The organism is Micromonospora sp. NPDC051300, from assembly GCF_044455315.1.
GTDB lineage: Bacteria > Actinomycetota > Actinomycetes > Mycobacteriales > Micromonosporaceae > Micromonospora > Micromonospora robiginosa.
In genome coordinates this window covers 55,339-98,640 of the sequence record NZ_JBITEP010000002.1, presented here as the reverse complement: position 1 = coordinate 98,640, position 43,302 = coordinate 55,339, and the positions used below count along the sequence as shown (strand labels likewise).

The 43,302-nt window shown below is 73.6% G+C and carries 41 protein-coding genes and 1 other RNA gene (1 of these 42 only partly in view); 10 read left to right on the top strand and 32 right to left on the bottom strand.

The annotated features are described in order from the left end of the window. Positions 1–109: 109 nt before the first annotated feature. The 5 genes from ACIA5A_RS03575 to glnA all read right to left on the bottom strand — a co-directional run bounded on the left by ACIA5A_RS03575 (position 110) and on the right by glnA (position 6,387). Positions 110–3,133 carry a carbohydrate binding domain-containing protein gene (locus ACIA5A_RS03575; protein ID WP_396756024.1) on the bottom strand — a complete coding sequence of 1,008 codons (3,024 nt, stop codon included), beginning with the start codon at positions 3,131–3,133 and terminating at the stop codon, positions 110–112. Between the two features lie 203 nt (positions 3,134–3,336). Then, on the bottom strand, positions 3,337–3,708 hold the full coding sequence (locus ACIA5A_RS03570) for a VOC family protein (RefSeq protein WP_396756022.1): 372 nt from the start codon (positions 3,706–3,708) through the stop codon (positions 3,337–3,339). A 95-nt stretch (positions 3,709–3,803) separates the two neighbouring features. Then, on the bottom strand, positions 3,804–4,496 hold the full coding sequence (locus tag ACIA5A_RS03565) for a helix-turn-helix transcriptional regulator (RefSeq protein ID WP_396756020.1): 693 nt from the start codon (positions 4,494–4,496) through the stop codon (positions 3,804–3,806). 31 nt (positions 4,497–4,527) lie between these two features. After that, positions 4,528–4,953: a DUF350 domain-containing protein gene (locus ACIA5A_RS03560; protein ID WP_396756018.1), complete on the bottom strand. Its 426-nt coding sequence runs from the start codon at positions 4,951–4,953 to the stop codon at positions 4,528–4,530. A gap of 84 nt (positions 4,954–5,037) precedes the next feature. Beyond that, positions 5,038–6,387 (bottom strand): type I glutamate--ammonia ligase, encoded by a 1,350-nt coding sequence (gene glnA / locus ACIA5A_RS03555; RefSeq protein WP_396756016.1) that lies wholly within the window; start codon positions 6,385–6,387, stop codon positions 5,038–5,040. 207 nt (positions 6,388–6,594) lie between these two features. On the opposite strand from glnA, the gene ACIA5A_RS03550 reads away from it, so the two are divergent. Both ACIA5A_RS03550 and panB read left to right on the top strand, forming a co-directional pair. Continuing rightward, positions 6,595–8,355 carry an NAD+ synthase gene (locus tag ACIA5A_RS03550; RefSeq protein ID WP_396756014.1) on the top strand — a complete coding sequence of 587 codons (1,761 nt, stop codon included), beginning with the start codon at positions 6,595–6,597 and terminating at the stop codon, positions 8,353–8,355. A 117-nt stretch (positions 8,356–8,472) separates the two neighbouring features. Further along, positions 8,473–9,318 (top strand): 3-methyl-2-oxobutanoate hydroxymethyltransferase, encoded by an 846-nt coding sequence (gene panB / locus ACIA5A_RS03545; RefSeq protein ID WP_396756012.1) that lies wholly within the window; start codon positions 8,473–8,475, stop codon positions 9,316–9,318. A gap of 65 nt (positions 9,319–9,383) precedes the next feature. Here panB and npdG read toward each other — a convergent pair whose 3' ends face one another. The 4 genes from npdG to ACIA5A_RS03525 all read right to left on the bottom strand — a co-directional run bounded on the left by npdG (position 9,384) and on the right by ACIA5A_RS03525 (position 12,722). Then, positions 9,384–10,082, bottom strand: coding sequence for an NADPH-dependent F420 reductase (gene npdG / locus ACIA5A_RS03540; protein WP_396756010.1), 699 nt, complete (start codon positions 10,080–10,082; stop codon positions 9,384–9,386). 67 nt (positions 10,083–10,149) lie between these two features. Beyond that, the gene (locus tag ACIA5A_RS03535; protein WP_396756008.1) at positions 10,150–11,586 is read right to left on the bottom strand and encodes an RNB domain-containing ribonuclease; all 1,437 of its coding nucleotides are present in this window, start codon (positions 11,584–11,586) and stop codon (positions 10,150–10,152) included. A gap of 115 nt (positions 11,587–11,701) precedes the next feature. Further along, positions 11,702–12,442 (bottom strand): histone, encoded by a 741-nt coding sequence (locus tag ACIA5A_RS03530; RefSeq protein ID WP_396756006.1) that lies wholly within the window; start codon positions 12,440–12,442, stop codon positions 11,702–11,704. Between the two features lie 76 nt (positions 12,443–12,518). Further along, positions 12,519–12,722, bottom strand: a complete 204-nt coding sequence (locus ACIA5A_RS03525) for a hypothetical protein (RefSeq protein ID WP_091060091.1) — start codon at positions 12,720–12,722, stop codon at positions 12,519–12,521. Between the two features lie 172 nt (positions 12,723–12,894). Here ACIA5A_RS03525 and ACIA5A_RS03520 point away from each other — a divergent pair, with 172 nt between their 5' ends. Further along, positions 12,895–14,169 carry a M48 family metalloprotease gene (locus ACIA5A_RS03520; RefSeq protein WP_396756003.1) on the top strand — a complete coding sequence of 425 codons (1,275 nt, stop codon included), beginning with the start codon at positions 12,895–12,897 and terminating at the stop codon, positions 14,167–14,169. A 7-nt stretch (positions 14,170–14,176) separates the two neighbouring features. On the opposite strand, the gene ACIA5A_RS03515 is transcribed toward ACIA5A_RS03520, so the two are convergent. Next, a complete protein-coding gene (locus ACIA5A_RS03515; protein WP_396756001.1) occupies positions 14,177–15,139 on the bottom strand; it encodes a hypothetical protein in 963 nt (320 codons plus the stop codon). Then, entirely contained in the window at positions 15,133–15,465 is a 333-nt protein-coding gene (locus ACIA5A_RS03510) for a PadR family transcriptional regulator (RefSeq protein WP_396755999.1), read from the bottom strand. The genes ACIA5A_RS03515 and ACIA5A_RS03510 overlap by 7 nt, the downstream gene beginning before the upstream one ends. Before the next feature lie 264 nt (positions 15,466–15,729). On the opposite strand from ACIA5A_RS03510, the gene ACIA5A_RS03505 reads away from it, so the two are divergent. Together ACIA5A_RS03505 and ACIA5A_RS03500 are read left to right on the top strand one after the other, a co-directional pair. Beyond that, positions 15,730–16,101, top strand: coding sequence for a hypothetical protein (locus ACIA5A_RS03505; RefSeq protein WP_091059111.1), 372 nt, complete (start codon positions 15,730–15,732; stop codon positions 16,099–16,101). Next, positions 16,098–16,583: a roadblock/LC7 domain-containing protein gene (locus ACIA5A_RS03500; RefSeq protein ID WP_396755997.1), complete on the top strand. Its 486-nt coding sequence runs from the start codon at positions 16,098–16,100 to the stop codon at positions 16,581–16,583. The genes ACIA5A_RS03505 and ACIA5A_RS03500 overlap by 4 nt, the downstream gene beginning before the upstream one ends. A gap of 48 nt (positions 16,584–16,631) precedes the next feature. On the opposite strand, the gene ACIA5A_RS03495 is transcribed toward ACIA5A_RS03500, so the two are convergent. The 5 genes from ACIA5A_RS03495 to ACIA5A_RS03475 all read right to left on the bottom strand — a co-directional run bounded on the left by ACIA5A_RS03495 (position 16,632) and on the right by ACIA5A_RS03475 (position 19,972). Beyond that, positions 16,632–17,258 (bottom strand): hypothetical protein, encoded by a 627-nt coding sequence (locus ACIA5A_RS03495; protein ID WP_396755995.1) that lies wholly within the window; start codon positions 17,256–17,258, stop codon positions 16,632–16,634. A gap of 44 nt (positions 17,259–17,302) precedes the next feature. Further along, positions 17,303–17,866, bottom strand: a complete 564-nt coding sequence (locus ACIA5A_RS03490) for a GNAT family N-acetyltransferase (RefSeq protein WP_396755993.1) — start codon at positions 17,864–17,866, stop codon at positions 17,303–17,305. A 216-nt stretch (positions 17,867–18,082) separates the two neighbouring features. Continuing rightward, positions 18,083–18,439 (bottom strand): nuclear transport factor 2 family protein, encoded by a 357-nt coding sequence (locus ACIA5A_RS03485; RefSeq protein WP_396755991.1) that lies wholly within the window; start codon positions 18,437–18,439, stop codon positions 18,083–18,085. A 92-nt stretch (positions 18,440–18,531) separates the two neighbouring features. Then, positions 18,532–18,940, bottom strand: an RNA gene (gene rnpB, locus ACIA5A_RS03480) — RNase P RNA component class A. A gap of 57 nt (positions 18,941–18,997) precedes the next feature. Further along, the gene (locus tag ACIA5A_RS03475) at positions 18,998–19,972 is read right to left on the bottom strand and encodes a serine hydrolase domain-containing protein (protein WP_396755989.1); all 975 of its coding nucleotides are present in this window, start codon (positions 19,970–19,972) and stop codon (positions 18,998–19,000) included. A 106-nt stretch (positions 19,973–20,078) separates the two neighbouring features. Here ACIA5A_RS03475 and ACIA5A_RS03470 point away from each other — a divergent pair, with 106 nt between their 5' ends. Continuing rightward, entirely contained in the window at positions 20,079–20,840 is a 762-nt protein-coding gene (locus tag ACIA5A_RS03470) for a sulfite exporter TauE/SafE family protein (RefSeq protein ID WP_396755987.1), read from the top strand. A gap of 4 nt (positions 20,841–20,844) precedes the next feature. On the opposite strand, the gene ACIA5A_RS03465 is transcribed toward ACIA5A_RS03470, so the two are convergent. Beyond that, positions 20,845–22,068: an MFS transporter gene (locus ACIA5A_RS03465; RefSeq protein WP_396755986.1), complete on the bottom strand. Its 1,224-nt coding sequence runs from the start codon at positions 22,066–22,068 to the stop codon at positions 20,845–20,847. Positions 22,069–22,124: 56 nt separating this feature from the next. On the opposite strand from ACIA5A_RS03465, the gene ACIA5A_RS03460 reads away from it, so the two are divergent. Next, the gene (locus tag ACIA5A_RS03460) at positions 22,125–22,592 is read left to right on the top strand and encodes a MarR family winged helix-turn-helix transcriptional regulator (RefSeq protein ID WP_396755984.1); all 468 of its coding nucleotides are present in this window, start codon (positions 22,125–22,127) and stop codon (positions 22,590–22,592) included. A 60-nt stretch (positions 22,593–22,652) separates the two neighbouring features. On the opposite strand, the gene mctP is transcribed toward ACIA5A_RS03460, so the two are convergent. The 7 genes from mctP to ACIA5A_RS03425 all read right to left on the bottom strand — a co-directional run bounded on the left by mctP (position 22,653) and on the right by ACIA5A_RS03425 (position 29,419). Next, positions 22,653–24,299 (bottom strand): monocarboxylate uptake permease MctP, encoded by a 1,647-nt coding sequence (mctP, locus tag ACIA5A_RS03455; RefSeq protein WP_396755982.1) that lies wholly within the window; start codon positions 24,297–24,299, stop codon positions 22,653–22,655. Continuing rightward, on the bottom strand, positions 24,299–24,544 hold the full coding sequence (locus ACIA5A_RS03450; protein ID WP_396755980.1) for a DUF3311 domain-containing protein: 246 nt from the start codon (positions 24,542–24,544) through the stop codon (positions 24,299–24,301). Before ACIA5A_RS03450 ends, mctP begins: the two co-directional genes overlap by 1 nt. Positions 24,545–24,685: 141 nt before the next feature. Beyond that, entirely contained in the window at positions 24,686–25,891 is a 1,206-nt protein-coding gene (locus ACIA5A_RS03445; protein WP_396755978.1) for a bifunctional RNase H/acid phosphatase, read from the bottom strand. A 5-nt stretch (positions 25,892–25,896) separates the two neighbouring features. After that, a complete protein-coding gene (locus ACIA5A_RS03440; RefSeq protein WP_396755976.1) occupies positions 25,897–26,634 on the bottom strand; it encodes a zinc ribbon domain-containing protein in 738 nt (245 codons plus the stop codon). Then, entirely contained in the window at positions 26,631–27,497 is an 867-nt protein-coding gene (locus ACIA5A_RS03435; protein ID WP_396755974.1) for a Nif3-like dinuclear metal center hexameric protein, read from the bottom strand. Before ACIA5A_RS03435 ends, ACIA5A_RS03440 begins: the two co-directional genes overlap by 4 nt. 85 nt (positions 27,498–27,582) lie before the next feature. Beyond that, positions 27,583–28,173, bottom strand: coding sequence for a flavoprotein (locus ACIA5A_RS03430; protein ID WP_396755972.1), 591 nt, complete (start codon positions 28,171–28,173; stop codon positions 27,583–27,585). Between the two features lie 16 nt (positions 28,174–28,189). Next, on the bottom strand, positions 28,190–29,419 hold the full coding sequence (locus tag ACIA5A_RS03425; protein WP_396755970.1) for a helix-turn-helix domain-containing protein: 1,230 nt from the start codon (positions 29,417–29,419) through the stop codon (positions 28,190–28,192). Positions 29,420–29,636: 217 nt separating this feature from the next. On the opposite strand from ACIA5A_RS03425, the gene ACIA5A_RS03420 reads away from it, so the two are divergent. After that, a complete protein-coding gene (locus ACIA5A_RS03420) occupies positions 29,637–30,308 on the top strand; it encodes a bifunctional DNA primase/polymerase (RefSeq protein WP_396755968.1) in 672 nt (223 codons plus the stop codon). A 356-nt stretch (positions 30,309–30,664) separates the two neighbouring features. Here the strand turns inward: ACIA5A_RS03420 and ACIA5A_RS03415 are convergent, their stop codons facing one another. Genes ACIA5A_RS03415 through ACIA5A_RS03395 form a run of 5 tightly spaced genes read right to left on the bottom strand, consistent with a single transcriptional unit; the run spans position 30,665 to position 36,990 of the window. Beyond that, positions 30,665–31,390, bottom strand: coding sequence for an FAD:protein FMN transferase (locus ACIA5A_RS03415; RefSeq protein WP_396756487.1), 726 nt, complete (start codon positions 31,388–31,390; stop codon positions 30,665–30,667). A gap of 44 nt (positions 31,391–31,434) precedes the next feature. Further along, positions 31,435–32,037: an FMN-binding protein gene (locus tag ACIA5A_RS03410; RefSeq protein WP_396755966.1), complete on the bottom strand. Its 603-nt coding sequence runs from the start codon at positions 32,035–32,037 to the stop codon at positions 31,435–31,437. Between the two features lie 14 nt (positions 32,038–32,051). Beyond that, a complete protein-coding gene (locus ACIA5A_RS03405) occupies positions 32,052–33,467 on the bottom strand; it encodes a ferric reductase-like transmembrane domain-containing protein (RefSeq protein ID WP_396755964.1) in 1,416 nt (471 codons plus the stop codon). Next, a complete protein-coding gene (locus tag ACIA5A_RS03400) occupies positions 33,464–34,837 on the bottom strand; it encodes a DUF1501 domain-containing protein (protein WP_396756485.1) in 1,374 nt (457 codons plus the stop codon). Before ACIA5A_RS03400 ends, ACIA5A_RS03405 begins: the two co-directional genes overlap by 4 nt. A 14-nt stretch (positions 34,838–34,851) precedes the next feature. Then, the gene (locus ACIA5A_RS03395; protein WP_396755962.1) at positions 34,852–36,990 is read right to left on the bottom strand and encodes a DUF1800 domain-containing protein; all 2,139 of its coding nucleotides are present in this window, start codon (positions 36,988–36,990) and stop codon (positions 34,852–34,854) included. 453 nt (positions 36,991–37,443) lie between these two features. On the opposite strand from ACIA5A_RS03395, the gene ACIA5A_RS03390 reads away from it, so the two are divergent. Continuing rightward, positions 37,444–37,701 (top strand): DUF3040 domain-containing protein, encoded by a 258-nt coding sequence (locus ACIA5A_RS03390; RefSeq protein WP_396755960.1) that lies wholly within the window; start codon positions 37,444–37,446, stop codon positions 37,699–37,701. Between the two features lie 51 nt (positions 37,702–37,752). Here the strand turns inward: ACIA5A_RS03390 and ACIA5A_RS03385 are convergent, their stop codons facing one another. After that, positions 37,753–38,736 (bottom strand): SWIM zinc finger family protein, encoded by a 984-nt coding sequence (locus ACIA5A_RS03385; protein WP_396755958.1) that lies wholly within the window; start codon positions 38,734–38,736, stop codon positions 37,753–37,755. Then, entirely contained in the window at positions 38,733–42,059 is a 3,327-nt protein-coding gene (locus ACIA5A_RS03380; protein ID WP_396755956.1) for an SNF2-related protein, read from the bottom strand. Before ACIA5A_RS03380 ends, ACIA5A_RS03385 begins: the two co-directional genes overlap by 4 nt. 64 nt (positions 42,060–42,123) lie before the next feature. On the opposite strand from ACIA5A_RS03380, the gene ACIA5A_RS03375 reads away from it, so the two are divergent. Beyond that, the gene (locus ACIA5A_RS03375; RefSeq protein ID WP_396755954.1) at positions 42,124–42,984 is read left to right on the top strand and encodes a carbohydrate kinase family protein; all 861 of its coding nucleotides are present in this window, start codon (positions 42,124–42,126) and stop codon (positions 42,982–42,984) included. A gap of 3 nt (positions 42,985–42,987) precedes the next feature. Here the strand turns inward: ACIA5A_RS03375 and ACIA5A_RS03370 are convergent, their stop codons facing one another. After that, positions 42,988–43,302, bottom strand: partial view of a DinB family protein gene (locus ACIA5A_RS03370; protein WP_396755952.1) — the 3' portion only. Its footprint extends 207 nt past the window's final position; the window shows 315 of its 522 coding nt (coding positions 208–522); its start codon lies beyond the right edge, outside the window — the gene reads right to left on this strand; it ends in the stop codon at positions 42,988–42,990.

Sequence of the window (43,302 nt, the reverse complement as noted above, 5' to 3'; positions counted from 1 at the left end):
AGGTTCTGGGGGGGCCCCCCTGTTCCCCCTTGGGTTTTTGGGGGGGCCCCCGATAACCCGGGGGGGGGCGGGGGGGGGGGGGGGGGGCCCCCCCCCCCGCCGCCGGCGGTCAGCGCAGGTACGGCCCGTCGACGCCGATCCGGCCCGGGGCCGGGTTGCCGGGCAGGTCGAGCACGTAGACCCGCAGGTTGCCCTTGCCGCTCACCGACGCGGTGAGCGTGCCGTCGGTGACCGTCCGCACGTCCCCGGTGACCACGTCGGTGTAACGGCCGTCGGGCACGCCCCGGAACGTGGCCGGACCGGAGACGGTGACCAGCGCGAAGCTGTCCACCGCACCCTCGGTGAAGCGCCGCTTGTACGCCATCGCGCCGCTGACGCCCTCGGTCGAGTACTGCCCCTTCTGCAGCGCCGGCACGGCCCGGCGGATCAGGTTGAGCCGCTGCACGTGCTTGACCAGCGGATTGGCGAGCGTGGTGGCCACCGTTCCGCTGGCGGAGCCGACCACCCCGAAGTCGGCGGCGGTGACGGTGCCGGCCAGGTGGTCGCCGTAGTAGGCGCGGCCGGTGGTGGCGAGCGGGCAGGTGGGCCCGCAGTCGATCCGGGCACCCTTCTGGAACTCGATCTCGGAGCCGTAGTAGAGCGTCGGGATGCCGCGGAACGTCCACATCAGGCTCATGTTCTCCGCCCACGCGTCGGTGCCACCGGTGTAGCGGGTCGAGGACTTGTTCGGCCCGTAGTCGTGGCTGTCGACGTAGACCACGTTGTAGGTGGCGTCGTTGTAGCTGTCGTCGGAGTCCTTCCCGTTGCCGAAGGCGTTGCCGGCGTCGGAGAAGTTCATGTGCATCCGCATGTCGATCACGTTCATGCCGGAGAACTTCGAGTGGTCCGGCGCGTGGTACGCGTTGCCGCGCAGGGACGCGTTGTCGGTGGTGGGCTGCCCGGCCGGGCCGAGCAGTTGCTCGTAGTCGTACTGCTCGATCGCGGCCCGCACGTCGTCGGGGCTGTACTCCTTGCGTTCCTTCCAGGTGAAGAACTGGGCGGAGTGGTTGACCGAGCCGCGGTTCCACTTGTCGTTGACGAACGCGGCGACCTCGCCGAAGACGTAGAAGTCCTTGCCCTTCGCGCCGAACCGGGACACGGCGTGCTGCTGGATGGCGGGCAGGAAGCGCCGGTTCCAGGTGACCCGGGGGATGTGCACGGCGGTGTCGATCCGGAAGCCGTCCACCCCCATGTCGATGAACCTGTTGTACGCGTTGATCAGGTATTCCTGCACGGCCGCGTTCTCGGTGTCGAAGTCGGCCAGGTCCTCGTGCAGCCAGCAACTGCGCGCGTCCTCACCCTCCCAGTTGCCGATCCAGCACTGGTGGTACCTGTCGGCGGGGAAGAGTTTGCTGGTCGGGGTGGGCCACTGACAGTTGTAGAGCGAATATCCCTCTGCGCTGCGCCCGCCGGTCGGCGTACCCCAGTTCAGGCACGTGTTGCCGGTGGGCGCGGCGGACGACCAGACGTCGCCGTTGTACGGCCGTCCCTTGGCCTTGGCGTTCTGCGCCGGGGTGAGCGCCGGGTCGGCGCCGGTCGCCTCGACCATCGGGTCGTACTCCCGGCCGGCCTGCGGCTGGTCGTAGTACCACTTCCACTGCTCGTCGCGGGTCCCGTAGACGGTGGGGGTGAAGAGACCCTTGGCGCCCCAGCGGGAGCTGTGGTTGTAGACCACGTCCTGGAAGATCTTGATGCCCTTGGCGTGCGCCGCGTTGATCAGGTCCTGGTAGGACGCACCGGCGCTCTCCAGCCGCGGATCGACGCGGTAGAAGTCCCACCCGTGGTAACCGTGGTAGTCGTAGTCGGAGCGGTTCAGCACCACCGGCGTGATCCAGATGGCCGAGAACCCGAGCGCCTTGACGTAGTCGAGCTTGTCGACGAGCCCCTTGAAGTCGCCCCGGAACATCGGGTCGCCGTTGGCGGCGTTGCCGGAGCTCACATGCTGGCTGCCGCCCCGGTCGTTGGCCGGGTCACCGTCGGCGAACCGGGCGGTCATCACGAAGTAGATGCTGTCCTCGCGCGGGTCACCGCCGAGTGGAGCGCCGCCGGCCGGCGCGGCGCCTGTGGTCGCGGACGCCGGCGCGCTCGCCGCCGACCGGTTGCCGGCCGCGTCGAGCGCCCGCACGCTCCAGGTGTACGCCGTGGCGGGCCGCAGGTCGTATGCCACGTACCGGGTGGTGGTGCTGGTGACCGTGGTGCTCCCGGCACCGCCGGTGCGGGTCAGCTCGTACCCGGTCACGCTCCGGTCGTCGGTGGCGGCGGTCCAGCTCAGGGTGACCGCCAGCCCGTCGGCGACGGCGGTGAGCCCGCCCGGCGTGGACGGCGGCGTGGTGTCCGGGACGGTCGGCGCGCACGGGTCGGCGGCGGCGGCGGTGACCCGGCCGTTGTCGACGACGCTGCGCCCGACGCCGAGGGTGTAGTCGCCGCCGCCGTTGTTGTCCCAGGTGCCGGCGTTGTTGTTGAACGCGGCGGTGAGCCCGGTGGCCGTGCCGAGGTCGACGACCCGGCGGGCCCAGCCGGCGCAACGCGTCTCCATGGCCACGCCCGGCGCGGTGGTCCAGGCCCCGCCGGTGGGCCGGTAGTGCAGGTTGGCGGCGGTCCAGCCGCGCGGGGTGAGGTGGTACCAGACCTCGGCGGTGTTCCCGGCCGGCGTCGGGGACGCGGTCGGGGTGGGGCCGGACGGACTCGGCGACGGGCTGGCCGGGGCGCAGGGGTCACCGGCGCCGGTCCGGCCGGCGGCGACGGTCACCGTGCCGGCACCGAGGCGGTAGTTGGCGCCGTTGTTGTTGTCCCAGACGCCGCTGCCGTTGGTGAAGACGACCTGGAGGCCGGTGGCGGCGCCGAGGTCGATGGTCCGGCGGCGCCAGCCGGCGCAGGCGGTGTCCATCGGCACGCCGGGCACGGCGGTCCAAGCCTGCCCGTCCACGCCGTAGTGGATGTTCACCGAGGCACCCCAGGCGGCCGGGGGCTGGTAGAAGACGGTGACGGTGTTGGCCGCCGCGGCGGCGGTGAACGGCAGCAGCGCGGCGAGCACGCCGGTGGCGAGCGCGAGCGCGCCCCACCGGCGACGGGTGGTGGTGGTCCTGCCCCTCATGGCGGCTCTCCTGACACCCTGGCCCGCTCCGGCGGACGCAAGGGGATGAAGGCGTTGCAAGAACTTGCGACGCATGGTGCCAGGAAGTTACCAGCTTCAATCCCCGGAAACCAGAGGTTCACAATCGACGATATGCGCAACCCCTTGCATCCCCCGCAACACCTTGCTCCCGGCTCCGCCACCGAGCCGGGAGCAAGGAGCGCTCAGCCGCCGGCCGGCGGGGTGAAGACGCCGAGCAGGTTGCCGGACGGGTCGCGCAGCCGCGCGTGCACCAGGCCGCTCGGCGCGGTCACCGGCTTCGCCAGCACCGTGCCGCCGGCCGCCTCGGCCCGCCGGCAGGTCTCCGCCACGTCCGGCACCTGCGCGTAGAAGATCGCGTAGTTGTCGGCGGCGGAGTCGGTGCCCCGGATCGCGCCGCCGATCCCCGACTCGCCACCGGCCGCGGTCTGCCGGTAGGAGTTGGCCGGGCCGCCCTGCTCCTCGAAGCTCCAGCCGAACAGCTCGGCGTAGAAGCGCTGCGCCTCGTCCGGGCGGTCGGAGCCGATCTCGAACCAGGTCACCGGCGTGCTGGACATGCTGCCTCCTCGTCGCGCCGGCCGGTCGGCCGGCGTCGTCAGGATCCAGCCTCGACCCCATCCGCGACAGCGTCCTGTCGGTGTTTCCACCCGGATCAGACCAGGCTGAGCGGGCGCAGCCGGTGCTGCGGGATGTCGAAGTCCTCCGGACGCAGCTCCCGGGTCACCGGCTCGGCCAGCGAACGCACCGAGCGGATCCGGTCGGTGCGGAAGCAGCGCACCCCGTCGCGCAGCCGGCACCAGGCGACCAGGTACCAGTGCGTCGCGTTGCCCAGGTAGGCCAACGGCTCCACGTCGCGTGCCGAATCGGCGCCGCCACGGTCGGCGTACCGCAGGCGCAGCACCCGCCCGGCGGCGACCGCGTCGGCGACGGCGGCCGGGACGGGCGTGCCCGGCCCGTCGCCCACCAGGTGCACCCGGCCGGCGAGCCGGTGCGCCTCGGCCACCGCGGCCGGCGGCATCACCGCGACCAGCTTGCGCAGCGCGGCGCCGGCCGCCGGGGCGAACGGCGAGCCGCCCAGCCGGTGCAGCGCCACCGCCATCGCCACCGCCTCGGCCGGGGTCAGGTTGACCGGCGGCAGCGTGCGGGCCCGGTCGACCACGTAGCCGCCGGTGCGGCCCGGCTCGGCCCAGATCGGCACCCCGGCGCCCTGGAGCGCGGTGATGTCGCGCTCGACGGTGCGGGTGCTGACCTCGAAGCGCCGGGCCAACCAGCTCGCGCTGCGCGGGCGCGGCGACACCGCGCGCAACTCCTCGACCAGGGCGTAGAGACGATCCGTGCGGTTCACGCCCCGGACCCTAGGCCCGGGGTACGACGCCTCAGGCGATGCAGGCGCAGACGATCAGCGCGGCGCCGAAGTGGGTGGCGGCGCTGACCCGGGCCGCCGGGTGCGGCTCGTCGGCGGCGATGACGTCGCCCAGCTTGCCCGGGGTGAGCACGTCGAGCACGAAGAACGCCAGCGCCATCACCAGCAGTCCGACCAGCCCGAAGATCACCGTGGAGGCCAGCCCCTTGGTGAACGAGCTGTAGCTGGTCAGCACCGCGGTGAAGACGATGCCGGCGATGCCGAGCTGGTTGGCGGCGAGCAGCAGCGCGGCGTTGCCGTTGCGGCGTACCCAGATCAGCTCCCGCAGCCTGCCCGGGGTCAGCAGGTCGACAAGCACGAAGCCGGCGGCCATCAGCGCCACCCCGACCACGCCGAACACGATGCTCTGCCACGCCCCGTTGAGCAGATCTCCCAGCACCCGAACGCCCTCCCCGGCTCCGCCCGCCCGGGCGCGGGTGCGCGGGCGGTGCCGCAGACGATAGCGGCACCGCGCCAACCCGATCTAGAGCGAGAGGTAGTGCTGCCGCTCGTAGGGGGTGACCTCGCGGCGGTACTGCTCCCACTCGGCCCGCTTGTTGCGCAGGAAGAAGTCGAAGACGTGCTCGCCGAGCACGTCGGCGACCAACTCCGAGCCGGACATCACGTCGATCGCCTCGGACAGGTTCTCCGGCAGCGCCTCGTAGCCCATCGCACGGCGCTCGGCGCTGCTCAGCGACCAGACGTCGTCCTCGGCGCCCGGGGGCAGCTCGTAGCCCTCCTCGATGCCCTTCAGGCCGGCGCCGAGCATCACCGCGAACGCCAGGTAGGGGTTGGTCGCCGAGTCCAGCGACCGGACCTCGACCCGGGCCGAGTTCGGCTTGCCGTAGGCCGGGACGCGGACCAGCGCGGACCGGTTCAGGTGACCCCAGCAGACGTACGCCGGGCTCTCGGTGATCCGGTCCGGCAGCGCCAGCGGGAAGAGCCGCTTGTAGGAGTTGACCCACTGGTTGGTCACCGCGGTGTATTCCCGGGCGTGGGTGAGCAGCCCGGCGATGAACGACTTGGCGACCTTGGACAGCTTCATCGGGTCGCCGGCGTCGTGGAACGCGTTGCGCTCCCCCTCGAACAGCGACAGGTGGGTGTGCATGCCGCTGCCCGGCTGGTCGGTGAACGGCTTGGGCATGAAGCTGGCCTGCACCCCGGTGGAGAGCGCCACCTCCTTGACCACGTGCCGGAACGTCATGATGTTGTCGGCGGTGGTGAGCGCGTCGGCGTAGCGCAGGTCGATCTCCTGCTGGCCGGGGGCGACCTCGTGGTGGCTGAACTCCACCGAGATGCCGATCCGCTCCAGCGCCAGCACCGCCTGGCGGCGGAAGTCGCGCGCCACCGCGTGCGTGGTGTGCTCGAAGTAGCCGCCGGTGTCCACCGGGACCGGCACCGAGCCGTCCTGCGGGCCGTTCTCCAGCAGGAAGAACTCGATCTCCGGGTGGGTGTAGAAGGTGAAGCCCTTGTCGGCGGCGCGGGACAGCATCCGGCGCAGCACGTGCCGCGGGTCGGCCCAGGACGGGCTGCCGTCGGGCAGCAGGATGTCGCAGAACATCCGGGCGCTCTCGCCGCTCACCCCGCCCTCGAACGGGAACACCTGGAACGTGGTCGGGTCGGGCATGGCCACCATGTCCGACTCGAAGACCCGGGCGAAACCCTCGATCGCGGAGCCGTCGAAGCCGATGCCCTCCTCGAAGGCCGCCTCCAGCTCCGCCGGGGCCACCGAGACGCTCTTGAGCGTGCCGAGCACGTCGGTGAACCACAGCCGGACGAAACGGATGTCCCGCTCCTCCAGCGTACGGAGGACGAACTCCTGCTGACGGTCCACATCCACCCCTCGTGACACGTACGTTCTCCACCGATCGGGCCGGACCGGCTGACCGCTCAGTCTCCACCGACCCCGTTACGCCGACGTTACGCCCTTCCCCGGGGTGCCGTCCCACCCTGTCCCGGCCCGGGAGACGCCGCCGACGGGTGGCAGGCGTCTCCCGCGACCGGGCGGATTCGGACACCACGGCTGGGGGAAGATGGGGGCATGCCCACCCTGCGTCTCGCCCTGTGCCAGGTCAACCCGACGGTCGGCGACCTCGCCGGCAACGCCGACCGGGTCCGCGCGTGGACCCGCAAGGCCGCCGACTCCGGCGCCCAGCTCGCCCTGTTCCCCGAGCTGATGGTGACCGGCTACCCGGTCGAGGACCTGGTCTTCCGCCGGTCGTTCGTCGCCGCGTCCCGGGCCGCGCTGCACCGGCTCGCCGCCGACCTGGCCGGCGACGGCCTCGGCGACCTGCCGGTGCTGGTCGGCTACCTGGACGCGGACGGGCCGCCGCAGGTCAGCGCCGACGCCGATCCGGGCCGGGGGGCCCGCAACGCGGCCGCGCTGCTGCACCGCGGCGAGGTGGTGGCCACCTACTTCAAGCACCACCTGCCCAACTACGGGGTGTTCGACGAGGACCGCTACTTCGTCCCCGGCGACACGCTGACCGTGGTGCGGATCGGCGGGGTCGACGTGGCGCTGACCATCTGCGAGGACCTGTGGCAGGCCGGCGGCCCGTTCGCGGTCGCCCGGCAGGCCGGCGTCGGGCTGGTGCTCAGCATCAACGGCTCGCCGTACGAGCTGAACAAGGACGACGCCCGGCTGCCGCTGGTGCGCCGGCGCGCCGCCGAGGCGGGCGCCGCCATCGCGTACGTGAACATGGTCGGCGGCCAGGACGAGCTGGTCTACGACGGCGACTCGCTGATCGTCGACGCCGACGGCACGCTGCTGGCCCGGGCGCCGCAGTTCGTCGAGCACCTGCTGGTGCACGACGTGGAGCTGCCGGCGGCGCCGGAGGCGACCGGCGCCGCCACCGACCTGGCCGACGGGATGCGGCTGGTCCGGCACGAGGTGCCGGCGACCCCGCCGGCGCCCGCCGGCCCGGCCGCGACCGGCGGGATCATCGAGCCGGTCGCCGACGAGGCCGAGGTGTGGCAGGCGCTGGTGCTGGGCCTGCGCGACTACGCCGACAAGAACCGGTTCCCGTCGGTGGTGCTCGGCCTCTCCGGCGGCATCGACTCGGCGGTGGCGGCGGCGCTCGCGGTGGACGCGCTCGGCCCGCAGCGGGTGGTCGGCGTCTCGATGCCCAGCCAGCACTCCTCCGAGCACTCCCGCACCGACGCCGAGGACCTGGCCAAGCGCACCGGCCTGGACTACCGGATCGAGCCGATCCAGCCGATGGTCGACACGTTCCTGGCCAACATGTCGCTGTCCGGCGTGGCGGTGGAGAACCTCCAGGCCCGGGTCCGCGGCGTGATCCTGATGGCGCTGTCGAACCAGGAGGGGCACCTGGTGCTCACCACCGGCAACAAGAGCGAGCTGGCGGTGGGCTACTCGACGCTCTACGGCGACTCGGTGGGCGGCTACAACCCGGTGAAGGACGTCTGGAAGACGCTGGTGTGGCGGCTGGCGAAGTGGCGCAACGCGGACGCCGCGCGGCGCGGCGAGACGCCGCCGATCCCGGAGAACTCGATCGGCAAGCCCCCGTCGGCCGAGCTGAGCCCCGGCCAGCTCGACAGCGACACGCTGCCCGACTACGACGTGCTCGACCCGATCCTGATCGGCTACGTCGACGGCGACCTGGGCCGCGACGGCCTGGTCGAGTCCGGCCACGACCCGGCGGTGGTCGACAAGGTGCTGCGGATGGTGGATACCGCCGAGTACAAGCGGCGGCAGTCCGCGCCCGGCACCAAGATCTCCATGAAGGCGTTCGGCCGGGACCGGCGGTTGCCGATCACCAACCGCTGGCGCGAGGACGGCTGAGCGAGCCCCGGCCGGGAGTGAATTCCTCCACTCCGACCTGCCGGCGGCCGGCCGCCCGGTGCGACGATCGCGGGGAACCCGGGGACCGCGTGCGCGGCCTCGAGGAAGGAGATTGTCATGGTGGAGTCCACCCCGACCGAGGTGACCGCCCTGTACGGCGGGCCGGCCACCCGGCGGATCCGCACCCGCGACCTGCTCGCCGCCAAGGAGCGTGGCGAGCGGTGGGCCATGCTCACCTCGTACGACCAGTACACCGCCTCGATCTTCGACCGGGCGGGCATCCCGGTGCTGCTGGTCGGCGACTCGGCCGCGAACAACGTCTTCGGCTACGAGACCACGCTGCCGGTGACCGCCGAGGAGTTGCTGCCGCTGGTCCGCGCCGTGGTGCGCGCCACGAAGCACGCGCTCGTCGTCGGCGACCTGCCGTTCGGCTCGTACGAGGAGGGGCCGGCGCAGGCGTTGCGTACCGCCGTGCGGTTCATGAAGGAGGGCGGCTGCCACGCCGTCAAGCTGGAGGGCGGCCGGCGCTGCGCCGCGCAGATCGAGGCGATCGTCGGCGCCGGCATCCCGGTGATGGCGCACATCGGCTTCACCCCGCAGAGCGAGCACACGCTCGGCGGCTACCGGGTGCAGGGCCGGGGCGACACCGCCGAGGAGGTGCTCGCCGACGCCCGGGCGGTGGCCGAGGCGGGCGCGTTCGCGGTGGTGCTGGAGATGGTGCCGGGCGAGGTGGCCAAGCGGGTGACCGGCGAGCTGCCCGTCCCGACCGTGGGCATCGGGGCCGGCCCGGACACCGACGGCCAGGTGCTGGTCTGGCAGGACATGGCCGGGCTGCGCACCGGCCGGGCGCCGCGTTTCGTGAAGCGCTACGCCGACCTGGCCGGCGCGCTGGCCGACGCCACCCGGCAGTTCGCCGACGAGGTGCGCGGCGGGGAGTTCCCCGCCCCCGAGCACACCTTCTGAGATGTAAGGAGGGGCCCCTTCTTAACGCCTGGCGTAGAACAGGGGCCCCTTCTTGACATGCGCGCTCAGAGATCGGTGACCCGGATGCCGGCGTGCGCCTTGTAGCGCTTGTTGATCGCGATCAGGTTCGCGGTGAACGCCTCGATCTGGTGCGCGTTGCGCAGCCGGCCGGCGTAGATGCCCCGCATCCCGGGGATCCGGGCGGCCAGCGCGGCGATCACGCCGACGAGGTCCCGGTCCTCGGTGCAGATCAGCACGTCCAGGTCGATCCGGTCGACCTCCGGGTCGGCCAGCAGCGGCGCGCTGACGTGGTTGAACGCGGCGCAGACCCGGGAGTCGGGCAGCAGCGCGGCGGCCTGCTGCACGGCGCTGCCCTCGGCCACGGTCAGCGCGTACGGGCCCTGCTTGTCGAAGCCGAGCGGGTTGACGCAGTCCACCACGATCTTGCCGGCCAGCGGCCCGGCGAGCGCGGCGACGGTGGCCTCGTGCCCGTCCCACGGCACCGCGACGATCACCACGTCGCTGCTGCGGGCGACGTCCTCGTTGCCCGCGCCGGAGACCGGGGCGCCGGCCGGGACCCCCGGCAGGGCGGCGATCTCGGCGGCGGCCTCGGCGGCCCGGTCGGCGGCGCGGGAGCCGATGAGCACGGTCTGCCCGGCCCGGGCGAACCGGTAGGCGAGACCCCGCCCCTGGTCGCCGGTGCCACCGATGATGCCGACGGTGAGCCCGGAGACGTCGGGCAGCGTGGTCGCGTCGTAAGCCATGCGGTCATCCTCGCAAAGCTCGCCCCGGCACGGCGCGGCGAGGCGCTGTGACAATCCCCGCGCCCGGTCAGGCGCGCTCGAAGGCGACCTTGCGTTCCACCGGGTCGGCGACGGTCAGGCGGACCTGGACGCGCTCGCCGAGCGGCAGCTCGCCGGTGCAGCGGGCCCGCACCGGCGGCTCGTCCAGCGCGACAGTGCCGCCGGGTGGCCGGCCGGCCCGGCCGTTGCCCGCCGGGCGGGGCTCGTCCACGTCCAGCACCGCCGCCTCGAACGTCTCGCCCACCCGGTGCGCCAGCAGCACCGCCTCGGCCAGTTCGACCGCGCCGCGGGCGGCCGCGCCGGCGGTCCGGTCGGTCGCCGCCATCACCTCCGGCAGCTTCGGCAACGCCTCGCGGACGTGCGCGGGCACCTCGCGCCCCTCGTGCAGGGCCAGGCATGCCTCGGTGGCGTAGCGGTCGGCGAGGCGGCGCAGCGGCGCCGTGACGTGGGCGTACGCGGCGGCCACCCCGCCGTGCTCCGGCTGCTCGGGCGCCGCGCCGTCGAAGGCGGTGTACGCGGCCCCGCGCATCAGCTCGGCGGCCTGGTCGACGAACGCTGCCGCGCGGGGCTGCGACGCGTCCAGCCCGGCGAGCACCTGGCCGACCGAGGCGCCGTCCGGCCAGGGCACGCCGAGCGGGCCGGCGGCCAGCCGCAGCTTCTCGACCGCCTCCGGGCGGGGCCGGGGCATGGTCCGTAGCAGGCCGATCCCGCCGGCGAGCATGATGTCGGCCGCGGCCATGCCGGTGAGCAGCGAGATCTGCGCGTTGTGCTCCTCCATCGGGCCGGGGCCGCGCAGCACCAGCCGCCACCCGTCGCCGTCGGGCTCGACGTCCTGCTCGGGCAGCGGCAGGTTGATCGCGCCCCGGCGCAGCCCGCGCGCGGTGAGCAGCGCGCCGATCTCGGGCAGCAGGGCGATCGGCTCGGGCAGGCGGCCGGCGTCGGCGTCACGCTGCACCCCGCCGTAGTCGAGCTTGGCCCGGCTGCGGACCCGGGCGCGCTCCAGGCCGACCGCGACCGTGCCGCCGTCGGCGTCCAGGTCGATGGTCCAGAGCACGGCGGCCCGCTCGGCGTCGGGCAGCAGGCTGGCCGCGCCCTCGCTGAGCGTGTGCGGGTGCAGGGGCACGTTGCCGTCGGGCAGATAGACCGTCTGGCCCCGCCGCCACGTCTCGGCCTCCAGCTCACCCCCCGGGTGTACGTGGGTGAGCACGTCCGCGATCGCGTACCGCACGCGGTAGCCGCCCCCGGGCCGGCGGGCGAGGTGCATCGCCTGGTCGAGGTCGCGCGAGGTCGCCGGGTCGACGGTGACGAACGGGATGTCGGTCCGGTCGGCGACGGCCGGCAGCGGCGCGGCGGCCGCGGTGTCGGCCTCGCGTTGCGCCGCGGCCGGGAAGCTCTCGGGCAGGCCCAGCTCGCGGCGCAGCGCGCCGAAGTCGATGCGGGGCGCCAGTACGCGTCGGATCACCACGCGGTCAATCCTGACAGTGCTCCGCACGTTCCGCTCACCGGCGCGGCGCCGCCGCGCGGGTGAGGAAGGGGCCCCGGTTAACGCATTCGGTATAGGAAGGGCCCCTTCCTAACACTCAGGCGCGGCGGGCCGGCGCCTTCCGCGCGGTGGTCTTGCGCGCGGTGGTGGTCTTGCGGGCCGGCTCCTTCTTGGCCGCGGTGGTCTTCTTCGCGGCGGTGGTCGTCTTGCGCGCGGTAGTGGTCTTGCGCGCGGGCGCCTTCTTGGCCGCCGCCTTGCGGGCGGTCGGGCGCGTCGACGCGGTGGTCTTCTTCGCCGGCGCCTTCTTCGCGGCGGTGGTCTTCCGGGCGGTGGTCTTCTTCGCCGCCGCCGCCGAGGTGACCTTCCGGGCGCCGGTGGCCTTCTTCGCCGGCGCCTTCTTGGCCGCGGTGGTCTTCTTCGCCGCCGTCGTCCTCTTGGCCGGCGTCGTCTTCTTCGCCGCGGTGGTCTTCCTGGCCGTGGCGGTCGTCCGGGCGGTCGTGGTCTTCCGCGCGGCGGTGGTCTTCCTGGCCGCCGTCGTCTTCTTGGCCGCCGTGGTCTTCTTCGCGGTGGCCTTCGTCGCCGCCGTCTTCTTCGCGGTGGCCTTCTTGGCGGGCGCGCTCTTGGCGGTGGTCCTGGACGCCGGTGCCTTACGCGCCGCCGACACGACCTTCTTGGCGGCTGCCTTCTTCGCGGCCGTCTTCCGGGCCGGCGTCCGTCCGGCGCCGGCGCCCGAGGCGTTCGGCGACGCCTTGGTGACCGTCGTCGTCCTGCCCGCGCTGGTCTTCTTCGCGGTCGTCCGTTTCGCGGCCGGGCGGGTGGCCTGCTGTGCTACGGCCATCTCGGTTCCCTTTCCTGGGGACGTGCTGCCGCCCTCGCGGAGCACGGATCACCTCGACGCGGTCCTCCCGCGCCGTCTATCGGCCCTCCCCGGCCCAACGGGCGTCCTCGGCATCCCACGCTTCGTTGCGCTCCTGCACCTTCTGCAGGGCGTTCTCCGCGTCGGCGGCCGAGGAATACGGTCCGAGAACGTGCTTCGCGGGACACACGTCGGCATCGGTCTCGACCCGGTGGTGTCGCGTGCACCAGTAGTAGTGCCCACCACTTCCGTCGTCGCTCATGCGATCACTGTGCACCGGGAATCGCCCGGCCGCCACCGGAACGCCACAAATAGTCGCCGCCTTCTCCACATTAGACCTGATCGGGGTGGCTTCGATGGGGAATGGGAGAACAACCGGCGTCGTCCGAACGGCCGGTACCGGGGACAGCCGGCACCGGTCAGGATCACCGCTCGTGATCACCACGACGACGGGCACGGGGGCCTGTCCACGATGCGGCGCGACGCCGGTGTCGCTGGACGGGGCGTTGCCCTGGTGCGCCGGATGCGACTGGAATCTCGACGCCTACGACGCCGACCGCCGACCGCCCGAGTTCGGCTGGTCCTGGGTCGACCGGCGGACCCACCGCCTGGCCGCGCGACTCACCCGCCAGCAGTACGCCGACCTCGTCGACCGGCCGCTGGAGTCACCGGGGCGCTCGCTCGCCGGAGCGCTGACCGTCGGCGTCTCCGTGCTGCTCCTGCTGGGCGTGGCGGGACTGGCCGTGGCCGGGGTGTGGCTGCTGTTCGCGTACCCGTTCCCGAACGCCGCGGTGCTGCTCGGCGTGGCGCTGATCGCGCTGGCGGTGGCGCTGCGGCCCCGGTTCGGCCGGCTGGACGCGGACCTGGAGGTGCTCACCCCGGCCGAGGCGCCGGAGTTGCACGCCCTGGTCGGGGAGGTGGCGGCCGCCGTCGGCGCGCCGGTGCCGCACGTGGTCGGCGTCGACGGGCACATCAACGCGTACGCGACGTCGGTGGGACCGCGCCGGCGGCGGGTGCTCGCCCTCGGGCTACCGCTGTGGGGCGCGCTGGACGGGCCGGCGCGGGTCGCGTTGCTCGGGCACGAGCTGGGCCACTTCGTCAACGGCGACCTGCGGCGCGGCCCGGTGACCCAACCGGCACTGACCATGCTCGGCAACGCCGCCGACCTGTTCCGGCCGCGCGGCGACACCCGGGCCGACGGGTTGCTGGTGATGGTCGGCGAATGGCTGGGCCGGCTGGTGTCGTGGACGCTGTCGCGCCTGCTGTTCGCCGGTCACGTGGCGCTGGTGGCGATCGCGTTGCGGGAGAGCCAGCGGGCCGAGTACCTGGCCGACGAGATGGCCGCCCGGGCCGGCGGCACGGCCGGCGCGACCCGCCTGCTCGACGTGCTGCTACGGGCCGATTCGATGGCCACGGTGGTCCGCAACGCGGTGCGCGGCGGGCACGGACCGGCCGCCTGGCGGGCGGGGACGACCCGGTCGCTCGCCGGCGCGGCCGACCGGCTGCCGCTGGAACGCCAGCTCACCATCCGGGCGGACACGTCGCTGTTCGCCTCGCACCCGCCGGCCGGGCTGCGGCACCGGATGCTGGTGGCGCGCGTCCCGAGGGTGCCGGCGGTGGAGCTGACCGAGGAGCGCGCCGCGCGGATCGACGCGGAGCTGGCCCGGCACTACGAGCGGGCCGGCCGGGCGTTGAGCTGGTCGGCCTGAGCGGGCCTCAGGCCGACACCGGCGCGGGCACCGCCACCGACGTGGCGGCCTGCGCCGGACGGGCCACCGCGATCGCGTACGCCAGCGCGTAAGGCGTGCAGGCCAGGTAGAACATCGGCTCGACGAGCACCTGGTCGGTGATGAGGAACCGTTCCCACTCGGTCGGGCGGGGCAGTCCGAACGACCAGTCGGTCCAGCAGGTGAAGAGCCACAGCGGCGCGGAGATCCGGTCCACCGAGTCCGGCGGCAGCTCGGTGGACGTCGCGGTCGCCGGGATCGTGGAGACCACCGTGAGGACCACCGCCGCGTCGGCCGCGACCAGCGCGCCGAGCAGCCCGACCAGCCACGCCGACCGGGTCCGCCCCCGGCGGGCCAGCGCCCCGGCGGCCCAGAGCGCCGGCACCAGCAGCGCCAGCCAGAGCAGCAGGCCGGGCACCATCTCCCGCACACCGCTCTCGTCCCGGCCGGCGAACCAGCCGAGCACCACGGCGAGCGTCGCGGCGATCGGCAACGCCACACCGAGCGCGGTGGGCAACGCCCCCACGCGTACGGTCCGGCGTGCGGCCCGGGTGACCACGAGCGCGAGCAGCACGCCGAGCCCGGCCGCGGCCAACGACCAGATCGGCAGTTGCGACGCCGTGGCCCACACCACGCCGAACGACAGCCACCCGTAGGCCAGGTTCATCACCACCGCGGCGACCACGATGACCCCGACGCAGGCCGGCGGCGCGAGCAGCAGCACTCCGGCGGTACGCCACAACCGCCCGGACATCGCGCTCCGGTCGACGAGTGGCGTGGCGGCCCGACTGGTCGCCAGGCTGGCGGCGAAGCGCAGCATCCCCCACCGCTGCCCGCCCCGGGCCAGCTCGCGCAGCTCGGCGGTCCACTCCCGGGCCAGCTCCGCCCGCAGCTCCGCCGGCCAGCGGCGCACCGCGGCGCGCACCAGGAAACCGGCGATCCGGGTCACCATGCGGGCGCCCCCGCCGGGCCGGCGCCGCCCTCGTGCGGCCGTTGCGCGGGGGCGAGGGCGCGCAGCTCGGCCAGGGCCAGCCGACCCGCGCGGATCCCCTCGCCGGTGAGGCGGTAGTAGCGGCGGGCCGGCCGGCCGGCGGCGACGGGGTCGATCTCCTCCCAGTCGGCGGCGAGCCAGCCGGCCGCCCGGAGGCGGTGCAGCACCGGATAGAGCGTCCCGCTGGGCAGGCCGGTGAGGCGCATCAGGTCGAGGCCGTAACGCGGCGCGTCGGGCTCGGCGAGCAGCGCCGAGAGCACCTTCACCACGGGGATGGTCAGTCGCACCGCCGTACTATATCGCATCTCTACATAGGGCTCACCCGCTTAGCAGGCGACTCCACGATCGACCATCCGCCACGGAGTCCCACTTACGGGACCGGCGGACGACAGGGAAGGACCGCACAGGTGGATCACCAGCCGCTCGGGTGCGGGCCGGACATCGATGTGCAAGCCTCGACGGAGCATATTCGCGGGAGGCGCCGGCTGTCAGCCCGCACGACACCCCGAGCGGCGACCGGCCCACCCGGCCGACTCCTGGGGAGAAACATCGTGGGCAACCTCGACGTCGCGTTGAAGAGCGCGATGAGCATCGACGGCGCGATCGGTGCCGCGCTCGTCGACTACACAAGTGGCATGACGCTGGGCGTGGCCGGCGGCACCGGCGAGATCGACCTGACCGTCGCCGCCGCCGGCAACACCGACGTGGTCCGGGCCAAGCTGCGCACCATCGAGATGCTGAAGCTCGACGACGAGATCGAGGACATCCTCATCACGCTCGGCAGCCAGTACCACCTGATCCGGCCGCTGAGCAACCGCACCGGCAAGGGCCTGTTCCTCTACCTGATGGTGAGCAAGAGCCGGGCCAACCTGGCGATGGCTCGCCACCAGTTGCGCGCGATCGAGGAGAGCCTGGAGCTGTGAGCCGGGTGGACAAGCTCCCCCGCCGTACGCCGGCCGGGGCCGGCACCCTGCCGCCACCGCGCACGCTGCCGCCCTCGCTGGCCGGCAACCCGGCGCTGCCGTACCCGGCCATCGGGCAGGAACTGTCCGCGCTGCGGATCCAGATCCCCGGCGTGCACGGCTGCGTGCTCGGCGGCGTCGATGGCCTGCTCATCACACACAACCTGCAGAACGACGCCAGCCCCGACGACCTCGCGGCTCTGGCGGCGACCATGTTCGGGCTGGGCCGCCAGGTCGGCTTCCGGCTGGGCCAGGGCGACTTCCAGCAGTCCACGGTCCGCAACGAGAACGGCTACCTCAGCGTCTACGCGGTCAGCCGGCAGGCGCTGCTCGCCGTGGTCGGCACGGACAGCATCAACGTGGCCCGGCTGCACCTGCACGCCCCGACCACCGCGGGCCGCCTCGCCGACCTGCTCGACGGCGTCACCCCGACCACGCCCTGACCCGAGCCGGTCGCGGCGGCCCGTGCGGGCCACCGCGACCGGTCGCGGTCAGGACCCGACCTGGCTCAACGGGCCGGCCAGGGCGGGGAAGTTGCGGGTGCTCATCGCCTGGACGCCCGCGGTGTGGTCGCCGTTGAACGGGGTGGTGGCGCCCGGACACCCGGCGGCCACCGCCTCCTGCGGCGAGTTGAACCAGAAACCCAGGTGGTACGTGTGGATCGGCGCGAACGCCGGGTTCACCGTCGCGTCCAGGCCCGGGTGGGTGTTCGGCGCCGGCTGACCGCCGGGCGCGACGGCGAAGGTCTCGATGTTGAAGCGTCCGACGACCGTCGCCCGGGCGAGGCCGTGCTGGTTGGACCGCATGTCGCTCTGGTACCACGACACCCCGAACGGCGCGTCCGGCACCTGCAGCACGAACAGGTCGAAGTTGGTCCGTGGCGGCAGGCCGACGGCGCGGAGGGTCAGGATCTCGTTGGGCCCCTGCGGATGGACCCGCACGACGGCGCGGGCGTTCGACAGGCAGCCGGCGGCCTCGGCGCCCTGCGAGCGGACCATCGTGAACTGGAAGCTGTGCCCGTCCGCGCCGGCGGGATTCCGCACCACGCCCGACGCGACGAGCGTGGTCGCCGCGGCGATCGCGAGGAACGCGCCGACAGTCCTGATCCGGAATCTCATGATGTCCTCCCTTCGCCGGGTCCATCACCCCGGCCAGGGACACGTTATGACCGCCGATCGCCACCGACGTCCGCCTCCCGCAGGCCGACGCAGTCGTGCCGCCAGAACGTGTCCGAGTAGACGAACGTCCCCGCCATCCACGGCTCGTACGCCGACAGCTCGACCACCTGGAACGCGGCGTCGGGAATGCGCAGGGACGGCTTGCGGAAGCCCCGCCCCACCGCGGGGACGAAGCCGAGCCGGGAGTAGTACCGGGGATCACCTTCGAGGAAGACCAGCGGCACACCGCGTACGTCGAGTTCCTGGAGAACGCGCCGGACGAGCGCCGAGCCGATGCCCCGGCGCTGCCGGGACGGGGCGACGGCGAGCGGACTCAGCGACCCCACGTCGACGAGCCGCCGAGGCGCGTCCACCCGGCACCGGCTGACCATGACGTGTCCGACCACCTGGTCCGACTCCTCGGCCACCAGCGACAGCGCGGTGGGGTCGTCGCGACGCAGGTCGCCCACCAGGCGCGCCACGACGTCGCCGTGGTCGCCCCCGAACGCCTCGCGGTGCAGCGCGTCGACACCGTTCCGGTCGTGGGCCTGTTCCTCCCGGAGAATCATGGCCGGACGGTAGGAGGAGCGACGCCGGGCCGACAAACGAATAACGCGCTCGCACCCTCGGCTCGCCGCGCGCCGCTTCGCCGGGCCGCACTGCGCTGACGACGCTCCGCCACGGCCGGCCAGAAAGGATTCACTTCTGAGCGATATACCCCAGAGGCATAATCATGACTCCGCGGTATATCGGTCCGTCGCAGGGTCACGAGCGAGCAGAAGCGCTCACTCGATCGGGACGAGGGTGGCGGCCAACACCCGCCAGTTGCCGTCCTCACGCACCCACAGCCGGGTGTAGCGCAACCGCGCAGACACGACGGCACCGCCCTGAACCGCATCAACCGCAGCGACCGTGCGGGTCACCCCGGTCGCGCCGTCGTCCTGGACGTCGAGCGACTCCTCCACCAGCCTGGTGATTCGCAGCGCGCCCGAGCGGTGGCTCTCCAGGTCGTCGTCCTTCGTGAAGACCGCGCCATCCGGTCCGACGGCCACGAGCCGGGGGTGCAGAAGCGCGTCGAGGGCCGCGACATCGGCGGCGCGCTGAGCGGCCTGGAGCTGCCGTTCCGCAGCATGGAGATCCATCCACCGATCCTCCACAGCGTCCCGCGACGGGACAAGCTGGTTAGCTCGCGGCAGAACGTCAGCCCGGTAGAAAGCTCTGAGCTGGTGGGCGACGGACGAGTCGACCTGTACGCCGGATTTTGTGCCCGGCACGCCCGAAGGCGCGCCGGCGGCGGCCATCCATCTCGGCCTGCCGTCGCCGGCAGGCTCCAGCGGCCTACCCGCAGACATCGGGCGGGCAGCCCTCGAGCGTCTGCGCGGGTCGTCATCTTGCGGTGACGGCCCTTTCTTGGCCTTGCTCCGGGTGGGGTTTACCGAGCCACCCCGGTCACCCGGGGTGCTGGTGGGCTCTTACCCCACCGTTTCACCCTTACCGTCCCGTTACGGTCCGGCGGTCTGTTTTCTGTGGCACTGTCCCGCGGGTCACCCCGGGTTGCCGTTAGCAACCACCCTGCCCTGTGGAGTCCGGACGTTCCTCGGCGGCGGGCCGGAGCCCGCCGACGCGACCGCCCGGTCGACTCGTCCGTCGCGCACCCATCCTAACGACGCGCCCGCCGCCGCCATTTCCACCCCGACGCCTCATCCGACCTCGGGGAGGATGACCTGGTCCAGCACGGCCAGCGGGGTCCGCCACTGCTCGGGGTGGTCGTAGTTGCCTGCGGTGACGGCCACGACGAGGTCCAGGTCGGGCAGGACGTAGAGGCGCTGGCCGCCGTTGCCCATCCCGGCCGCGAGGTCGTGGCCGGCGACGGATTCGAGATACCAGTGGTAGCCGTAGCCCGCGCCCCACTCGGTTCGCAGGCGCGGCCGGAGCATCGTGCGCAGCCAGTCGGCGGGCACGAGCGGCTGGCCACGCCACATCCCGTCGCACCGCACCAGCTCACCGATCCGGAGCAGATCACGGGGTACGAGTCGCAGCCCGGACGCGGCCGACGCCACGCCGTCGTCGCCGGCCAGCCACTCGTACCGGGTGATGCCCAGCGGTTCGAAGAGGGTGTCCCGCGCGTAGTCCGGCAGTGCCTGGCCGGTGCCGCCGGCGATCAGGTGGCCGAGCAGGGCGGTGGCGCCGCCGCAGTAGGACCAGCGGGTGCCGGGCGCCTCGACGACCGGCCGCTCGAGGATGTAGCGGTAGCGGTCCGGGGCCAGCTCCATCGCGATCTCGGCGTTGGCCGGGCTGTCGTACGGCAGGTCCTCGCGCCACTCCAGCCCGAGCGACATGGTCAGCGCGTGTTCGACGGTGAGCCGGGCGCGCAGCGGGTCGGCCGCGAGGTCGGGATGGTGCGGGAAGTGCGGGAGCAGCGGTTCGGGTGGGGCGGGGACCAGCCCGTCGGCGAGGGCGATGCCGTAGAGCAGCGCGGTCACGCTCTTGGTGACCGAGCGGATGTCGTGCAGGGTCTCGGGCCCGAACTCCACGATGCCCAGCGAGTTGCCCCAGGAGTGGTCCTCGCCGGAGCCGTAGTGCTCCAGCAGGAGCCGGCCGTCGCGGGCCGCCAGGACGGCGTGCAGGCCGTCGAGCCGGCCGGCCCGCAGCGCCTCGTCCAGCCGATCACGCATCTGCGCCCTCCCCCGCGTACGCCAGCCTGTTATACCGAATCCGCGCCCCCGGGCGCGGCCCCGGCGGAAGGCGGCGTTCCGGCCGGGCGTACTAGCCTCGGGGATCGTGGATCTCTCCGACGTCGCGTTGCTGGTGGTCGCCGGTCTGGCCGCGGGCACGGTGAACGCGGTCGCCGGCGGCGGCTCCCTGATCACGTTCCCGGCGCTCATCGCGACCGGGCTGCCGCCGGTGGCGGCGAACGTGTCGAACTCGGTGGCGGTCTTCCCCGGGTACGCGGCGAGCGTGGCGGGCAGCCGGGCGGATCTGCCGCGCGGTCGGGCGCTGTGGTCGCTGCTGCCCACCGCGGCGGTGGGCACGGTGCTCGGTTGTGTGCTGCTGCTGGCCACCCCGGCCCGCGCGTTCGAGCTGGTGGTGCCGTTCCTGGTGCTGGGCGCGACCGCCGTGCTGGCGTTCCAGGATCCGCTGCGCCGGCTGGTCGGCCATCCGGCGCGGATGAGCCCGCGCCGCCGTACCGTCACCGTGCAGACCATGGTCCTGGTCGGCACGGTGTACGGCGGCTACTTCGGTGCGGCGCTCGGGGTGATGCTGGTGGCCGGGCTGGCCCTGGTGCTGGACGCGACGCTGGCCCGGGTCACGGCGGTGAAGAACCTGCTGTCGGCCGTGGTGGGGCTGACCACGCTCGTGGTGTTCGCGCTGTTCGGTCCGGTGCAGTGGGTAGCCGTCGCGGTCGTCGCGCCGGCCACCCTGGTCGGGGGGTACGCGGGCGCCAGGCTGGCCCGCCGGCTCCCGGCTGTGGTGTTGAAGACGGTCATCGTGCTGTTCGGTACGACGATCGGCCTCTACCTGCTGTGGCGCGCGCTGACCTGACCGGTCAGTACGCCTCCCCGACCGGCTCCTCCGGGGCGTGTTCGGCGGTCCGGGCGGCCCGGTTCCACACCACCCGCTCGCCGTAGCCGGCGGCCATCAGGTGACCGAAGGCGAGGTAGACCAGCACGCCGACGGCGAGCACCCCGAAGCCGACCCAGAACGGCAGCGCCAGGCCGTGTTCGGCGAGCTTGCCGGAGATGATCGGCGCGGGCGCGGCGGCGCCCCAGCGGACCAGGTTGAACGCGCCGGTGGCGACGCGTCGGTCGGCGGAGCCGAGGCCGAGCGCCAGGTCGGTCAGGTTGGCGTTGGCCAGGCCCATGAAGAGGCCGGCGACGACCAGCACGACGAGCGACATGGCGGTGCCGGTGGAGGTGGCGAACAGGACCATGCAGACGAGCAGGCCGACGACTGCCACGCCGACGGTCTGCACCGCGCCGATGCGGTGGGCGAGCCGGTGCCCGATCAGCAGGATGCCGGCGGCCAGGCCGAGGCCCCAGCCGGTGAACGCCAGGCCCAGCGGGATGACGTCGAGGCGCAGGAACAGCGGCGTGTAGCCGAGCACCACGAAGAAGACGAAGTTGTAGGCGGCGGTGACCACGCAGAGGGTGATGAACGCCGGCTTGCGGTAGGTGGCGAAGATCTGGCCGACGCGTACCGGTGCCTGCTTGGTCGTGGGTTCGCGGAGCTTGCGGGCGGCGACGCCGAGCGCGAGCACCATGAAGATGCCGCAGACGAAGAACGGCAGTCGCCAGCTCACCTCGCCGAGCAGGCCGCCGATCAGCGGGCCGACGGCGAAGCCGAGGCCGAGCGCGGTCTCGAAGAGGCCGACCACCCATTCCCGGTCGTTGGCCAGGTTGACCAGCACCACCATGGCGGTGGCGAAGAACATCGCGTTGCCCAGCCCCCAGACGCCGCGCAGCACGGAGAGCTGGACGATGTCGTTGCTGAACGAGGCGAGGATGGCGGCCAGGCCGACCACCGAGACGCCGGTGACGAGCACCGGTTTGAAGCCGAACCGGCCGCTGGCCAGGGTGGCCGGGATCATGCCGACGGCCATCACCGCGATGTACGCGGTGAAGAGCAGTTCGACCTGCCACGCGGTGACGCCGATGGCCTCGCCGATGGCGGGCAGGATGGGGTCCACCACCGCGATGCCGGCGATGGCGAGGAACGCCACGAGCGTGGTGGCGTAGATGGCACTGCGGTTGGGCTCGGATCGCCGATCCACTCCGCAACCTCCCAGATAGCTGTATCGTACAGGTAATTTCCTTGTATCATACAGCTATGAGCGACGACGACCACGCGAAGGAAGTCACACTCGGCCGGATCGAGACCGAGGTCGCCCTGCTGATGCGGCTGGGCGAGGCCACCCGGCGCGGCACCGGCACCATGGAGCACCGGCTGCTCGACCGCGCCGCGTACGTGATCCTGCGGCACCTCGACGTGGCCGGGCCGCAGAACGTCTCGGCGCTCGCCGCCCGGCTCAACCTGGACGGCTCCACGGTCACCCGGCAGGTCTCCGCGCTCCAACGCGACGGGCTGATCTCCCGTACCCCCGACCCGGCCGACGGGCGCGGCACGGTGATCTCCGCGACGCCGGCCGGGCTCCAGCGGATGGCGGCCGTGCGGGCCGCCCGCACTCGGCTCTACGGCGAGATGCTGTCCGCCTGGTCCGAGACGGACCGCGACACCCTCGCGGAGCTGCTGCACCGCCTCAACGAGGCGCTCGACGCACGCAACCGTCGCCGCTGAGGGTGTTTGTTAGGAGGGGCCCCCTGTTATGCGGAATGCGTTAACAGGGGGCCCCTCCTTTCACGCCACGGGTTCGGGGGCGGAGTCGGCGCGGTCGGCGGCGGCCCGCGGCGTCCCCTCGTCGGCGAAGTAGTCGTCGGGCGTGGTGCCGTCGCCGCCGTCGGCCACCTTCGCCGCCCGCAGCACCAGCGTGCCGAGCGCGGCCACCACCAGGTTCACCAGCACCGCCACGATCCCCACGTAGATCGTCTTCTTGGTGTCGAAGCCGAACTCGGAGAGCGGGAACGCGGAGCCGGCGAAGTGCTTCTTGCCGGTCGCCGGGTTGCCGATCTGGTAGAGCATCCACATGCCCAGGCCCATGCCGGCCACCCAGCCGGCGATCAGCGCGCCCCGGTGGAACCAGCGGGTGTAGAGCCCCAGCGCCACCGCCGGCAGCGTCTGCAGGATGATCACGCCGCCGATGAGCTGGAGGTCGATGGAGAACTGCGGGTCGAGGAAGACGATGCAGGCCACCGCGCCGACCTTCACCACCAGCGAGGTGATCTTCGAGACGTTCGCCTCCTGCGCCGGCGTGGCGTCCCGCTTCAGGTACTCCTTGTAGATGTTGCGGGTGAACAGGTTCGCCGCCGCGATCGACATGATCGCCGCCGGCACCAGCGCGCCGATGCCGATCGCCGCGTACGCCACGCCCGCGAACCAGTCCGGGAACTGCTGGTCGAACAGCAACGGCACCACCGTGTTGCCGTCCACGCTGCCGGCCTTGGCGCCGGGCAGCGGCTTCACGTTCGCCGCGATGGCCATGTAGCCGAGCAGCGCGATCAACCCGAGCAGCAGGCTGTACGCCGGCAGCGCCGACATGTTCCGCTTGATCACGTCCCGGTTCCGGCTGGCCAGCACGCCGGTGATGCTGTGCGGGTAGAGGAACAGCGCCAGCGCCGAGCCGAACGCCAGCGTGACGTACTGGAGCTGGTTGTTGGCGTTGAGCAGGATGCCGTCGCCGGGCGCCGGGGTCGCCTGGAACTTCGCGTCGGCGGCGTCGAAGATGCTGCCCCAGCCGCCCAGCTTGTAGGGCAGGTAGATCACCGCCACCAGGATCACCACGTAGATCAGCGAGTCCTTGACGAACGCGATGAGCGCCGGCGCGCGCAGCCCCGACTGGTAGGTGTAGGCGGCCAGGATCGCGAACGCGATGATGATCGGCAGGTGCCGGGCCAGCGCGCTGTCCCCGGTCACGCCCATCGTCTTCAGCACCGCCTCGATGCCGACGAGCTGCAACGCGATGTACGGCATGGTCGCGACGATGCCGGTGATCGCCACCAGCAGCGCCAGGATCGGCGAGTCGAACCGGTTGCGGACGAAGTCGGCCGGGGTGACGAAACCGTGCCGGTGCGACACCGACCAGAGCCGGCACAGCACCAGGAACACCAGCGGATAGATCACGATCGTGTAGGGCACGGCGAAGAACCCGGCCGCGCCGGCTCCGAAGATCAGCGCCGGCACCGCGACGAACGTGTACGCGGTGTAGAGGTCACCGCCGACCAGGAACCAGGTGATCCAGCCGCCGAAGCTGCGCCCGCCCAGCCCCCACTCGTCGAGGTGGGCCATGTCCTGCGGCCGGCGCCACCGGGCCGCCACGAAGCCCATGGCGCTGACCAGCAGGAACAGCACGGAGAAGACGATGATCTCGGTGAGGTGGTCACGCCACATCAGTGCTCACCCCGCTTCTTCTTGGTCATCTGGTAGACCAGCGTGGTGGTGCCGACGCCCAGCAGGATCCAGGCCAGTTGCAGCCAGTAGAAGCGCGGGAACCCGAACAGCCGGGGCGAGTCGGCGTTGAAGAATGCCGGGATCAGCGGCACCACGATCGGGATGAAGAGCAGCCAGTTCCAGGGACTCTTGTCCTTCGCCCGGGATCGCGCCGTGTCCGGCGCCTCCGGTTCCGGTGCGTCCATGTGACACCCTCCGGGAAGTCGTAGCGGGCCATGTGACGGCCGGAGGCTACGACCATGTGAGCGCGGTCACGTTCGACAGGCGGACGTCGATGCGCCGAGCGGCCGCCCGGCTGCGCCGAACGGCCGGCTGTCAGCCGGTCGTCACAGGCCGGAGAGGTGGGCGGTGTCGTTGACCGAGCGGACCGCGACGCCGCCGTCCGGGTACAGGTCGAGCACCGAGACGCCCGCGGTGTCCAGGTAGAGCCGGTGCAGGAACGCGTCGCCGGCGGCGAGCGCGTCGCGCAGCACCAGCTTGATCGGCGAGACGTGCGAGACGACCACCACGGTCTCCCCCGGGTACGCCGACCGCAGCCGGTCCACCGCCCGGCCGGTGCGCGCGGCGACCGCCGTGAACGACTCCCCCTCCGGCGGGGCGATCCGGGTGGAGGCGAGCCAGGCGTCCAGCTCGCCCGGCCAACCGTCGCGCACCTCGGCGAACGTGCGCCCCTCCCAGATGCCGAAGTCGCACTCGATCAGGTCGTCGTCGGGGCGTACCGGCGGGTTGCCGACCACCGCGGCGATCGCCTCGGCGGTCGCCGTACACCTCGACAGCGGCGAGCTGACCACTGCCGCGACGGACGGCGCCAGCGCGGCCACCCGGGCGGCGGTGGCCCGCGCCTGGGCCCGGCCCCGCGCGGTCAGCGGCACGTCGCCGCGACCCGAGTAGCGCTTCTGCACGGTGCGTTCGGTCTCGCCGTGGCGCACCAGGATCAGTCGGGTGCCCTCCTCGGTCGGGCGGGGCTCCCAGGAGGCGGGGGTGGTGGCCGGGTCGGTGCCGGTGGCCTTCGCGGTGGCGGCGCGGGCGGCCACCTCGCGGGCCGCGGCCCGGCCCGGCGAGTCCGGACCGGCGACCTCGCGCGGCGGCTCCGCGACGCGCGCCGCCGTCGGGGGCCGGCCGGCGGCGGCGTCCATCGCGGCGTTGGCGAGGGCGTCGGCGTGCTTGTTGCGCTCCCGGGGGATCCAGGTGAACCGGACGGCGGTGAACCGGCCGACCAGCCCGGCGGCCTGCGCGGCGAGCGGGCGCAGCCCCGGGTGCTTGATCTGCCAGCGGCCGCACATCTGCTCGACCACCAGCTTGGAGTCCATCCGCGCCTCGACCTCGGCCGCGCCGAGTTCGGCGGCGGCCTCCAGCCCGGCGATCAGGCCGCGATATTCCGCCACGTTGTTTGTCGCCGTGCCGATCGACTCCGACCGCTCGGCCAGCACCTCACCGGTCTCCGGGTCCCGGACCACCGCGCCGTAGCCGGCGGGACCCGGGTTGCCCCGGGAGCCGCCGTCGGCCTCGACCACGACCGCGCGCACCGCCACGGCGGCTACAGTCCCGACTCGTTGGTCCGGACCATGATCCGGCGGCAGTCCTCGCAGCGGACCACGTCGTCCGGGTCGGCCTTGCGGATCCGCGCCACGTCGGCGCCGGACAGCTCCAGCCGGCAGCCGCCGCAACGACCGCCGGTGAGCAGCGCGGCGCCCATCCCGGTGTCCTCGCGGATCTTGTCGTAGAGGGTGACCAGGTCCGCCGGCAGGTCGTCGGCGAGCGGCCGGCGGGAGGTGCGCTTGAACTCCTCCTCCTTGGCGATCTCGGCGAGCGCGTCGTCGCGGCGCTGCTCGGCCGCGCCCCGGCGCTCCCGGGCCTCGGCGATCCGGCTCTCGATGCCGTCCAGCACGCCCTGCGCGGTCTCCCGCTGCTCCATCAGCTCCAGCTCGGCGTCCTCCAGGTCGCTCTGCCGGCGGTTGAGCGAGACCAGCTCGTGCTGGAGCGCCTCCAGCTCCCGGGCCGGGCCGCTGCCCGAGGCCAGCCGGGCCTCGTCCTTGCTCTTGCGCGCCCGGACCTGGTCGACGTCCTTCTCCAACCGGGCGATGTCCCGGTCCAGGTCGTCCACGGCCACCTGGGCACGGACCCGCTCGTCCTCCAGCGCCGACAGCTCGCGCGCGAGCGCCTCCAGCTCGGCCCGTTCCGGCAGGCTCCGGCGGCGGTGCGCGAGCTGGGCGAGCGTGGTGTCGATCGCCTGCAGGTCGAGCAGGCGACGCTGCACCTTCGGGTCAGCCTTCACGGTCGGGGCTCCTTGTCGTCCGGTCGGGGCGCGGCGGCGTGCACGGTCCAGGGGTCGGTGTCCAGGTCGGACACCACGGTCTCGACGCCCAGCTCGGCGGCCAGGTGGGCGGCCAGGTCGTCCAGCCACGGTCGTTCGGTCGCCCAGTGGGCGGCGTCGAGCAGGGCCGGGCCGCCGGCGGCGAGGTGCTCCCCGGCCGGGTGGTGGCGCAGGTCCGCGGTGAGGAACGCGTCCACCCCGGCCGCGGTCGCCTCGGCGAGGAACCCGTCCCCCGAGCCGCCGCTGACGGCGAGGGTACGAACCATACGCCCGGGATCCCCGGCGGCGCGAACGCCCCAGGCGGTGACGGGGAGCACGCGGGCGGCCAGCCGGGTCAGCTCGGCAAGTGTCATCGGGGTGGGCAGCTCGCCCACCCGGCCGATGCCCCGACCCGGGCCGTCCGCCGGTGAGCCGGGGCGCGGCCGGTGCAGCGGGCGCAGCCCGGTCAGGCCGAACCGGCCGGCCAGCGCGTCGGACACGCCCGGGGCGGCCACGTCGGCGTTGGTGTGCGCCACGTACAACGCCACGTCGGCCTTGATCAGCCGGTGCACGATCCGCCCCTTGTACGTGGTGGCGGCCACCGAGGAGACGCCGCGCAGCAGCAGCGGGTGGTGCGCGACGATCATGTCGGCGCCGGCGGCGAGCGCCTCCTCGACCGTCTCCGGAACCACGTCGACCACGCAGGCGACCCGGCGTACCGGCTGGTCGGGCTCGCCCAGCACCAGGCCGACCCGGTCCCACTCCTCGGCCCAGGCGGGCGGGTAACGGCGGTCCAGGGCGGCCACCACGTCGGCCACCGAGGGCGGCGATCCGGTTGTGCTCACGGCCGGCCAGCTTACCGGCGTCCGGCGGTCGGCACGTCCACGGCGGGCCGGCGGGGCTCCCGGACGGCGCCGGGAGCCCTCGCGCTCACCCCGCCCGGGCGACCGGCGCGACCGGACGTGCCGTGCCGCGCAGGGCGGCCAGGCCGGCGTCCCAGGGGAAGGCGTCCAGGTGCCGCTCGCCGGTGCCGGGCGCGTGCAGCCGGACCACGTGGTCGCCGAAGACGACCCGGACGCCCCACTCGGCGAGCCGGGCCAGGCTGGTCCGGAACGCCGGGTGCCCGGCCATCGCCACGTTGGTGTACGGGACGGCGGCGATCGGCACGTCGAGCCCCTGCGCCTCGACCAGCAGGCCGAGCGCGAGCGTGTCGGTGATGCCGACCGCCCACTTGTTGATCGTGTTGACCGTGGCCGGGCAGACCAGCATGGCGTCCGCCGCGGGCAGCACGTCCGGGTCCCCCGGGTTCTTGTAGTGCGTCCGGACCGGGTGGCCGGTCTGCCGGGCCAACGCCGTGCGGTCGACGAACTTCGCGCCGTCCGGGGTGGTGACCACGCAGACCGCCCAGCCGTCGGACTGGGCGAGGTCGACCAGCCGGCCGACGTGACGGGCCAGCGGCGAGCCGCAGGCGATGACGTAGAGCACCCCACGGTGCCCGGTGCTGGTGTGCGGACCGCTCATCCGGTCGGGTCCGCGCTCATACTCCGACTCCCATGTGCTCAGCCAACTCCGCGATCGGCGAAGGCGGCGCACCCCGTGTGCGACGGAGGATCTCGGACATGAGTTCGTGCGCGATCGGCCGGCACCGGATCTCCGACGGCGCGAGCCGGTCGCCCTGCAACAGCATGTCGCCGGCGTTGCCGACGTCACCGATCTGGGAGTAGGCCCGGGACAGGTCGAGCAGGTGGTGGGCGCGCCGCTCGGGCAGCAGCGCGTTGAAGGCGTGCCCGTTCAACCGCTGGTGCGTCTCCACCGCCCGGCCGCCGTCGCCCAACTCGACCGCCGCGGCGGCGCGGTGCAGCTCCAGGTTGGTCGGGCCGAACGACGTCCAGTAGTGGTTGTGGTCGCCGCCGAGCAGGGTGGCCGCCTCGGCGGCGCCGCTGATCAGGTCGTCCACGGTCGCCGAGTCGCCGATCCGGGCGGCGGCCATCGCGCCCTGGAGCAGCAGCATGCCGTAGACGGAGAGGCGGCCGGGATCGGCGCCCTTGTCGCCACCGGGGGCGAGCCGGTCGGCGATCCGCACGTTGAGTTCGAGCGCGGGGCGGGGGCGGCCCATCGCGACGAGGGCGTTGCAGACGCGGGTGGTGGCGATGCCGGCGAGCAGCGGGTCGTCGGCCCGCTGGGCGACCGCCATCGAGCGGTCGGCGGCCAGCCAGGACAGGTTGCACTCGCCCAGCTTGCGCAACACCGAGGAGGCGATCTGGTAGACCTGCCCGAGCAGGTGGGCGGCCTCCCGCCCCTGGTCGTCGCCGTCGTAGGTGGCGTCCGCCGCCTGGGCGTCGCGCAGCAGCTTGGGCAGGGCGCGGGTGAGCATGCCGTAGCGGCCGTACTGGTAGGTGAGCCAGGCGTGGTTGACCGCCTTGCGCATGTCGTCCAGCGCCGGCGGGTAGGGCGCGGCGTCGAAGTAGGCGCTCATCGAGTCGTACCGCTCCAGGGCGGTGCGGATCTCCTCCACCTCGACCTGGTCGATGCAGTTGAGCGCGTCGGTGCGCCGCTCCGGGTCCTTGCCGTGCAGCAGTTGCACGTCGATCTGGAGGATGTCGGCGATCTCGTAGAGCACGGAGAACTTGTCCAGCCGGCGGACGCCGCGTTCCACCTTGTCCACCCAGCTCTTCGACTTGCCGAGCCGGTCGGCGAAGACCTGCTGGGACATCTTGCGGCGACTCCGCCAATAGGCCACCCGCCGGCCTATGGGTAGTTCGTCCACGCCTGCCCCCTCCCCCGGTCAGCGCCGGCCGCTACCCCCGCGTCCACCAGATTTGCCCTGGTCGCACAGGTTGTGCGTCAGCCGTCCAGCCAGTTCTCGTAGTTTTCGTGCAAGTTGCACCGGCCGTTCGTCAACTCAACGATCGCGGGTTACGGCAGTGACGGTTCTCGACGTGTGGCGGTGGACGGATTCGGTGGGGCGAGAGGGGATGGCACACATGTGGGGGAACGTCCGACCGCGCGTCGCTCACCTGTCGCCGCTGGAGCGGGTACGGCTGCGCCGGGTCGCCGTCCGCTACGCGCTGCACGGCTGGCCGGTCACGCCGGGCGCCTGCCTGGCCAACAGTCGGTTCGTCTGCGGCCGGGCCGGCTGCCCCACCGTGGGCTGCCACCCGGCGCTGGAGAACTGGGAGCACGCGGCCAGCGCCGACCCGGCCCGGGTGGCCACCTGGTGGCGCCACCGCCCGCACGGGGTGCTGCTGCCCACCGGGCACGCGTTCGACGTGCTGGAGGTCGCCGCGCACCTCGGCCGGCGGGTGCTGGACGCGGTCGCCACCCACCCGGCCGGCTTCGGCGTACGCGGGCCGGTGCTGGTCACCCCGACCGGCCGCTGGATGTTCCTGGTCCGCCCCGGCGACCCGCTGCGGCCGGAACTGGAGCACTGCTTCCACGTGGTGCGGCACGGCCCCGGCTCGTGGATCCCGGCCCCGCCGACCCGGCTCCCCGAGGGGACGGTGCGCTGGGCGGTCGCGCCGGAACAGGCACGGTGGCAGATGCCCGACTCCTACCTGGTGCAGAACGCGCTGATCGCGGCGCTGCGCGCGGCCGGGGTCACGCTCACCCCGGACCCGCTCCCCGGCCACCTGCCGCTGCCCCGGCGCGGGCGCTGAGGCGACAACTGGCCGACAGCGACCTCCCCGCCACCGCACTCGTTGTGTCTGGCGAGGGCGCATCTCGCGCCAGAGCGGGGGTTGAGGATGTCCACGGACGACGCGGCCCGCCACACCGGCGGCACCGAACCACCGCGGCACCACCGTCGCCGCCCGCACCCCTGGACCTTCACCCGCCCCCGTGGCGCCCGCCCCGGCCCCCCACGCCCCCCGGGCTCCCGCCCCGCCATCCTCCACCGCCCCCTCCGCTGACCCCACCCTCTCCCCGCCCCGCCCGCCCGCGCCGCTCCGTCGATCATGAAGTTGGCGGCACGACACGCCGGGCGGCGCGCCCGCCAAGTTCATGATCGACGGGGTCAGGGGCTCAGGGGGAGGGTGCGGGAGTGCAGGAGGCGGGCGTCCTCGGTGACCACGGCGTGCTGCCAGGGGGCCGGGAGGCGGTCCAGCCAGGGGATGCCGGGCTCGCCCATGGCTACGGCGGCCGTCGCGTAGGCGTCCGCCTCGCCCAGATCCGGGCCGACCACGGTGACCGAGCGCAAGCCCCGCGCCGGGGCGCCCCGGCGCGGGTCGACGACGTGGTGCCCGCGCTCGTAGACACCGGAGGTGGCGACCGCCAGGTCGGTCCCGGTCAGCACCAGGCAGGTGGCCGACGGGTCCCACGGGTGCCGCACGCCGATCCGCCACGGCTCACCGGCCGCGGTGCGGCCGCGTACCCGCACGTCGCCGCCGGCGTTCACGCAGTGGTTCGGGGCGCCGGCCGCCACCAACCGGTCCGAGGCGACCTGCGCCGCCCAGCCCTTCACGAAGCCGGACGGGTCCAGCCGGCCGGTCGCGTACGCGTCGAAGAAGCCGTCCGTGGCCGTCCACAGGTCGGCGCAGCGCTCCAGCACCGCCCGCAGGTCGCCGGACGCCTCGGCCGGCGGCAACTCGCCCCGGTCCAGCCGGCACACCTCGCTGTCGTCGCGGTAGGTGCTGAACCGCGCGTCCACCTCGCGCATCCAGGCGAACGTGCGCTCGGCCAACTCGTGCAGCGTGGCGGCGGGCAGGTCGTCGGCCAGGTCGAGGCTGATCGCCGTACCCATGATCTGCTCGACCCGGCGCAGGCCGGGCCGGGCGGCGGCCGAACTCACGCCTTGTCGATCGCGGCCTGCAGCGACTGCTTGTAGGCGGTGCTGGTGTAGGTGGCGCCGGAGACGGTGCTCAGGTTGGCGCTCTGCTTGGCCACCACCTCGCCCGAGCTGCCGCTGTAGCGGGCCTGCACGTCGTCGCTGCGCTGCCCGGACTGGCCGCCCAGCGGCATACCGGTCGCGGTGGCGTCGACGATCCGGCTGCCGCTGAGCGTGATCCGGACCTGGAGCGAGCCGTACTCGTAGCTGACCGACGGGCCGGTGACCGTCCGGGTGGTCGGCTTCGCGGGCGCCTTCGTCGTGGTCCTCGGCGCGGCCGGGGTGGTGCTGGTGCGGGTGCTGCCCCGGCTGGCCGGCTTCCGGTCCGCCGACGGCTTGGCGCTCGGCTTGGCCGACGCCCCGGGCGTCGCCGAGACGCTCGGCGCGGCGGCCGAGGGCGCGACGGCGTCGCCGGGCGCGGGCGAGCCGCCCGGTACGACCGGGGCCTGCGCGGCCGGCAGCTCCTGGGCGGTGGCCGGACCGGCGCCCGGGCCGCCCTTGAGCACCACCAGGGCGGTGGTGCCGGCGGCCAGTCCGGTGATCGCCAGGAGCGCGCGACGCATGATGGGTGCCTTCCCTACAACTCGAACGCGGTGAGGTGGATCTGGCGGCGGGGCACGCCGGCCGCCCGCAACACCTTGACGGACTCGTCGACCAGGCCACCCGGCCCGCACAGGTAGACGTCGCGGCGGGTCAGGTCCGGCACCAGCCGGCGCAGCCCCTCCGGGTTCATCACCTGACGTGGCCCGGGGTCGTCGCGGCGGCCGATGACGTACCAGACCGAGGTCTGCCGGGCCTGGGCGAGCCAGTCCAGCTCCCGGTGCAGCAGCACGTCGGCGGGCTGCCGCGCGCGGTAGATCAGCGCCGCGCCCGGCGGCAGTTCCTCGAGCATCGCCCGCAGCGGCGCGATGCCGCTGCCGCCGGCGATCAGCAGGGCGCGTTCCCGGGTGCGGTGCGCCGCGGTGAACGTGCCGAACGGGCCCTCCGCCCAGACCCGGGTGCCCGGGGTGAGGTCCCGCAGCTCGGCGGTGTGCTTGCCGACCACCTTCACGGTGAGCCGCAGCCAGCGGCCGTTGGCCGCCGCGGAGACCGAGAACGGATGCGACTCCCACCAGCAGCCGGGGTTGAGGAAACGCCAGCGGAAATATTGACCGCCGAGCATGTCGATCTGGTTGAGCCGGTGCCCGGTCAGGTAGATCGAGATGGTGTCCGGGCTCTCCGCCACCACGTCCGCCACCCGCAGCTTGTGCCGCAGGTTGAACCCCAGCGGCGAGATCACCCGGCCCCACAGCAGCGCGGCCACCACCAGCAGGTACGCGGCGATCCAGCCGGTGCGCACCGGCCCGGGCTCGTAGAGCTGGGCGCCGTTGCTGAACTGGTGCGCGTAGCCGAGCAGCAGGGCCAGGTAGCTGGTCAGGTGCAGGACGTACCAGAGTTCGTAGGGCAGCCGGCGGCGCACGCCGCGCACCGCGGTGAACCCGACAAGCACCATGACGCCGGCGGCCGCGAACGCGGAGAGCATGTCCTCGTAGTCGGAGAGCAGCGCGCCGACCTCGCCGAACACCGAGTTGCGTTCCTGCCGGGCGTAACCCACCACCAGCAACGACATGTGGGTCAGCACCGCCACCAGCAACGTCGCGCCGAGGTCGCGGTGCAGCCGGGAGATCCGCTCGCCGCCCAGCGAGCGTTCCAGCACGCCGAGCCGGCTCATCGCCAGCACCTGCACCAGCAGCAGGTAGCCGGCGATCAGGCCGGTGATCCGCCCGCCCGCGGTGAGCAGGTCGGCGGTGTCGGTCAACGAGCCCGCCGGGGTGTCCAGCCACCACGGCAGGACGGCGGCGACCAGGCCCAGCCAGAAGGCCGCCGTCAGGGCCCGCCGACCGCCGGGCCCGCGGCGTGGCCGGCCCGGTGGTACGGGAGCAGCCGGACGGCCGCCGTACGGGGCGGAGTGCCCGGTACGACGGCCGGCGGCGTCGGTGTGCTGATACGTCACGCGTACATCTTGATCGGGGTGAACTTCTGCCTCGGGAAGACCTTGTCCACCTGGGCGGCGGTCAGGCCGAAGCGGCCCTGGGCCACCGACCCGTAGACGTTGAACATGTTGTTGTACTCCGGCACGTCGCCGCTGTCCAGCTTGCTGAGCCCGTTCCAGGTGCCGAGCAGCGAGCCGGCGAGCTTGCGCCCGGACAGCACGGTGACCACACCGCCGTGCCCGTGGTCGGTGCCGCCGCTGTTCGAGGCGACCCGCCGGCCGAACTCGCTGGACACCATGATCGTCACGTCCGAGGCCTTGTCGCCCAGGTCGGTGAAGAACGCGGCCATGGCGGCGGCCAGCTCGTTGAGCCGCCGCCAGAGCTGGCCGCCCTCGCTGGTGCCCTGGTTCTCGTGGGTGTCGTAGCCGCCCATGCCGACGGTCGCCACCCGCACGTTCGCCCCGCCCTTGATGAGCTGGGCGAGCTGCTGGAACGCGTTGCCGACGCCCTCGTACTTGACGCCGGCCGCCGCCGCGTACGGCTTGGCGGCGAGCTTCTGCGCGGTGGCCAGCGCGCCCATGCCCTCGATGACCGCGTCCTCCACCGGGTGGTTGATCCCGGTGAACAGGCCGCGGATCGCCTTCTCGGTGGCCGCGCGGTACTTGTCGTCGCCGTTGAGCCGCAGCTCGCCGACGCTGTTGAGGGCGAGCGCGCCGTTCACGCCGACGAGCGAGCGGGGCAGCGTGCTGCCGATGCCGACGCTGCGGAACGCGGTGCCCTTGCCGAGCGTGTCGACCAGGCTGTCCAGCCAGCCCCGGCCGCCGGTCTCACCGGGCAGGCCGCCCAGGTTGCAGGCGTCGGCGGCCTGGAAGTGGCTGCGGGACAGCCGCGGGTCGGACACCGCCGGCACGAAGCCGAGCTGCCCGGCCTTCAGCCACTTCTCCAGCGGCGCGAACGCGCTGGTCAGCTTGAAGCCGCGGTCCAGGGCCAGCGAGTCGTTGCCGAGCAGCAGGTCCGGGCGGGCCTTGCCGAGCACCGGGTCGTTGGCCGGCGCGACCAGGCTCAGCCCGTCCAGCCCGCCGTAGAGGAAGACGTGGATCAGGGTGCCGGTCTTGGTCGCGGCGAACGACGCCGAGGTGGTGACGAACTGCGCGGTGGCCAGCGCCGTCGCGGTGGCCGCGGCGCCGGCGACGAAGGTACGCCGGGTGACGCCCCGGCCGTCCTGCTGGGCCTCCTCGACCTCCTCCAGCCGGCGGTACCGGTCCGCCTCGGCCGCGTTCTCGGCCGCGACGATGTCCGCCTCCGCGCGCAGCAGCGCCTCGGCCGGGTTGTCGGCCAGCCGCCGCACGTCGGGGCATTCGGGGTGCAGGGGGTACGGGTTCACGGTCATCTCCATCGAATGCCTCACCGGAGGTGGTGCTGGGGGGACGCGAGGATCGTCCGCGCGACCGCGGCGATGGCCCCGTTGAAGGTGGCGTCGACCTTGGCGCCCTCGGACACCCCGGCCACGGCGAGCACGAGCTTCTTCTCCTTGGCGCTGAGCTTCTGGTGCACCAGCTTCACGGCCAGCGCGTCCACGTACGCCCCGGCGGTCGTCGGCGGCTTCGCCACCAGCTTCTCCGGCTTGACGTAGGTGAACTGCTTGCGCCAGCCGCCGAGCAGCTCGCCTGCCTCGTTCCAGCCGTCGACCATGGTGCCGGCGGAGGTCCAGGCCAGGTAGACGTCGGCGTAGCCGTCCGGGGTGGGCTTGCCCATCGGGTACTGGCCCAGCTCGCGCATCTTGTCCTGGATCTGCCGCAGGCCCTGGGCGAACGGCGTGCGCCGCTTGTCGCCGTCGAAGCCGGGCATCGCGTCCGGTCCGACACCGAGCGACCGGTAGGTGGCCACCAGGTACTCCATCGGGCGGCGCACCTTCTGGCCGACCGAGGCCCAGAACTCCGAGGAGCTGAACAGCGTCGCCAGCACCGGCCGGATGTTGCCCTTGTTGGTGGTGTACGCCTTCGCCAGCCGGTCCACGATCGACTTCGGCGGGGTGTCGGAGACGAACCGGGTGGCCAGGTTCTGCGCCACGTACTTCGCGGTGGACGGGTGCAGCGCGATGTACCGGATGTACGAGTCGATCACCTTGTCGGCGACCTTGGGGTCGTTCGAGTTGTTGGCGTGGCTGAACCCGAGGATCTTCACCTTGCCGACGTAGTGCCGGTCGGCGAAGAACATGTACTTGCCGTCCGCGACGCCCCGACCGGTCTGCAGCATGGCGGCCTGCCGCACGTCCTTCTCGGTGTAGCCGCCGTCGACGCCCACCGAGTAGAGCTCCAGGTTCTCCCGGGCCAGGTTCTCGTTGATCGCGTCCTTGCGCGAGTCGACCTGGTTCAGGTAGAGCAGCAGCGCCGGGTGCTTGTTCGCCGCGACGAGCATGTCCGGGTAGCTGCCCAGCGCGTGCTTGCGGACGACGTCCCGGTCGAACGCGTTGCGGTAGGTCTCGCCGCCGTCGAAGTCGGCCGCCACGTGCAGGAAGTCGTTCCAGAAGTCGACCATCACCTCGAAGAGCTGGCGGTCGGACCAGATCTGCCGGGCGATGGTGGCGTCCACCGTCTCCCGGGCCGGGTCGACGCCGCGCTCGTTGAGCTGGTCGCGCTGGTCGCGGAGCTGGGTGGGGCTGAGCTTGAGCGAGGGCAGGTCGGCAAGCTTCAGCTCGCCCTTGGTCGGGGCGATCTTCTCCGGCTCGAGCTGACCACGCAGCCAGTCGTCGATGCCGACCTTCTTGACCTCGGCCATCATCTTCGGCGTCGGGCCGAAGGTGGTCCGGCTCAACAGGTGGCGGATCGGGTCCTTGGCGAGCACCGTCTTCACGGTCACCTCGGTCGCCGCCGCGGCGGCCGCCGGGCTGCCGAAGAGCCGGCCGCCGGCCGGGGCGTTGCGCTTGAGCGCCGCACCGGCCCGCGAGCCCATGTAGCTCTCGTTCTGCTCGGTGTAGGTCCGCACCGTGCTGGGCTGCTGGCCGCTGGGCCGGGCCTGGGTGCCGTCGGTGGTCACCGTGCCGGTGGCGTCACCGGCCTCCGGGCCGTCCGAGAACAGGCCACGGAGCTGCGGGGACAGGGCGAACGCCGCACCGCCGGCGACCACCGCCGCGCCACCGAGAGTGGCGAGCGCGCGGCGCCGGCCGCGGTTCGGGGCGTCGTCGGAGTCGTCGTCCAGGGTGGGCAGTCCCGGCCCGGACGGCGGCGGGTAGCCACCGGCGGGCTGGCCGTAGCCGCCCTGCGCGCCGTACCCGCCGTCCTGCTGGGCGTAGCCGCCCTGCTGGGCGTAGCCGCCGCCCTGCTGGGGGTAGCCGCCCTGCTGGGGCGCGGGGCCGGCGGGGGCGAAGCCGTGCGGGCCGACCCACTGCGGACCCGGGGCGGGCTGGGGCGTCGGCGCGGGGTACCCGCCGGCGTACGGTGCGGCGGAGTCCAGGTCGCGGTACCCGTCCGGGTGGGGGTGCTGGTATCCGTCCCAGCCGCGGTCGTCCCGAGGTCGACGCGGTGGCACGTTCAGGTCGGCCATGTACCTATCCCGTTTTCTTCGAGCGCCGGCACGCCTGTTACCCGGGGGTTGGGTGGCAGGGGCGGCGACGGTTGCCGGAGAGTTGCTACGGGAAAGTAGCCAGCCCGTCCCGGCAGCTCAAGGCGGGCCGGAAGCGCGCCCACGCGCACTTAAGACGGTGCTCAGGCCCCGGGCCGGGCGCCGACCGCCACGGACCTGGCGGACCCCCTTCCGGAGCAGGGCCGACCCGGGCGCGGACGACCCGGACGCGAGGTTTCGGCCCACCGGGACGCCCCGGGACCCGTTCACCACAACAGGGAAACTTAAGGTACGGATAAGCCTGCGCTGAGGTGCCCGACCGGTGCCTGCCCGCCTGCCCGACCCCGGCGAAACAAGCAGCAGCGGCAGCGCGTGACACCCCTGGGATCCGGGTATGCCGCCGAACCGCTGAAGCCGTGAGGGGAAGGCACCGCCATGCTCAGCCAAGAGGATCAGCGCAGGTTCGAACAAATTACCCGCCAGCTTCGGGAGAGCGACCCGAGGTTCGTGGCCCGGCTGGACAGCCGGATCAAGGGCCGCCGGGGTCGGTACATGATGCTGATGACCATCGTGCTGTGGGCGTCGCTGCCGGCGATGACCGTGCTGGCCGGGCGGTTGGCCGGGGCGATCTGCGCCACGGTGCTGGTCGCCAACGCCGCCCTGATGTGGCGCTTCCGCCGCCGCCTGCTGTGACCGTAAGGAAGGGCCCCTTCTTAACGCCTCCGGTAGAGGCGGGGCCCCCTGTTAACCGTCCGGGGCGTCAGCGCCGCCGAACGCGCGGTACGCGCGGCGCAGGCGTTCGGCCAGGCCGGGGCCGCCGATCTCGGCACCGGGCGGGCCGAGTTGCCGCAGCAGCAACTCCGCGCCGGTGTCCAGGGTGGGCGGTCGGTCCGGCAGCGCCACCGGCGAGTGCCAGAACCGGTCCAGCTCCTCGGCCGGCTCGACCGACGGCAGCCCGACCAGCACACGCCCGGCACCGACCACCGGCGACGTCGCCGGCCCGAGCGGCGCGGCGTCTTCGTCGGCCCCGGCCGCCGGGAGTGCCCCGCCGCTCGGCACGGCCGGGATCGCCGTACTCCCCGGGCCCGCGCCGCCCGGCCCGACGGCGCCAGGACCCGCGGCCGTGCCCTCGGAGCGGGTGCCGCGCAGCGTACGCAGGCGGGCGAGCAGGTCGTCCCGGGACCGGCCGCGCCAGTGCAGCAGTTGGAACGGGTCGGCGTCGAACGCCTCGGCGAGCAGGTAGAACGTGGCTGCCAGGTGCTTGCACGGCACCGCGAAGTCGGGGCAGCCGCACCGCTGCGCCAACTCGCCGACCTCCGTCGGGAACAGCGGCGCGCCCGCCGCGGCGAACAACTCCTCCAGCTCCGCCGGCAGGTCACCGGCGAGCAGCCGGGCGCTGAAGAACGCCTGCCCGGCCAGCTCCGCCTCGATCCGCCGCCACACCTCCTCCGGGTACGCGGCCAGCCCGATCCGCACCGGGTACGGGCTCGGCCGGGAGCCCTGCACCTCGGCGCTGACCTGACCGGGTGTGACGTCCAGCCGCAGCACCTGGCCCCGGCGCGCGTACGCCCGGCCCCGGGTGAGCCGGGAGCCGAGCGCGAACGACTCCAGCACCTCTAGGAAGCGCCGGGACCACCAGGACCGGCCGATCGCGCCCCGGGTGCTGCGGGCCCGTAACCCGCCCTCGACCCGGCGCGGCGGCCCGTAGTCGTCGAAGCTCGGGCTCACTCGACCACCGCCCCGGCCTCCAGCGTGAACAGCTCCCGCAGCGTGTCGGTGGACAGCTCGGTCACCCACTGCTCGCCGCTGCCCACCACCGACCGGGCCAGGCTCCGCTTGTCGGCGATCATCGCGGCCACCTTCTCCTCGACGGTGCCGGCGCAGACGAACTTGCGTACCTGCACCCGCCGGCGCTGGCCGATGCGGAACGCCCGGTCGGTGGCCTGGTCCTCGACGGCCGGGTTCCACCACCTGTCGACGTGCACCACGTGGTTGGCCGCGGTCAGGGTGAGTCCGGTGCCGCCGGCCTTGAGCGAGAGCACGAACAGCGGCGGGCCGTCGGGGGTCTGGAACCGGGCCACCATGGCGTCCCGGTCGGCCTTGCCGACGCCGCCGTGCAACAGCAGGACCTCCCGACCGGTACGCGCCGACAGGTGCCCACGCAGCATCCCGCCGAACTCGGCGTACTGGGTGAAGAGCAGCGCCTTCTCCCCCGCCGCGAGCACCTCGTCGACGATCTCGTCGAGGCGTTCCAGCTTGCCGGAGCGGCCGGTCAGGGCGGAACCGTCGTGCAGGAGCTGGGCGGGATGGTTGCAGACCTGCTTGAGCCGGGTCATGGTGGCCAGCACCAGCCCTCGGCGTTCGATCCCGTCGCTGGACTCGATCTTCGTCATCATGTCGTCGACCACCGCCCGGTAGAGGGCGGCCTGCTCGGCGGTGAGGTTGCAGAGCACCTCCATCTCCAGCTTCTCCGGCAGGTCGGTGATGATCGTCGGGTCGGTCTTGAGCCGGCGCAGCACGAACGGGCCGGTGATCCGGCGCAGCCGCTCGGCCACCTCGGCGTCGCCGTGGCGCTCGATCGGCTCGGCGAACCGCTTACGGAACACCGCGGCCGGGCCGAGCAGCCCCGGATTGGCGAACTGCATGATCGACCAGAGGTCGGCGAGGCGGTTCTCCACAGGCGTACCGGTGACCGCGACCCGGTGCCGCGCGGGCAGCGAGCGGACCGCCTCGGCCTGCCTGGTCGCGGCGTTCTTGATCGCCTGCGCCTCGTCCACCACCACCCGGTGCCAGTCGACGCCGGCCAGCTCGAACGCGTCGCGGGCGGCCACCGAGTAGGTGGTCACCACCAGGTCCGCCGCGCGCACGGCCGCGGCGAACTCCTCCCCCCGGGCGCGCTCGGCGCCGTGATGCACGTGTACGCGCAGCGCGGGCGCGAACGTGGCGGCCTCGCGCTGCCAGTTGCCGACCAGCGACATCGGACAGACCAGCAGCGTGGGCCCGGCGCCCGGCGGGTCGCCGGCGAGCAGCGCGAGCAGTTGCACGGTCTTGCCGAGCCCCATGTCGTCGGCGAGGATCCCGCCCAGCCCCAGCGACTGGAGGAACGCCAGCCAGGCCAGCCCGCGCCGCTGGTAGGGCCGCAGCGTCCCGACGAAACCCGGCGGCGGGTCGGCCGGGGTGAGCCGCCGCTCCGCCTCGCCGGCCAGCAGCTCGCCGAGCGCCCCGTCGGCGACCACGTCCAGCACCGGCAGCTCGCCGGCGCGCTCCTCGCCGGAGAGCCCCATCCGCAGCAGGTCCGCCACGGTCAGCTCACCCGAGGAGCGGAGCAGCCGTAGGCCGGTCTCCAGCCGCTGCGGGTCCAGCTCGACCCACCGGCCGCGCAGCCGCACCAGCGGCGACTTCAGGTCGGCCAGCGCGGCCAGCTCCTCGGCGGTCAACGGCTGGTCGCCGAGCGCCACCTCCCAGCGGTAGTCGACGAGCGCGTCCAGCCCCAGCCCGCCCGCCGTGGTGGCGACCGCCCCCGGCGCGGTGCGGCTGCGGGCGCGCAGCCTCGCCCCCAGCCGGGACGAGGAGCGCCGCCACCAGGACGGCAGCAGTACGCCGAAGCCCGCCGCGTGCAGCACCGGCGCCCCGTCGCGCAGGAACCGGTGCGCGCCGTCGGCGTCCAGCTCCATCCCCTCCGGGGCGGCGGTACGCAGGGCCGCGTCCACCTCCGGCCAGAGTCGGCTGGCCCGGCCCAGCTCGGCCAGCAACGTCTCCTGCGGGTCCACGCCCCGGGCGGCGAGCGCGGGGGCGGGCCGCTGCCAGATGTGCCCGGCGTCGACCACCAGCCCCGGCTCGTCGGCCGGGTGCAGACCGAACTCCACCCGCCAGGCGCCCCCCTCGACCAGCTCGGCGACCGGGTCGACGGGCGGCTCCACCAGGCGGAACGTGGCCCGTACCGCGCCACCGGCGGCGTCGCGCTGCCAGGCGTCCAGCTCGGCGCGCAGCGTCGCGAGCGCGGCCGGCTCGGCGGGGAACGTCCGGTCCGGGCCGGTGAGCGCGGCCAGCCAGCGCGGCACCGGACCGCCGGGGCGCATCCCCCGGTGCAGCCGGGTGTCGGCCAGGGCCACCCGGGCGGCGGCGTCGACGAGCGCGTCCAGCGCGTCCGCCACCAGCTCCCCGGGCCCGACGTCCTCGACCCGCCCACGCCAACCGGGACCACCGGCGACCGAGACCGCCTCACCCGGCGGGCCGCTCAGGTCGAATCCCGCCCACCCGGACGAGCCGCCCGAGCCCGGCTCGCCGTCCGCCGGCCGCCGCGACGTCGCCGTCGATCGGCCGTCCGCCGCTTCGGGTGCGCCTGTGGTCGTTCGGGCGACAACAGACGCGCCCGAAGGCGCCGGCTGCCACGCCCGCGCGGCGCGGGCCGCCGGGGGCAGGGCCGACGCCAGGTCACGGGCCCAGGCCGCGTCGGTGCCGGTGAGCAACGGTCGCCAGAGCGCCCGCCCGGTCGCCACGTCCGACTCGTCCACCGCCCGCATCCGGCGCCCTGTTCGGGCGGAGTGGTGAGAAGGGGACCCTTCTCTACCGGAGGCGTCAAGAGGGGGCCCCTCCTTAACCCGCAGGGTGGGGAGGAGGCGGCCGCGCGCGACCAGGTCGGCGGCGAAGTCGGCCAGCTCGGCGAGGTGCCGCAGGCTCGCCCCGACCGGGTCCGGCGGGGCGGCGCGCAACAGCGCGTACGCGTCGTCCGGCGGGTACGCCAGGGCCGGGACCCGCCAGCCGGCGCGGGTGACCGGACCGCGGACCGGCTCCTCGACGGCGGCCCGGACCAGCTCCGGCGAGTCCAGCGGTGAACCGGCCCGGGTGGGCAGCCCGAGCAGCACGGAGACCGGCCGACCCGGGACCGGGCCGAGCGCGGCGGCAAGCGTGGCGTGGTCGGCGGCGAACGGGTGCGGCCGCTCCCGGGGGGCGCGACCGGGGCGGCGCGGGGGGCGGGCGGGCAGCGTGCCGTCCTCGGCCCACAGGGCGAGCCCGGCGCCGGGCAGCCACAGCCCGTGGATGACCAGCACGCGTTTCCCCCTCGACGACGCCCGGGGCCAGGATAGGCGGCCGGCTGCGGTTATCGTCGGCGCCATGGTCGACCTGCTCGTGATCGGGGGGCTGGGCGTGGACGTGCGCGCCCGGGTGCCCGCGCTGCCGCTGCCCGCCGCCGACTCGTTGACCGTGCCCCCGGTGGAGTTGCGGATCGGCAACACCGGCGCCGGCGTGGCGCTGGCCGCGCACGCGCTGGGTCTGCGGGTGACGCTCGTCGACGTGCTCGGCGCGGACCCGGCCGGCGACGTGGTGCGGGCGGCGCTGGCGCGGACGTCGGTGCGGACCGTGCTGGTGGACGCGCCCGCCGGCACCCGGCGCTCGGTGAACCTGGTCGACCCGGCCGGGCGGCGGATGTCGCTCTACGACCCCCGGCCCTGGTCCGGGCCGCCGCCGTTCGCCGACGCGGAGCTGGCCGCGCTGGTCGCCGAGGCGGCCCACACGCACGTGTCGATCATGGATTGGGCCCGGGACGCGCTGCCGGTGCTGCGCGGCGCGGCGTCGCTCTCCACCGACCTGCACGACTGGGACGGCGACAACGACTACCACCGCCCGTTCGCCGAGGCCGCCGACGTGGTGTTCGTCAGCGACGTGAAGCTGGGTGAGCGGGCCGGCGAGGAGGCCGCCGCGCTCGCACCGCGCACGGTGCTGGTCACCGGCGGGGCGGCCGGCGCGACGCTGCACACCCCGGACGCGCCGCCGGCGCACGTGCCCGCCGCCACGCCGCCGGCACCGGTGGTGGACACCAACGGCGCCGGGGACGCGTTCGCCGCCGGCCTGATCGCCGCCCGGCTGCGCGGGGCCACCGCGCCGGACGCGGCCCGGTACGCCGCCCGGGTGGCCGCCGCCGCGTGCGCCCACGACGGGATGGAGTATCCGGACGGGCTGCTCCCCCGGGCCTGAGGCTCAGATCGCGCCGGTCTCGCCGTCGGTCAGCTCGCGCAGGATGTCGGCGTGCCCGGCGTGCCGGGCGGTCTCCTCGATCAGGTGGACCAGCACCCAGCGCAGCGACACCTCGCCGAGCTGCGGGTGCGGCACCACGTGCCCGAGGTCGACGCGGGCGGCGATCGCCCGGGAGCGGGCGCAGGCCGCCTCGTAGGCCGCGGCGAGCCCCGCGACCGTGTCGTCGGGGTCGAGCGTGTGACTGGCGTCGGCGTCGGCCTGGGAGGTGAGGTAGACGTCGCCCGGCCGCGGGTCGAACAACCTGGCGAACCAGTTGGT

Bases quoted from the DNA above. Each gene is read 5' to 3' on its own strand.
- ACIA5A_RS03420 (WP_396755968.1), top strand. From the start codon at position 29,637: ATGTGGGGGAACGTCCGACCGCGCGTCGCTCACCTGTCGCCGCTGGAG.
- ACIA5A_RS03450 (WP_396755980.1), bottom strand. From the start codon at position 24,544: ATGGACGCACCGGAACCGGAGGCGCCGGACACGGCGCGATCCCGGGCG.
- ACIA5A_RS03515 (WP_396756001.1), bottom strand. From the start codon at position 15,139: ATGGTGACCCGGATCGCCGGTTTCCTGGTGCGCGCCGCGGTGCGCCGC.
- ACIA5A_RS03525 (WP_091060091.1), bottom strand. From the start codon at position 12,722: ATGAGCGACGACGGAAGTGGTGGGCACTACTACTGGTGCACGCGACAC.
- npdG (WP_396756010.1), bottom strand. From the start codon at position 10,082: ATGGCTTACGACGCGACCACGCTGCCCGACGTCTCCGGGCTCACCGTC.
- ACIA5A_RS03395 (WP_396755962.1), bottom strand. From the start codon at position 36,990: ATGGCCGACCTGAACGTGCCACCGCGTCGACCTCGGGACGACCGCGGC.
- ACIA5A_RS03570 (WP_396756022.1), bottom strand. From the start codon at position 3,708: ATGTCCAGCACGCCGGTGACCTGGTTCGAGATCGGCTCCGACCGCCCG.
- ACIA5A_RS03400 (WP_396756485.1), bottom strand. From the start codon at position 34,837: ATGACCGTGAACCCGTACCCCCTGCACCCCGAATGCCCCGACGTGCGG.
- ACIA5A_RS03415 (WP_396756487.1), bottom strand. From the start codon at position 31,390: ATGGGTACGGCGATCAGCCTCGACCTGGCCGACGACCTGCCCGCCGCC.
- ACIA5A_RS03410 (WP_396755966.1), bottom strand. From the start codon at position 32,037: ATGCGTCGCGCGCTCCTGGCGATCACCGGACTGGCCGCCGGCACCACC.
- ACIA5A_RS03495 (WP_396755995.1), bottom strand. From the start codon at position 17,258: ATGAGATTCCGGATCAGGACTGTCGGCGCGTTCCTCGCGATCGCCGCG.
- ACIA5A_RS03550 (WP_396756014.1), top strand. From the start codon at position 6,595: ATGCCCACCCTGCGTCTCGCCCTGTGCCAGGTCAACCCGACGGTCGGC.
- panB (WP_396756012.1), top strand. From the start codon at position 8,473: ATGGTGGAGTCCACCCCGACCGAGGTGACCGCCCTGTACGGCGGGCCG.
- ACIA5A_RS03575 (WP_396756024.1), bottom strand. From the start codon at position 3,133: ATGAGGGGCAGGACCACCACCACCCGTCGCCGGTGGGGCGCGCTCGCG.
- ACIA5A_RS03475 (WP_396755989.1), bottom strand. From the start codon at position 19,972: ATGCGTGATCGGCTGGACGAGGCGCTGCGGGCCGGCCGGCTCGACGGC.
- ACIA5A_RS03430 (WP_396755972.1), bottom strand. From the start codon at position 28,173: ATGAGCGGTCCGCACACCAGCACCGGGCACCGTGGGGTGCTCTACGTC.
- ACIA5A_RS03490 (WP_396755993.1), bottom strand. From the start codon at position 17,866: ATGATTCTCCGGGAGGAACAGGCCCACGACCGGAACGGTGTCGACGCG.
- ACIA5A_RS03460 (WP_396755984.1), top strand. From the start codon at position 22,125: ATGAGCGACGACGACCACGCGAAGGAAGTCACACTCGGCCGGATCGAG.
- ACIA5A_RS03485 (WP_396755991.1), bottom strand. From the start codon at position 18,439: ATGGATCTCCATGCTGCGGAACGGCAGCTCCAGGCCGCTCAGCGCGCC.
- ACIA5A_RS03375 (WP_396755954.1), top strand. From the start codon at position 42,124: ATGGTCGACCTGCTCGTGATCGGGGGGCTGGGCGTGGACGTGCGCGCC.
- ACIA5A_RS03390 (WP_396755960.1), top strand. From the start codon at position 37,444: ATGCTCAGCCAAGAGGATCAGCGCAGGTTCGAACAAATTACCCGCCAG.
- ACIA5A_RS03530 (WP_396756006.1), bottom strand. From the start codon at position 12,442: ATGGCCGTAGCACAGCAGGCCACCCGCCCGGCCGCGAAACGGACGACC.
- mctP (WP_396755982.1), bottom strand. From the start codon at position 24,299: ATGTGGCGTGACCACCTCACCGAGATCATCGTCTTCTCCGTGCTGTTC.